The organism is Streptomyces sp. NPDC111656, assembly GCF_055656965.1.
On the sequence record NZ_JBVKCA010000012.1, the window covers coordinates 223,566 to 280,575 of the forward strand.

Annotated in this window: 46 protein-coding genes, 1 pseudogene and 1 riboswitch (2 of these 48 only partly in view); of the genes and pseudogenes, 15 read left to right on the forward strand and 32 right to left on the reverse strand. The window is 70.7% G+C overall.

Annotated features, from left to right (window positions below):
* Positions 1–167 carry the 5' end (the start) of an endonuclease/exonuclease/phosphatase family protein gene (locus tag ACZ7M3_RS31765; protein WP_472067646.1) on the reverse strand. 751 nt of this gene lie to the left of the window's left edge, so only the first 167 of its 918 coding nucleotides appear in the window; its start codon is at positions 165–167; the stop codon falls past the left edge of the window.
* Between the two features lie 398 nt (positions 168–565).
* Between ACZ7M3_RS31765 and ACZ7M3_RS31770 the strand changes: the two genes are divergently transcribed.
* Positions 566–2,836 (forward strand): M4 family metallopeptidase, encoded by a 2,271-nt coding sequence (locus ACZ7M3_RS31770; protein WP_472067648.1) that lies wholly within the window; start codon positions 566–568, stop codon positions 2,834–2,836.
* Between the two features lie 64 nt (positions 2,837–2,900).
* Here the strand turns inward: ACZ7M3_RS31770 and ACZ7M3_RS31775 are convergent, their stop codons facing one another.
* Positions 2,901–4,007 (reverse strand): PP2C family protein-serine/threonine phosphatase, encoded by a 1,107-nt coding sequence (locus ACZ7M3_RS31775; RefSeq protein WP_472067650.1) that lies wholly within the window; start codon positions 4,005–4,007, stop codon positions 2,901–2,903.
* A 231-nt stretch (positions 4,008–4,238) separates the two neighbouring features.
* On the opposite strand from ACZ7M3_RS31775, the gene ACZ7M3_RS31780 reads away from it, so the two are divergent.
* Positions 4,239–4,586, forward strand: a complete 348-nt coding sequence (locus ACZ7M3_RS31780; RefSeq protein ID WP_095856742.1) for a PRC domain containing protein — start codon at positions 4,239–4,241, stop codon at positions 4,584–4,586.
* Positions 4,587–4,659: 73 nt separating this feature from the next.
* Here the strand turns inward: ACZ7M3_RS31780 and ACZ7M3_RS31785 are convergent, their stop codons facing one another.
* Positions 4,660–5,103 carry a DUF6010 family protein gene (locus ACZ7M3_RS31785; protein WP_472067652.1) on the reverse strand — a complete coding sequence of 148 codons (444 nt, stop codon included), beginning with the start codon at positions 5,101–5,103 and terminating at the stop codon, positions 4,660–4,662.
* A gap of 220 nt (positions 5,104–5,323) precedes the next feature.
* Between ACZ7M3_RS31785 and ACZ7M3_RS31790 the strand changes: the two genes are divergently transcribed.
* Both ACZ7M3_RS31790 and fusA read left to right on the forward strand, forming a co-directional pair.
* Positions 5,324–5,986: an alpha/beta hydrolase gene (locus tag ACZ7M3_RS31790; RefSeq protein WP_472067654.1), complete on the forward strand. Its 663-nt coding sequence runs from the start codon at positions 5,324–5,326 to the stop codon at positions 5,984–5,986.
* 512 nt (positions 5,987–6,498) lie between these two features.
* On the forward strand, positions 6,499–8,595 hold the full coding sequence (fusA, locus tag ACZ7M3_RS31795; RefSeq protein WP_472067656.1) for an elongation factor G: 2,097 nt from the start codon (positions 6,499–6,501) through the stop codon (positions 8,593–8,595).
* Positions 8,596–8,691: 96 nt separating this feature from the next.
* Here fusA and ACZ7M3_RS31800 read toward each other — a convergent pair whose 3' ends face one another.
* On the reverse strand, positions 8,692–9,573 hold the full coding sequence (locus tag ACZ7M3_RS31800) for an RNA polymerase sigma factor SigF (RefSeq protein ID WP_472067658.1): 882 nt from the start codon (positions 9,571–9,573) through the stop codon (positions 8,692–8,694).
* Positions 9,574–9,791: 218 nt separating this feature from the next.
* On the opposite strand from ACZ7M3_RS31800, the gene ACZ7M3_RS31805 reads away from it, so the two are divergent.
* The 3 genes from ACZ7M3_RS31805 (at position 9,792) to ACZ7M3_RS31815 (ending at position 12,603) form a co-directional block, all read left to right on the forward strand.
* Positions 9,792–10,754 (forward strand): anti-sigma factor RsbA family regulatory protein, encoded by a 963-nt coding sequence (locus ACZ7M3_RS31805; protein WP_472067660.1) that lies wholly within the window; start codon positions 9,792–9,794, stop codon positions 10,752–10,754.
* Positions 10,755–11,085: 331 nt separating this feature from the next.
* Complete coding sequence (locus ACZ7M3_RS31810; RefSeq protein ID WP_095856747.1) at positions 11,086–11,262, forward strand: hypothetical protein; 177 nt, start codon at positions 11,086–11,088, stop codon at positions 11,260–11,262.
* A gap of 135 nt (positions 11,263–11,397) precedes the next feature.
* The gene (locus ACZ7M3_RS31815) at positions 11,398–12,603 is read left to right on the forward strand and encodes a cysteine desulfurase-like protein (protein WP_472067662.1); all 1,206 of its coding nucleotides are present in this window, start codon (positions 11,398–11,400) and stop codon (positions 12,601–12,603) included.
* Between the two features lie 85 nt (positions 12,604–12,688).
* Here the strand turns inward: ACZ7M3_RS31815 and ACZ7M3_RS31820 are convergent, their stop codons facing one another.
* The 9 genes from ACZ7M3_RS31820 to ACZ7M3_RS31860 all read right to left on the reverse strand — a co-directional run bounded on the left by ACZ7M3_RS31820 (position 12,689) and on the right by ACZ7M3_RS31860 (position 24,650).
* Entirely contained in the window at positions 12,689–14,965 is a 2,277-nt protein-coding gene (locus tag ACZ7M3_RS31820; RefSeq protein ID WP_472067664.1) for an FUSC family protein, read from the reverse strand.
* A gap of 98 nt (positions 14,966–15,063) precedes the next feature.
* Positions 15,064–15,723, reverse strand: a complete 660-nt coding sequence (locus tag ACZ7M3_RS31825; RefSeq protein WP_472067666.1) for a spherulation-specific family 4 protein — start codon at positions 15,721–15,723, stop codon at positions 15,064–15,066.
* Complete coding sequence (locus ACZ7M3_RS31830; RefSeq protein WP_472067668.1) at positions 15,720–16,634, reverse strand: NAD-dependent epimerase/dehydratase family protein; 915 nt, start codon at positions 16,632–16,634, stop codon at positions 15,720–15,722. Before ACZ7M3_RS31830 ends, ACZ7M3_RS31825 begins: the two co-directional genes overlap by 4 nt.
* A gap of 7 nt (positions 16,635–16,641) precedes the next feature.
* Positions 16,642–17,355: a nucleotidyltransferase family protein gene (locus ACZ7M3_RS31835; RefSeq protein WP_472067670.1), complete on the reverse strand. Its 714-nt coding sequence runs from the start codon at positions 17,353–17,355 to the stop codon at positions 16,642–16,644.
* 33 nt (positions 17,356–17,388) lie between these two features.
* Entirely contained in the window at positions 17,389–18,390 is a 1,002-nt protein-coding gene (locus tag ACZ7M3_RS31840) for a GDP-mannose 4,6-dehydratase (protein ID WP_388527369.1), read from the reverse strand.
* Between the two features lie 88 nt (positions 18,391–18,478).
* Positions 18,479–19,855: a hypothetical protein gene (locus tag ACZ7M3_RS31845; RefSeq protein WP_472067672.1), complete on the reverse strand. Its 1,377-nt coding sequence runs from the start codon at positions 19,853–19,855 to the stop codon at positions 18,479–18,481.
* Positions 19,852–21,390 carry a GT4 family glycosyltransferase PelF gene (gene pelF / locus ACZ7M3_RS31850; protein ID WP_472067674.1) on the reverse strand — a complete coding sequence of 513 codons (1,539 nt, stop codon included), beginning with the start codon at positions 21,388–21,390 and terminating at the stop codon, positions 19,852–19,854. Before pelF ends, ACZ7M3_RS31845 begins: the two co-directional genes overlap by 4 nt.
* A gap of 86 nt (positions 21,391–21,476) precedes the next feature.
* Entirely contained in the window at positions 21,477–23,621 is a 2,145-nt protein-coding gene (locus tag ACZ7M3_RS31855; protein ID WP_472067676.1) for a hypothetical protein, read from the reverse strand.
* A 501-nt stretch (positions 23,622–24,122) separates the two neighbouring features.
* On the reverse strand, positions 24,123–24,650 hold the full coding sequence (locus ACZ7M3_RS31860; RefSeq protein ID WP_472067678.1) for a hypothetical protein: 528 nt from the start codon (positions 24,648–24,650) through the stop codon (positions 24,123–24,125).
* A gap of 427 nt (positions 24,651–25,077) precedes the next feature.
* Between ACZ7M3_RS31860 and ACZ7M3_RS31865 the strand changes: the two genes are divergently transcribed.
* Positions 25,078–25,971, forward strand: a complete 894-nt coding sequence (locus ACZ7M3_RS31865; RefSeq protein WP_472067680.1) for a DMT family transporter — start codon at positions 25,078–25,080, stop codon at positions 25,969–25,971.
* Positions 25,972–25,999: 28 nt separating this feature from the next.
* Here ACZ7M3_RS31865 and ACZ7M3_RS31870 read toward each other — a convergent pair whose 3' ends face one another.
* The 8 genes and pseudogenes from ACZ7M3_RS31870 to ACZ7M3_RS31905 form a co-directional block, all read right to left on the reverse strand.
* The gene (locus ACZ7M3_RS31870) at positions 26,000–26,533 is read right to left on the reverse strand and encodes a GNAT family N-acetyltransferase (RefSeq protein ID WP_472067682.1); all 534 of its coding nucleotides are present in this window, start codon (positions 26,531–26,533) and stop codon (positions 26,000–26,002) included.
* Positions 26,534–26,613: 80 nt separating this feature from the next.
* A complete protein-coding gene (locus ACZ7M3_RS31875; protein ID WP_472067684.1) occupies positions 26,614–27,342 on the reverse strand; it encodes an FAD binding domain-containing protein in 729 nt (242 codons plus the stop codon).
* Between the two features lie 142 nt (positions 27,343–27,484).
* Entirely contained in the window at positions 27,485–28,471 is a 987-nt protein-coding gene (meaB, locus tag ACZ7M3_RS31880; RefSeq protein ID WP_472067686.1) for a methylmalonyl Co-A mutase-associated GTPase MeaB, read from the reverse strand.
* Positions 28,472–28,476: 5 nt separating this feature from the next.
* Positions 28,477–30,660 carry a methylmalonyl-CoA mutase gene (gene scpA, locus ACZ7M3_RS31885; RefSeq protein ID WP_472067688.1) on the reverse strand — a complete coding sequence of 728 codons (2,184 nt, stop codon included), beginning with the start codon at positions 30,658–30,660 and terminating at the stop codon, positions 28,477–28,479.
* A complete protein-coding gene (locus ACZ7M3_RS31890) occupies positions 30,660–32,465 on the reverse strand; it encodes a methylmalonyl-CoA mutase family protein (RefSeq protein ID WP_472067690.1) in 1,806 nt (601 codons plus the stop codon). Before ACZ7M3_RS31890 ends, scpA begins: the two co-directional genes overlap by 1 nt.
* Before the next feature lie 97 nt (positions 32,466–32,562).
* Positions 32,563–33,117 (reverse strand): GNAT family N-acetyltransferase, encoded by a 555-nt coding sequence (locus ACZ7M3_RS31895; RefSeq protein WP_472067692.1) that lies wholly within the window; start codon positions 33,115–33,117, stop codon positions 32,563–32,565.
* A 52-nt stretch (positions 33,118–33,169) separates the two neighbouring features.
* Positions 33,170–33,742, reverse strand: a pseudogene (locus ACZ7M3_RS31900) (FecCD family ABC transporter permease); the annotation flags it as partial.
* A gap of 11 nt (positions 33,743–33,753) precedes the next feature.
* Positions 33,754–34,788: an ABC transporter substrate-binding protein gene (locus tag ACZ7M3_RS31905; RefSeq protein ID WP_472067694.1), complete on the reverse strand. Its 1,035-nt coding sequence runs from the start codon at positions 34,786–34,788 to the stop codon at positions 33,754–33,756.
* Positions 34,789–34,828: 40 nt separating this feature from the next.
* Positions 34,829–35,009, reverse strand: a riboswitch (cobalamin riboswitch).
* Between the two features lie 79 nt (positions 35,010–35,088).
* On the opposite strand from ACZ7M3_RS31905, the gene ACZ7M3_RS31910 reads away from it, so the two are divergent.
* Complete coding sequence (locus tag ACZ7M3_RS31910; protein ID WP_472067696.1) at positions 35,089–36,264, forward strand: cytochrome P450; 1,176 nt, start codon at positions 35,089–35,091, stop codon at positions 36,262–36,264.
* Here the strand turns inward: ACZ7M3_RS31910 and ACZ7M3_RS31915 are convergent, their stop codons facing one another.
* The 6 genes from ACZ7M3_RS31915 to ACZ7M3_RS31940 all read right to left on the reverse strand — a co-directional run bounded on the left by ACZ7M3_RS31915 (position 36,265) and on the right by ACZ7M3_RS31940 (position 44,825).
* Positions 36,265–37,293 (reverse strand): acyltransferase family protein, encoded by a 1,029-nt coding sequence (locus tag ACZ7M3_RS31915; RefSeq protein WP_472067785.1) that lies wholly within the window; start codon positions 37,291–37,293, stop codon positions 36,265–36,267.
* Between the two features lie 459 nt (positions 37,294–37,752).
* Positions 37,753–39,525: an RICIN domain-containing protein gene (locus tag ACZ7M3_RS31920; RefSeq protein WP_472067698.1), complete on the reverse strand. Its 1,773-nt coding sequence runs from the start codon at positions 39,523–39,525 to the stop codon at positions 37,753–37,755.
* A 54-nt stretch (positions 39,526–39,579) separates the two neighbouring features.
* Positions 39,580–40,341 carry a carbohydrate ABC transporter permease gene (locus tag ACZ7M3_RS31925; protein WP_351302104.1) on the reverse strand — a complete coding sequence of 254 codons (762 nt, stop codon included), beginning with the start codon at positions 40,339–40,341 and terminating at the stop codon, positions 39,580–39,582.
* Between the two features lie 56 nt (positions 40,342–40,397).
* Positions 40,398–41,375 carry a carbohydrate ABC transporter permease gene (locus ACZ7M3_RS31930; RefSeq protein WP_472067700.1) on the reverse strand — a complete coding sequence of 326 codons (978 nt, stop codon included), beginning with the start codon at positions 41,373–41,375 and terminating at the stop codon, positions 40,398–40,400.
* Positions 41,376–41,458: 83 nt separating this feature from the next.
* Positions 41,459–42,709: a sugar ABC transporter substrate-binding protein gene (locus ACZ7M3_RS31935; protein ID WP_472067702.1), complete on the reverse strand. Its 1,251-nt coding sequence runs from the start codon at positions 42,707–42,709 to the stop codon at positions 41,459–41,461.
* Between the two features lie 94 nt (positions 42,710–42,803).
* Positions 42,804–44,825 carry a glycoside hydrolase family 127 protein gene (locus ACZ7M3_RS31940; protein WP_472067704.1) on the reverse strand — a complete coding sequence of 674 codons (2,022 nt, stop codon included), beginning with the start codon at positions 44,823–44,825 and terminating at the stop codon, positions 42,804–42,806.
* Between the two features lie 251 nt (positions 44,826–45,076).
* Here ACZ7M3_RS31940 and ACZ7M3_RS31945 point away from each other — a divergent pair, with 251 nt between their 5' ends.
* Both ACZ7M3_RS31945 and ACZ7M3_RS31950 read left to right on the forward strand, forming a co-directional pair.
* Positions 45,077–46,096, forward strand: a complete 1,020-nt coding sequence (locus ACZ7M3_RS31945) for a LacI family DNA-binding transcriptional regulator (RefSeq protein ID WP_472067705.1) — start codon at positions 45,077–45,079, stop codon at positions 46,094–46,096.
* 58 nt (positions 46,097–46,154) lie between these two features.
* Positions 46,155–46,460 carry a ribosomal protein L7/L12 gene (locus ACZ7M3_RS31950; protein WP_472067787.1) on the forward strand — a complete coding sequence of 102 codons (306 nt, stop codon included), beginning with the start codon at positions 46,155–46,157 and terminating at the stop codon, positions 46,458–46,460.
* 51 nt (positions 46,461–46,511) lie between these two features.
* Here ACZ7M3_RS31950 and ACZ7M3_RS31955 read toward each other — a convergent pair whose 3' ends face one another.
* The 4 genes from ACZ7M3_RS31955 to ACZ7M3_RS31970 all read right to left on the reverse strand — a co-directional run bounded on the left by ACZ7M3_RS31955 (position 46,512) and on the right by ACZ7M3_RS31970 (position 49,144).
* Entirely contained in the window at positions 46,512–46,925 is a 414-nt protein-coding gene (locus ACZ7M3_RS31955) for a hypothetical protein (RefSeq protein WP_472067707.1), read from the reverse strand.
* Between the two features lie 10 nt (positions 46,926–46,935).
* On the reverse strand, positions 46,936–47,535 hold the full coding sequence (locus ACZ7M3_RS31960) for a histidine phosphatase family protein (protein WP_472067709.1): 600 nt from the start codon (positions 47,533–47,535) through the stop codon (positions 46,936–46,938).
* Positions 47,532–48,524 carry a Ppx/GppA phosphatase family protein gene (locus tag ACZ7M3_RS31965; RefSeq protein WP_472067711.1) on the reverse strand — a complete coding sequence of 331 codons (993 nt, stop codon included), beginning with the start codon at positions 48,522–48,524 and terminating at the stop codon, positions 47,532–47,534. Before ACZ7M3_RS31965 ends, ACZ7M3_RS31960 begins: the two co-directional genes overlap by 4 nt.
* Before the next feature lie 200 nt (positions 48,525–48,724).
* Positions 48,725–49,144, reverse strand: a complete 420-nt coding sequence (locus ACZ7M3_RS31970; RefSeq protein ID WP_472067713.1) for an arsenate reductase ArsC — start codon at positions 49,142–49,144, stop codon at positions 48,725–48,727.
* Positions 49,145–49,264: 120 nt separating this feature from the next.
* On the opposite strand from ACZ7M3_RS31970, the gene ACZ7M3_RS31975 reads away from it, so the two are divergent.
* Positions 49,265–49,579, forward strand: a complete 315-nt coding sequence (locus ACZ7M3_RS31975; RefSeq protein WP_472067715.1) for an ArsR/SmtB family transcription factor — start codon at positions 49,265–49,267, stop codon at positions 49,577–49,579.
* A gap of 63 nt (positions 49,580–49,642) precedes the next feature.
* Here the strand turns inward: ACZ7M3_RS31975 and sbnA are convergent, their stop codons facing one another.
* Positions 49,643–50,629 carry a 2,3-diaminopropionate biosynthesis protein SbnA gene (gene sbnA / locus ACZ7M3_RS31980; RefSeq protein ID WP_472067717.1) on the reverse strand — a complete coding sequence of 329 codons (987 nt, stop codon included), beginning with the start codon at positions 50,627–50,629 and terminating at the stop codon, positions 49,643–49,645.
* 507 nt (positions 50,630–51,136) lie between these two features.
* Here sbnA and ACZ7M3_RS31985 point away from each other — a divergent pair.
* The 3 genes from ACZ7M3_RS31985 to sbnB form a co-directional block, all read left to right on the forward strand.
* A complete protein-coding gene (locus ACZ7M3_RS31985) occupies positions 51,137–53,755 on the forward strand; it encodes a Pls/PosA family non-ribosomal peptide synthetase (RefSeq protein WP_472067719.1) in 2,619 nt (872 codons plus the stop codon).
* 35 nt (positions 53,756–53,790) lie between these two features.
* On the forward strand, positions 53,791–56,346 hold the full coding sequence (locus tag ACZ7M3_RS31990; RefSeq protein ID WP_472067720.1) for a non-ribosomal peptide synthetase: 2,556 nt from the start codon (positions 53,791–53,793) through the stop codon (positions 56,344–56,346).
* Between the two features lie 147 nt (positions 56,347–56,493).
* Positions 56,494–57,010: the start of a 2,3-diaminopropionate biosynthesis protein SbnB gene (sbnB, locus tag ACZ7M3_RS31995; RefSeq protein ID WP_472067722.1), read on the forward strand. 554 nt of this gene lie beyond the right edge of the window; only the first 517 of its 1,071 coding nucleotides appear in the window; its start codon is at positions 56,494–56,496; its stop codon lies beyond the right edge, outside the window.

Genomic DNA, 57,010 nt, shown 5'->3' on the forward strand with positions numbered 1-57,010 from the left:
GCGTCCAAAGAAAGGACGGCTCGGGCGAGCGGTCCTTCGGCCGGGTTCGCGGCGGGGGAGTGGGGAGGCCCTCCGTCCGGCAGCGGCCGGCCGTGCAGCACATTGAACGTCGCGAACCGCACCGGCCGACGGCGCGTGCCATGGTCCCGCTGATTCCGCTGATTCATCGTCAGGCCAGTGTCCCCCGTATCGGTCCGGTCCACGGGAACCGGCGTGAGCAGCTTCCCGTACCCGTGAACCCATGCCACCCTCGCCACCCGGACCGTCCGCCACCGGCCGAAAAGCGCCCCGAGTCGGGGTGAACATCCAGCAAGCAATAGCCATTTTCAGCCTTTGCTTTGTCATCTCCATGACAAAACTGTGCATGCGATGCCAGTCTGCTCTTGAACGTTCACCGTTCCTTCACACCCCCCACCTGTCGCGCGCCGCCGAGTTCCGTCACACCCCTCGTGGGTCACCTCGTGCAGCGCCCTTCCCTGCTCAGCGCGTTGCCAGTCGGCCACACCCTGCCGGCCCGCTCTCTCGGCCTCGACCACGGGCCGATCGTCGCCAGAAGGAGAAGCCCTTGCTCCCGCCCGACCGCACCTCGCACCGACGCAGATACACCGCGGCGTTGGCGCTCACCGCCGCCGGCACGCTGCTCGCTGCCGGATTCCACACCGGCGTCGCGTCCGCGGCTCCCCGTGACCGCGGCCACGCGAAGATCGTCGCCACCCCTCGGGCCGCCGCGGCCTCGGCGAAACTGTCTCCCGCCGCGCATGCCGCGCTGCTCAAGAGCGCCACCGCCGCGGTCGGCGACACCGCGAAGATCCTCGACCTCGGCTCCAAGGAGAAGCTGATCGTCAAGGACGTCTCGAAGGACGCCGACGGCACCACGCACACCCGCTACGAGCGCACCTACGCCGGATTGCCGGTCCTCGGCGGCGACCTCGTCGTACACGTCAGGAACGGTCTGTCCACCGTGTCCGAGGCGAGCAAGGCCGACCTCAAGGTGCCGACCACCACCGCCCGCGTCACGTCCGCCACCGCCGCCCACAAGGCGCTCGCGATCGCGAAGAAGGCCGACGCCACGCGTCCCGCGGTCGACGGCGCTCCCCGCCTCGTCGTCTGGGCCGCCGGAGCCGAGCCGGTGCTGGCCTGGGAGTCGGTGGTCGGCGGCACCCAGGACGACGGCACGCCGAGCGAGCTCCATGTCATCACCGACGCCACCTCGGGCAAGGCCCTGTTCGACTTCCAGGCGGTGCGCACGGGCACGGGCACGGGCCAGTACAGCGGCTCGGTCCCGCTCAGCACCACGCCGTCCGGCTCCACGTACCAGCTGGTGGACGGCGACCGCGCGGGTCACCGCACCTACGACCTGAACCAGGGCACCTCAGGCACCGGCACCCTCTTCACGGATGACAACGATGTCTGGGGAGACGGCACCCAGAGCAACCGTCAGACGGCCGGCGTGGACGTCGCCTTCGGTGCCGCGGCCACCTGGGACTACTACAAGGACGTCTTCGGCCGCAACGGCATCCGCAACGACGGCGTGGCCGCCTACAGCCGGGCGCACTACGGCAACAGCTACGTCAACGCCTTCTGGTCCGACAGCTGCTTCTGCATGACGTACGGGGACGGCGCGAGCAACACGCACCCGCTGACCGCCCTGGATGTCGCCGCGCACGAGATGAGCCACGGCGTGACCGCCGCCACCGCGGGCCTCACCTACTCGGGTGAGTCCGGTGGCCTCAACGAGGCGACCTCGGACATCTTCGCCGCCGCGGTGGAGTTCCACGCCAACCTGTCCGCGGACGTCCCCGACTACCTGGTCGGCGAGAAGATCGACATCAACGGCAACGGCACCCCGCTGCGGTACATGGACAAGCCCTCCAAGGACGGGGCGTCCCGCGACAACTGGGACTCCTCGCTGGGCGGCCTCGACGTCCACTACTCCTCCGGACCGGCCAACCACTTCTTCTACCTGCTCTCCGAGGGCAGCGGTGCCAAGACCGTCAACGGGGTCTCGTACGACAGCCCGACCTACGACGGTGTACCCGTGACCGGCATCGGCATCGAGAACGCCCAGCGGATCTGGTACCGGGCCCTGACCACCTACATGACCTCCAGCACCAACTACGCCGGAGCCCGCACCGCGACCCTCCAGGCCGCCGCCGACCTCTTCGGCGCGTACAGCGACACCTACCTCGCCGTCGCTGCCGCCTGGGCCGGGATCCATGTCGGCGACAGGATCGCGCTGGGTGTCAACGTGGCGCCGATCGACGACCAGACCAGCGGTGTCGGCCAGCAGGTCTCCCTTCAGGCCAGTGCCTACACCACCAACTCCGGCGCGAGCCTGACCTATGCGGCCACCGGCCTGCCGGACGGCCTGACGATCAGCGACACCGGCCTGATCTCGGGAGTTCCCACCACCACCGGGACCAGCCCCGTGACCGTCACGGTCACCGACAGCACGGGAGCGTCCGTCTCGGTGAGCTTCACCTGGCGGGTGGCGAACATCTACGCCAACAGCACGCGGGTGGACATCCCCGACGCCGGAGCCGCGGTCGAGTCACCCATCACCGTCACCGGCCGGACCGGCAACGCCTCGGCCACCACCCAGGTCTACGTCAAGATCATCCACACCTACCGCGGTGACCTGACGGTCTCCCTCGTGGGCCCCGACGGCACCGTCTACTCGCTCCTGAACCACAGCGGGGGCAGCGCCGACGACGTCGACCAGACCTTCACGGTCGACGCCTCCGCGCAACCCGTCAACGGCACCTGGAAACTGAGGGTCCAGGACACCGCCTCGATCGACGTCGGCTACATCCAGCAGTGGCAGCTCACCCCCTGACCTGTCCGCCCGCCGACTTCGCCCGTCCGGCCCGCCCCGCGCGGTCCGGGCGGGCGAACCGTCCTCACCTCCGCTCGCCCCGGGGGGCGGGGGTGAGGACCAGCATCGTGACGTCGTCACGCACGGCGGTGCAGAACCGTAGGAGGTCCTCCCAGAGGCGGTCGGTGAGGTCGGCCGACCTCACCTGGGCCAACGTGGTCAGGCGCTCGGCCAGGGGATAGAAGGCGCCCGTCTCGTCCCGGCTCTCGGACACTCCGTCGGAGCCGAGGAACAGCCGGTCGCCGCGCTCCAGCCGGACGGTGCAGATCTGCGGCGGAGAGATGTCGAAGAATCCGAGCCCGAGGGGGGCTCCTGGTTCGAGAACGAGCTCGATGGCCCTGCCGTCGCGCAGCAGAAACGGATGCGGGTGTCCGCAGGACGTCAGACGCACCGCGTCCGCGTCGGCCGAGAACTCCAGCAGCAGAGCGGTAGCGAACAGTTCGGCGTGTGCGGTGTGGGCCGAGTCGACGACGAGCCGGCGATCGAGGCGGGCCGCGGCCGACTTCAGGTCGCCCTGGTCGAGCACGGTCTCCCGGAACGCCCCGAGGAGTGAGGCGACGGTCGAGACGGCCGACAGCCCGTGCCCCTGCACATCGCCCATCACCGCCCGCACACCGTACGGGCCGGCGCGCACGTCGAAGAAGTCGCCACCCACCAGTGTCTCGCGCTGCGCCGCCCGGTAGAACGCCGTGCAGCGCACCGGGCCGACGCGTTCGGGAAGCGGTGGCAGCACGGCGAGCTGGGCGGCCTCCGCGACGGTGCGTACCGTGACCAGATGGGCGTCGCGCCGACTGCGCACCAGGGAGATGGCGACACTCAGGATCGCGACGAACGTGATGGTCAGCAGGTCGGTGTTGCCCGGATGGTTGAGCTGGAGCGGCGGTACGTACAGGAACACGATGACGACGGCGCCGAAGACGGCCGTCGCCACGGGTCCGTAGGAGAGCACGGCCAGCGACGGGATGGCGCCCAGCAGGAAGCCGATGTCCAAGGGGTACCGACTCAGGAGTTCGGCGGTGCAGACCGCCACCAGCAGGGCGGGCGGCAGCACCCGCACCCAGCGCGGTGGTGGTGCTCCGCGCAGCCAGCCTTGGCTCTCCCAGCCGCGATGCCGGTGGTCGGCCGTGCCCATAGCACTCCTCCCTACCCCACCACGCTCCCCCTTCCGGCGGTCGTGCGCATCACGGTGGGCCGGGCGGGCCGCCGGACGCCGGACGATTTCCCTGTTCCGCGCGGAGAATTCCCGTGTTGGTTGAAAATCGCAATTCTCTGAGAATTCTCTCCGGGAAAAAGAGTGTCGGCGCGCGCTGAACGGACACCCGGTGTTTTCAAGCGCACCGCGACAGAGCTGGAGGATTTCTTCATGTACGAGAATCTGTGGGCCTACACTCCGACCAGCGGCCACACACCCGACGCGGATCTCACCGGGTACCGGGTGGAAGCGACCGATGGACACATCGGGAAGGTCGACAAGCACTCGGACGAGGTCGGTTCCCAGTACATCGTGGTCGACACCGGCATCTGGATCTTCGGCAAGGAGGTCCTGCTGCCCGCCGGGACGATCACCACGATCACCCACGAGGACAAGACCGTCCACGTCGCCCGGACGAAGGACGAAATCAAGTCGGCGCCGGAGTTCGACAAGGAGAAGCACCTCGGCGACCCGCATTACCGCGATCAGCTCGGCGGACACTACGGGTCCGGACACTGAGACCGCCGAGGCGTACGGCACCGACACCGGCGCCTGTGGCCCGGAACCTGGCGGCCCGGTCACCCGTGGGCGGCTAGGCGTGTGAGGCGTCGGTCGGGGAGCCGTCGGTCAGGGAGGTGGGGCGCTTGGAGAACCAGGAGCCGATCAGGGTGGGGAGCGAGGGGCCGCCGCGCAGGCACCAGAGGGCGATCACCGGGTCGCAGATCGCGCAGCCGAGCGACGAGTGCGTGGCGAACGGGATGATCGGGGCTCCCCGCAGGTAGTGCAGGGCGTCCCAGGCGGTGTGCAGCAGCCAGGCGACGCCGATCCAGACGTACGAGTCGAGGCCGCGGTAGGCGCAGTAGGTGACCGCGGCGGTGAAGACGAACTCCCAGGCGCCGAAACTGCCACTGCTGAGATAGGCGGCTCCGGCCCCGGCGACCATGACGGCGTTGAACCGCCGCCTCGCGGGCTCCCGGAGCAGGGACATGAGGAACGCGTAGAGAACACCGATGAGTACGGGTGCGACGAAGAGCATGAGCGAGACGCTACGAGGGTGATCGCGGCCCCGGCAGTGGCCGGAATGTCAGAGTGCGACGGGTTCTCGCCAGACGGCACCACCGAGAGTGTGACCCGCGATGGGACACTTCTCCCACAGGCGGAGTCGGAACACGGGAAGAGCTGTGATGCGCGGCCGAACGCGGACAAGGACCTCTGGCGCACCGGCGCGTGGACCGGTCGGGGCCGACACCGCCCTGGTGCCGGTCCGTCACTCGGACGCGGCGCGTGCGGCCGTGCTCGTCCTGCACGGGGGCCGGGCCGACAGCCTGGCCCCCTCACGACCCTGGAACGTGGCGGCGCTGCGGATGAGACCCGTGGTCCGGGCCGTTGCCGCGGCCGTGCCGGACGACGAGGTCTTCCTCGGGCAGGTGCGCTACCGGCTCCAGGGCTGGAACGGTTCACGGGCCGACCCCGTCGGTGACGTCCAGCGGGCACTCGCGGAACTCGCCCGCCGCGTGGGTGAGGTGCCGGTGATTCTCGTGGGTCATTCGATGGGCGGCCGGGCAGCCCTGCGCGTCGCGGCGGCGACACAGGTGGGGGGAGTGGTGGCGCTGGCGCCCTGGTGTCCGGAGGGCGAACCGGTGGCCCACCTCCAGGACAAGAAGGTGATCGCGCTCCACGGTGACCGCGACCGCGTCACCGATCCGTCGGAGTCGATCGCGTTCGTCCGCCGGGCCAGGGCGGCCGGCTCCCGCGCGGGTGTGCTGCTGGTCAAGCGCGGTGACCACGCCATGCTCCGACGGTACGGAACCTGGCACGGCGCCACGGGGGCGGCCGTCGCCGAACTGCTGCGGCCCACGGAGCCGCCCGGTGGACCGCTCGCCCGGGCGCTTTCGGAGGCAGACTCCGGCCTGCTCTGACCGGACCTGCCCTGAATCCGCACATCGGGACCGGACCGGGACCTGCGACTCCGGGACCCGTCGGAGTTGTCAACTCCCGGACCCGTCGGAGCCGTCAACTCCGGGAGCGGGCGCGGCGCGAGGAGTGAAATTCCGGTGCGCCGACCGCTGCGCGCTCCCTACACTCACCCCACAACGCGCGCTCACCGCACCTGCGGAACATCACGGCGCGCGTCCTGACGAGTGAGGGGAGCCGGGCCGTGCGTCACCGCACCGCTGTCGTCGTTCCCCCTTCGCGCTACGAGGTGATCCTCGTGTCTCCGGGTCCCCGGTGCCGGCTGCGCGGCCGACACCGGTGGTCCGTGACGAACATCTGACCTCTCTCCGCCCGTCACCGGGCAGATCGGCTCCGTACGCCCCGATGGGGATGTGCCGTGGCCAGAGGTCCCCGCACGGCCCGTGACACGACCGCGGGCCGCTTCGTCCGGGAAATCGCGCCGCCCCATCCGGATCATTCCGAAAGGCCATGGGCCGTGCGTACCGACCTGCACCGTCACCTCGACACCCCGCTCGCCGCCGTCCGCAACCTGGGCATCCTCGCCCACGTCGACGCCGGGAAGACCACCCTCACCGAGCGGATCCTGTACCTCACCGGGAGCACCCACAAGCGGGGCGAGGTCCATGACGGCACCACCGTCACCGACTTCGACCCCCAGGAACGCGATCGTGGCATCACCATCTTCGCCGCGGCCGTGAGCTGTACCTGGGACGCGCACCGGATCAACCTGATCGACACCCCGGGCCACGTCGACTTCTCCGACGAGGTGGCGCGCTCCCTGCGGGTGCTCGACGGCGCCGTGGCGGTCTTCGACGCCGTCGCGGGAGTCGAGCCGCAGAGCGAGGCGGTGTGGCGCCAGGCGGACCGGTACGGCGTGCCGAGGATCGCCTTCGTCAACAAGCTCGACCGCGCCGGTGCCGACCTCGACACCGCGGTCGAGTCGATCAGGGAGCGGCTGCATCCGGCCCCGCTGGTCGTCCAGTTGCCGATCGGATCGGAGGCCGGGTTCACCGGTGTGGTGGATCTGCCGCGCATGCGGTCACTGGTCTGGCCCGAAGGCCGTGACACGGTCGAGGAGGGCCCGGTGCCCGAGGCACTGAGGGACGCCGCGGAAGGCCGCCGCCGACAGCTGGAGGAATCGGTGGCGGAACTCCATCCCGGCGCGCTCGAGGAGTTCTGCGCGGAAGGGACGCTCTCCGCGCGGACCCTGACCGCCGCGCTGCGCGACCTGACCCGTTCCGGCGACGGCGTGGTGGTGCTGTGCGGCTCGGCCTACCGCAATCGCGGCATCGAGCCACTGCTCGATGCCGTGGTGGCCTACCTGCCTTCGCCGCTCGACGTGCCCGCGGTACGCGGCACCCGGGACGGTGGGGAACAGGAGCGGTTCGCCGACCCGGCGGCACCGTTCGCGGCACTGGTGTTCAAGGTGAACGGCACCGCCACGGGGCGGCTGACGTATCTGCGTGTCTATTCGGGCACGATCGGGAAGGGAGAGACGGTGTGGGACTCGGGCACGGGGCGCACCGAGCGCGTCGGCCGGATCCTGCGGGTGCAGGCCGACCGCCACGCCCCACTGGAGCGGGCGGTGGCGGGCGACATCGTCGCGGTGGTCGGTCTGAAGTCGGCCCGCGCCGGGTCGACCCTGTGCGCCCCCGGGGCTCCGTTGGTGCTCGAACCGCCGACCGTCGCCGATCCGGTCGTCTCGGTGGCCGTCGAGGCCGTCGGCAGCGCTGAGGCGGAGCAGTTGGTGTCCGCGTTGACGCGGCTGGTCGAGGAGGATCCCTCGCTGGTCGTGCGCACCGACCCCGAGACCGGCCAGCTGGTCCTGTCGGGCATGGGCGAACTGCATCTGGAGGTGGCGGTGGAGAAGATCCGGCTCGCCCACGGTCTGGACGTCCGGGTCGGCCGGCCGAGGGTGGCCTACCGCGAGACGGTCGTCCGGGGAGTGTCGGGGCTGGTCCACCGGCACGTCAAACAGGACGGCGGCGCCGGTGAGTTCGCCCATGTCGTGCTCGACGTGGAGCCGCTGGACGAGGCCCCGGGCGACGGCGGGGGCGCGACACGCTTCGAGTTCCGCTCGACCGTCGTCGGCGGACGGGTGCCACAGGAGTACGTCCGGGCGCTGGAGGCCGGGTGCCGTGACGCGCTGGCCGACGGGCCGCTCGGCGGGCACCCGGTCACCGGGGTGCGTGTCGTCCTCACCGATGGAGCGACCCATCCGAAGGACTCTTCGGAGCGGGCGTTCCGGACGGCCGGCCGGTTCGCGCTGCGGGAGGCACTGCGCGCCTGCGCGATGGTTCTGCTGGAACCGGTGGCGGAGGTCACGGTCACCGTGCCGGACGACGCCGTGGGCGGGGTCCTCGGTGACCTGGCGGCGCGACGCGGGCAGGTCTCGGGCTCCGTCGCGCGGGCGGGCGTCGTGGTGATCAGCGCGACCGTGCCGCTGGTCGAGCTGTTCGGCCATGCGACCCGGCTGCGCAGCCGGACGCGGGGCCGGGGAGTCTTCACCGCCCGGCCCGCCGGGTACGCCCCGGCACCGAGCACGGCGTCGACCGGGACTGCGGCCCGGTGACGCACAGGACGGTCCCGCCCGACTTCGGGCGGGACCGTCCCGCGGCGCCCCGGTCGCACGCTGCCCGGGGCGGGCGCGTCGGACGACCGCGGCGCGTCAGGCGACCGCGGGATCGAGCAGCCCGGTGCGAAGACGCTTGATGATGCGGGTGATCAGACGCGAGACGTGCATCTGCGAGATGCCGAGTTCCTCGCCGATCTGGGCCTGGGTGCGCTCCTCGACGAACCGCATGTGGATGATCCGACGCTGACGTTCGTCCAGTTCGGCGATCAGCGGGGCCAGGGACTGGAAGTCGTCGACGAGTTCGAGCGAGGGATCGTCCTCGCCGATGAAGTCCGCGAGAACGGTGTCCCCGTCCGCGCCGTCGTCCGCCGTGAGCGCGGCGTCGAGGGACGAGGAGTTGTAGCCGTTCGAGGCCTTGCGCGCCTCGACGACCTCCTCCTCGGAGAGGGACATCAGCGCGGCCAGCTCACGCGTGGTCGGGGTGCGGCCGAGGCGGGTGCGCAGTTCCTCCGTCGCCTTGGCGAGTTCGATCCGCGCCTCCTGAAGACGGCGGGGCACATGGACGGCCCAGCTGGTGTCGCGGAAGAAACGCTTGATCTCGCCGACGATGTACGGAACGGCGAAGGAGGTGAACTCGACCTCGCGGGTCAGCTCGAAACGGTCGATCGCCTTGATGAGCCCGATCGTGCCGACCTGGACGATGTCCTCCATCTCGTCCTGGTTGCGGCTGCGGAAGCGGGCCGCCGCGTACCGTACGAGGGAGAGGTTCATCTCGATGAGCGTGTTGCGCGCGTACTGGTAGTCGTGCGTGCCTTCCTCCAGCACGGCCAGCCGGTCGAAGAACTGACGCGACAACGCGCGCGCGTCCTTCGGGCTGATCTTCAGCGGCTCGTCGATCAGGGGGAGTACCTCCTCCTGTGCCGTTCCTGCCTGCTGTGCCGTGTTGGTTGCCTTCGCTGCCGTCACGGCTGCCATGCGGTCCACCCCAGTTCGTTCGAAGGAATTGAAGACAGAGGCCGTCTGCCCCGTCTCAAGCCAGTCATGCCACCCACACTCCGAAACCCGCGGAACGCCTCTGTTCCGCGGCCCGCCGGACGTGGCTCCCGTACTACTTCTCGCCGAAGCCCTCTGCCGGATGCACGCCGACGGCAACCGCCGCCGCCTACAGTGGGATCCGAGGTGAGCCAGTGGGCATGGAGCAGGGAGAAGACGGAGCGCGGTCGCCCCTCGTCCGAGACCGGGCGGAGCCGTTCGCGCACCCCGCGCTCCTGTACCGCTCCGAGCGGGAGTACGCGCAAGGCACGCTGCCGTTCGTGTCCGAGGGCCTCGCCACCGGTCTGCCCGTGGCGGTGGCGGCGCCTCCGTCCCGACTGGCGCTGCTCAAGGCGGAACTCGGACCGGCCGCCCACGAGGTCCGCTGGATCGACATGACACAGGCCGGCCGGAACCCCGGCCGGATCATCCCCGCCGTCCTGCGATCCTTCGCCGACGCCCACCCCGGACGTCCTGTGCGCATCATCGGGGAGCCGATCTGGTACGGCCGTACTCCGCTCGAGTACCCGGCCTGTGTCCAGCACGAAGCCCTCATCAACACGGCGTTCCACGGCCGCGACGCGACCATCCTGTGCCCGTACGACGCCCGAACCCTCTCCGACGACGTGCTCGCCGACGCACACGCCACGCACCCCGTGGTGATCAGCGACGGGCGGCCGGGCGTCAGCCACGCCTACGATCCCGGACGCGTCCTCGTGCGCTACAACGAGACCTTGCCGTATCCGCCGGGAGCGGCCACGGTCCGCTTCGCCGCCGGACTGCTGCCTGCCGCACGCGACTTCGCGCTGCGCGAGGCACGGGAGCGGGGGATGGAGCCGCCCCGGCTGCAGGATCTGAACCTCGTCGTCGCCGAGTTGACGACCAACAGCGTGGTGCACGGAGGCGGTTCGGGGACGCTGCGGATCTGGGCCGAGAGCGAGCAGATCGTCTGCGAGGTGCGTGACGAGGGACACCTGACCGACCCCCTGGCCGGCCGCCGCCCGGTGCGCCCGGACCAACTCGGCGGACGGGGCCTGCTCCTCGTCCACTTCCTGTCCGACCTCGTACGCGTCCACACCGCCGTGTCGGGAACGACCGTACGCAGCTACCTCGCCCGAAGATGACCGTGGTCGCTCTACTCGCCGCGGTGCCGCCAGTACCAGACCAGGACCGCGACGAGCCCGCCGAGGTAGACCAGGGGCAGGACCAGGCCCGGGACACGCGCCGCGTTCACGCGGCGGCTCCGACGGGAGAACAGGTCGATGCGGCCGGGGTGTGTGCCATTGCTGTCTGCTTTCGATGCGCTGCGGCCCGGGTGGTGGGCTCAATGATGACGGCAGGACCCGCGGTTCGGCCCCGTCCGGGCCGGCCGGACTCGCACCGATGCGCGAAGTTGTGTCGGCAGGATTCCTGGGGGCACTCGGACTCCACCACCACTTCGGAAGAGGAGCGTTCATGCTCGGAATCGTTGCGGCGATCGTGCTGTTCATCGCGTTCTTGATCAATGCCGCGGACCTCTCGACGAACGACGTCTTCACGTCGACCAACGTCATGCTCATAGGGCTGGCCCTGCTCGCCCTGCACGTCTCCGGCGTCGGCGGCGGCTGGGCGACCCGCGGCCGTAGGCGCTGACACCGTCGACACCGGCGTGTGGGTGTTCGGATATACCTGGCCCGGGTCGGCAGTTACCACCGAAGCCTGCCGCCCGGACAACTCGCCTGATGTCGTCGTCCCCGAGCGGACGACATAGCAGCCCAAGGAGCCCGAGTGACCTACGACGTCGGCGCGTTGCGCGCCCAGATCCCCGCCCTGCGGACCGGCATCGCCTATTTCGACGGTCCGGGCGGCACCCAGACGCCGGCGCCGGTCGGCGCGGCGATCGCCGACGCGCTCACCCGCCCGCTGTCGAACCGGGGGAGCGTCACGGCGGGAGAGGCGAACGCGGAGGCTCTCGTCAGGGAGTTCCGGCAGACCATGGCCGACCTGTTGGGCGGGGACCCCTCGGGAGTCGTCTTCGGCCGCAGCGCCACCCAACTCACGTACGACTTCTCCCGGGCGCTGGCCAAGGACTGGGCCCCCGGCGACGAGATCGTGGTGAGCCGTCTCGACCACGACGCCAACATCCGCCCCTGGGTCCAGGCCGCGGAGCGGACCGGCGCCCAGGTGCGATGGGCCGACTTCGATCCGGTCACCGGCGAACTCCCGCCCTCGGCCGTGGGCGAACTGCTCACCGAACGCACCCGGCTGGTCGCCGTCACCGCCGCCTCCAACCTGATCGGCACGCTCCCCGACGTCGCGGAGATCGCCCGTCTGGTCCACCGCACGGACGCACTGCTCTACGTCGACGGCGTGCACTACACGGCTCACGCGTTCGTGGACCTCGCACGGCTCGGCGCCGACTTCTTCGTCTGCTCGCCGTACAAGTTCCTCGGCCCGCACCACGGCGTGCTCGCCGCCGCTCCGGCCCTGCTGGAGACGCTGCGTCCCGACAAGCTGCTGCCCTCCTCCGACGCGGTCCCGGAGCGTTTCGAGCTCGGGACGCTGCCCTATGAGCTCCTCGCCGGCACCCGCGCCGCCGTCGACCTGCTCGCCGGGCTCGGGACCGGTCCGGCGGACGACCGGCGCGCCCGGCTGAGGTCCGCGTTCGTGTCGATCGAGCGGCACGAGCGAGCGCTGCGGGACCGGATGGAGAACGGCCTGGCCGCACTCGCGGGCGTCACGGTCCGCTCCCGGGCGGCCGACCGCACCCCCACCCTGCTCCTGACCTTCGACGACCGTCACACGGACGACGCCTACCGCTTCCTGGCGGCGCGGAGCGTGCACGCGCCCGCGGGAACGTTCTACGCGCTGGAGGCATCGCGCCACCTCGGCCTGGGCGACACCGGAGGCCTGCGCCTCGGACTGTCGCCGTACAACGACGAGGACGACGTGGAACGACTGCTGGAGGGCCTGGCGGCATTCCTGAAGTCGTGACCCCCGCGCCCCCCGACATCGCGACCACCGGCACTCCCTGGGCCGCGACCACCGGAACTCCGCGGGCCGTGGCTGTCGGCACTTCCTAGGCGGCGGGTCCCCGGGACGCCGTGTTCGCGGGGGTCGACACCGGTACCCCGAGAGGGCGGGCGAGGCCGATCACGCCTTCGTCCAGGCGCTGCAGATGCCGCAGGACCCGGTCGGTCACGCGGTCGTGCCGGGGAAGGCCCGGCCGGTCCGTCTCCAGCATGGACGCGAGGCTGGGGCCGGTCTCGGCCACGCCTTCGGTGTCGTCGTCCTCGACGCGTGCGACCAGGACGTCGATGTTGTGCGCGATGCGCCGGCCGGCCCCCTTGAGCCGGGGATCGGCCGCGACGGTCTTGCTGTAGGGCAACAGCTCGGCCGTCGCCGCCAGGGAACGCGCGTGGTAGGCGCACGTCTCCAGGAGCGCCACGAGATAGCGCGCGGTCTGCCGACGCGCCCGCAGCGGGGTGATCGGATGCGTCAACGGCTGTGTGGAGGACCGTAGATCGTCCAGAGCCGTGTCGAGATCCCGCGCCTTGTCCAGCAGCTCGATCGCCGGACCGCCGCTCAGCTGGTCGACCGCCGCACCGGTGACCTCCCCGAGCCGCTTCAGAACCGTGGCCAGCAGCTCGTCGGTACGGCGGTCCGTGTTCACCGGCAGCACCAGGGCGGCCGCGATGACACCACAGGTGGCGCCGAGCGCCGTTTCCTCGATACGAAGGACGAGCACCCCGGTGCTGTAGGTGTTGAGCAGCGTGTACAGCAGACCCAGCATCGCCGTGACGAAGAAGGACATCAGGGCGTACGACAGCGGCGCGGTGAAGAACATCGCGAAGATGAACAGCAGCACCAGGGCGAACGCGGTCCAGGTGTGGGAGCCGACCAGACTCGCCAGCAGGGCACCGGCGACGACGCCGAGCACGGTGCCGAGCAGTCGCCGGTACCCCTTGACCAGGATCTCTCCGGTGGACGACGTGTTCAGGAAGACCACCCAGCAGGTCAGCACGGCCCAGTACCAGCGCTGACTGGACAGGAACTCACCACCGACGATGGCCAGGGCCGAACCCACCGACACCTGGACCGCGGTACGGGTCGTCGGACGCTTCCACCCCGTGGGGTCGTGCGCGTCCTCCTCGTCCTCCTCTGCCCGGGCGATGGCGACGTCCTCGGCGTCCAACTCCTCACGGGAACGGGTCGTCGACGGTGTGTCGTCGGACTCGTCCTGGGGCCCGTCGAAGGCGAGTCGCAGTCCCAGGACGGCACGCCCCGTCTCCCCGATGCCGCGGAAGACGTCCTGGACGGCCGCCGAGGCGCGCGGCAGGTTCTCCTCGTCGCGGTAACCGAGCAGCCGGTTGCGCACATGGGCCACCCCGGTGCCGCGGTCCTCGGCGACCGGGCGCAGGACGAGCAGGCGCAGCGCTTCGAGATCACGGCGCAGGGTGGCGGTGGTGTCGTCCTGCGCCTGGAGCCGGTCGCTCGCCGCGGGCACGGGCGCGTTCGGCAGATGCAGGGTGAGCGTGTCGGCGCGTTCCGCGCTGCGGGCGGTCAGGATGAGCACCCCGAGCCGCTCGGCGGCGATCTCGGCGTCGGCGATACGCCGCTGCACGAGCGCGGCGGTGGCGCTGTCGCTGGTCCCCTCCGCCAGCCGTCCCTGGATCATCATCGCGCTCTCGTGGAGCCGGGCGGTGTGCCGCCTGACCTCCTCCAGAGCCTTCTCCACCCGGTCAGGGCCGGCGTCCAGCAACTCGATCTGGGCGGACACCAGTTGCGCCAGACGGGCCCGGAAGGCCGCGCGCAACCGACGCAGTACACGCTCGGGTGTCTCCGGTACGACGAGGAAACGCACCAGCGCGCTGCACACGAACGCGACGACCAGGGTCCCGCACAGTCCCGGCAGACCGGGGACGCCGGCCCTGACGAACAGCGACACGAAGTAGACCTGGAACCCGATGAGACCCAGCGCCGTTCCGCGATCACCGAAGCGGCGGCTGTACACGGCGGCGAAGATCAGCGCCAGGAAGAAGAGGTCACCCGCGACCACGTGCGTGCTGAGCAGCGCCCCCAGCGACATCGCGGCGAGTGCCACGACCAGCCCGAGCGCGAGCGTGACCGCCTGTTGGCGCTGCTGCTTCTCCTTGATGGCGAAGGTCGCGGCCATGGCCGAGATGGAACCGGCGACCAAGTGAGTCTTGCCGGCCCCGAGCAGCGTCAGTACGGCGAGCGTGAGCGCGATGGCCCCCACCGTCCGCAGCCCGGCCATGAGCCGCAGCAGCCCGGGGTCCGATGCCGCGAATCGGTCCCAGATCCTCGTCCGGCCCGGCCGTGTCGCTGTCCTCACGCTGTTGTTCTGCCTCGCTCTCCGCCATGATCAGCGCTTCCAGCATGGCACGTGCCGACGCCCGCGCGTCCTTGCCGGCGTCCGCGGCGACCCCGGGCTCAGTCGGCCTCGCTCAGCGCGGGCGTCAACTGCGCCCAGGGATTGGGAGGTTCTCCCGACACGGGACCGTAGACCGCCGCTCCGCGTTCGCGGGCGGTACGCACGGCGAGCGGTACGAGCGCCTCGGGCACACCGTAGACGAGATGGCAGAACCGGTCGGGCGGGTGCCGGGCGGTCCACGCCGGTCTGCTGAACGCCGACACATAGGTCGTCCAGTGCCCCTCGAAGGTCACCGTCAGGTCGGCGACGCGCGCGTACCCCGGCGCCGGGTGCACCCCGGGATTGAGTACGACGGTCGTGGCGCCCAGCCGGCGTACGGCCCGCACCAGCCTTCGGCAGGCGGGCAGTTCGGCCGGGTCCGAGGTCACCCGGTCCAGGAAGCAGCCGTCGGTCCCGTACCACTCCCGGTGCCGTACGACGTCCTTGGCGACCTCGGCCGTGGAACGCGCACCGTAGTCGGTGTCCACGTAGCCGAGCAGGCGGGCGCCGGCCGCCCGCAGAGCTCCGGCCGCCGCCGTGAACGCCGGGTCGGGGCCCGGGCCCGGACCGTTCGCGGGATTGATCACCACCGCGTAGGTACGGGCCGCGGCCGTGATCAGCCGGTGCCAGGCGCCCGGGTCCTCGGCCGGGTGGACGTACAGCGGAATGAGCAGGCTCACGGCGCCCGGCCGCCTTCCGGCCGTACGGATGCCGCAGCCCAGAGCGCGGCCAGCGACTCCTCCAGGGCGTACGACGGCCGCCAGTCCAGGCTGTCACCGGCGGCGGCGATGTCGGAGCACTGCCACGACACCGCCCCCGAGCGCGCCGAGCCGCCGCCGTCCTCCTCGATCCGCCCCCGGAACCCGCCGGTGCGGGCCAGTGTCCGTACGAGCTCGCGCACCGGGACGGCACGTCCGCCCCCGATGTTGAGGACGTGCGGCAGGGACCCGGGCGACGTGGCCGCGAGCACCGCCGCCCGCGCCACATCGCGTACGTCCACGAAGTCGCGGTATGCCGACAGGTCACCCAGTCGGATCACCGCGTCCGGGTCCGGCCCGGCCTCGCGCAGCAGCCCGGCGATCCGGCCGGGCAGCCCGGTGGGCGGGGCGCCGGGCCCCACCGGGTTGCCCACGCGCAGGACCACCGCGTCGAGTCCGGAGGTGGTCACGGTGACCGTCCCGGCGAGTTTGGTGGCGCCGTAGGGGGTGACGGGACGGGTGGCCGACGTCTCGGTCACCCTGGTGTCCGGGGTACCGGGGCCGTATTCGGCGGCCGAGCCCAGATGGACGAGGCGTGCCGAGGGCGCCGCCTCCCGCAGCGCCGCGCACAGGACGGCGGGACCACGGGAGTTGACCTCCGCGAGGGTCACGGCGTCCCCGTCGGTCGAGCCCGCGCAGTTGATCACGGCATCGGGCGCCGCCGACGCCAGGGTCTTCGCCAGCCCGTCCGTACGGGCGGTGGTCAGGTCGATGTCCAGCTCGGCATCGGGCGAGCGACCGCCGCCGAACACCCGGGCGCCCGGCAGGGCGCGCAGGTGCTCGACGACGTGACCGCCCAGATAGCCGGTGAAGCCGAGGACGAGAATGCGCATGCGGTGGTCAGGCTCCCTTGAGCAGCATCGACTTGCGGGTGGTGAACTCGGCGTTGGCCCGGTCGTAGTCGTCGGGGCGGCCGATGTCGAGCCAGTACCCGTCGAAGTCGTACGCGTGCGGCGGGTTCTGTGCCCTGAGCAGATCGAGCACCAGTTCGTCGAAGCCGAGCGGCAGCCCGGGCGTGTAGCCGTCGAGGGTCGACCTGGACAGCCCGTAGATGCCCATGGAGACGCGGTAGTCCATGCTCGGTTTCTCGGTGAACGCGACGACCTTGCGCTGGTCGGTGGTCAGTACGCCGAAGTCGATGTGCACCTTGCGCGCGTAGGTCGCGATCGTCAGCGGGGCGGCCGAGTCCCGGTGCTGCTTCAGGACGTCGGCGTAGTCGAGGTCGGTCAGGACGTCTCCGTTCATCACGAGAAACGACTCGGGCAGGCGCTCGCGCATGGTGAGCAGCGGCCCCATGGTGCCCAAGGGGCTCTCCTCGGTGGCGTAGTCGACGGCCATGCCCCACTGGGAGCCGTCGCCGACGTAGGCGCGGATGATCTCGCCGAGGTGGCCGATGGCGAGCGTGCAATGGGTGAAGCCCGCGGTGGCGAGCTGGCGCAGCACGATCTCCAGGATGGCGTGCTGGTCGCCGATGGGCACGAGCGGCTTGGGCAGCGCGGTGGTGTAGGGCCGCAGCCGGACGCCCTTGCCTCCCGCCAGGATCACTGCGTGCATAGGGGCTCCTCCTTCGTGGACGTGCCGGACGGGTCAGATGTTGTAGATGCCGGTCTTGTACCGGGCGAGGTTGGCCGGGTCGCGGAAGAACTCCACGGTGTGCGCGAGCCCCTGCTCCAGATCGTGGCCGGGACTCCAGCCGGTCGCCCCGCCGAGCCGGGTCGCGTCCGCGACCAGCCGCATGACCTCGGAGTTGGCGGGCCGGATGCGCTGCGCGTCCTCGCGTACGTCGATGGCCGTGTCCATCACCTTGCCGATCAGCGTGACCAGGTCACCGACGGAGATCTCGCCCCCGGTTCCGGCGTTGAAGGTGCGGCCGACCACTCGCTCGGCGGGCGCGGTGCCCACCGCGAGGAACGCCTGTGCGGTGTCCTTGACGTAGGTGAAGTCGCGGGTGGGCCGCAGATCGCCGAGGGTGATGGTGTGCGCGCCGGCCGCCACCTGCCCGATGACGCTCGGGATCACCGCGCGCATCGACTGGCGCGGCCCGAAGGTGTTGAACGGGCGCAGGGTCACCACCGGGGTGTCGAAGCTCGCGTGGTAGCTGTCGGCGAGCCGGTCCCCGCCGGCCTTCGAAGCGGCGTACGGGGACTGGGTGTTGATCGGGTGGTCCTCGGTGATCGGTACGGTCTGCGCCGTGCCGTAGGTCTCGCTCGTGGAGGTGTGTACCAGCCGGGGTGTGCCGAGGGCACGCACTGCCTCCAGCACGTTGAGCGTGCCGGTGACATTGGTGTCCACGTAGCTGTGTGGTGCCTGGTACGAGTACGGGATCGCGATGAGGGCGGCCAAGTGGTAGGCGCAGTCGGCGCCTTCGAGGAGGCCCCGGACCGAGCCGGGGTCCCGGACGTCGCCGAGGACGATCTCCACCTGGTCGAGGACGTCGGTGGGCAGGGTCTCCAGCCAGCCGTAGGAGGCGAAGGAGTTGTACTGCGCCATGGCCCTCACCCGGTGTCCGGAGGCGACCAGCGCCTCGGTGAGGTGTGAGCCGATGAAACCCTCGGCTCCGGTGACGGCGGCGAGCGGTGCGGAGGTCAACGCGTGGTCCTTCCGGTCGGTTGCGCGTGTGATGTCCGTGCGTCGGACGCGGCCCGGGGGCCGGTGTCGTGCGGTGGTGGTCCGGAGGTCAGGCATGCGGCGCGGGCCGCCCGAGCAGCCGTAGCGCGCACGCCGCGAGACACAGCGCGGCGGCGCCGCAGCACAGCGACAGCACCTCCGCGCCCGGTGGGAGATGGAACAGGGTGATGGCCGCGGCCCCGCCCGCGGCCGCGAGGCACACCCCGGCGGGTGTCCAGGCCACCCCGAACGCCTGGAGCAGCAGTGCGGTCCACAGGGTCGCCGCGAGCAGCAGCAGCGGCGTCGGCTCGGCATCGGTGAGCAGGGCCGCGGGCAGCAGCGGCAGCAGATAGGCGAGCAGGCAGAGGGCGAGCACGCCGGCCGAACGCAGCAGGAACCCGGCCGGGGTGGCCGTCGCCCGCAGCGCCGCCACCGACATGCCCCGGTAGCGGTACAGCAGCCACTCGGCCGGCCCCATGCTCACGGTCAGCACGATCACGGCGTACGGCTCCTGGCGGCCCTCGAGCAGTACCAGCGCCCCGGCGGCCAGGCCGAACAGGCCGTACGGCAGCGAGCGCAGCAGCCGGGGCCGGGTGCCGTTCGGGACGGGTACGGCCGCGAGGGTGCTCCGCAGGGCCCAGCCGGCCGCGGCGACCGTGCCGAGCAGCGCCAGCAGAGGCAGCCCGGCCCGCAGCGCGGTGCCAGGCTCCCACCACGGCAGCACCGCCGCCCCGGCGATCAACGGGGTGAGCGCGCCCAGCAGCAGCCGTTCCCGGCCCAGCACCAGCAGCACACCGGCCGCCGCGAGGTAGGCCGACTGCGCGGCCGCGACCAGGGCCGCCGGATCGGGTCCGGCGACCAGTGCCCCGGCGGCCGTGGCCACCAAGGCGCCCAGGGGCGCGCCTTTGAGGAGCGTGCGGCCGGCCTCCCGCCGCCCCGTGGTCATCCGCAGATAGGCCCGGTGCCCCAGCGCCTGGCCCCAGGCCCAGGAGACCAGCCCGGCCACGATGAGGACGTGGGTGTGCCGATCGGCCTGCCACAGTCGCCCGGTGAGCAGGTAGGCCAGTCCCGGCAGCGCGAACAGCGCCCCGCGCAACGCGCACCGCACATGGTCCGGGCGCCACGGGTCGGTCGGCTTCGCGGGCTCGGGGAAGGTACGCGGCACCCGTTCGAACAAGGTGGCGGCGAGCGAGAAGAGATGAGGGTGCCCGTAGCGTTCCTGGATGACCTCGGCGGTCAGTCCCTCCGACTCCAGCAGCGCCGCCACCTCGTACGGATGGACGGCGGGCCCGATCCGGTCGGCCAGTTCCGCGGCGAGCCGGTCGACCGCGTCCCGGTCCGGGCCGTGGTCCGGCAGGCGCAGGGCGAGCGTGCGGTCGTCGGCGAGCCGGAGGGCCAGCGTGTCCAGCTCCGGCCCGGCGGGTTGGAGCTCCATGGGCCCGCTCATCCGGCCAGGCTCCCCGACTGCGCGCCCGCCGCCGCGAGTTCCGCGTCGGCCGTGTCGCGGCCGGGCGTCCACGGCTCGCGTGGTGTGATCCGGCCGAGCGCCGACAGTTCCAGGTAGATCGAGCGGAAGGTGTCGACGGTCTGGCGCAGGGTGAACTGCTCGATCACCCGCAGCCGCGCCGCGTCGCCCATCGCACGGCGGCGGTCGGGATCACCCAACAGCTCCAGCGCCGCCGCGGCCATCGCGGCGGGATCGCGCGGCGGCACGACGAGCCCCGTGTCGCCGACGGCCTCCCGTACCCCGCCCACGTCCGTGGAGACGGTCGCCCGTCCGCAGGACATGGCCTCGATCAGGGTGAAGGGGAAGCCCTCGCTGATGCTGGAGAGCATCACTACATTGCCCGCGGCGTAGGCGTCCTTGATGTCGTCGACGCGACCCTCGAACGTGACCGCGTCCGCGTGGCCGAGTTCGGCGGCCAGCGCCTCGCACCGCTCCCGGTACACCTCGCCGCCCCGCGGTGTGCCACCGAACAACCGCAGCCGCAGGGTGGGGAGTTGGGCCCGGGCGAGCGCGAAGGCACGGACGAGGGTCTCCAGGTCCTTGATCGGGTCGACGCGGCCGGCCCAGCTGAGGGTGGGCTCGGTCGGCTCGGGGCCCGCCGGCGGGAACGCGGCGGGATCCACGCCGTTGTAGACGGTGCGGATCGACTCGGGGTCGGCGCCGCCCTGTTCCTCCCACAGCCGGTTGTAGCGGTTGCCCGGCGTGATCAGGGCCGCCCGGCGATAGGTCTCCTCGGCCAGCAGCCGGAAGAAGCCCAGCACGACGGCCTTCACCGGCCAGCGGTAGGGGGCGGTGCGGTAGCCGAGGTAGCGCTCGCGCAGATAGACGCCGTGTTCGGTCAGCAGCAGGGGCACGCCGTGCCGCTCCAGCGCGGCCAGGCCCGGCAGTGCGGCGACACCGCCGCTGACCGCGTGGGCCACTCCGTCCTCCGGCAGCGGCGCGGCCAGCGGACGCAGCGCGTGTTCCAGCAGGGCGGTGGCGGTGAGCGCGTCGTGCAGGGTCGGCCGTGCCTCGCGCACGACCAGTCCGGGCCGGTTCCAGACAGCGGTCATGATGCCGATCGCCCGGTCCCCGCGCAGGAAGGGACTCAGCATGCCGTCCGCCGCGGCCCGCGCCAGCTCGTACAGGGCGCTGGCGAACCTGTCCTCCGCGCAGGGATCGAGCAGGGCGGTGAGGAACTGTTCGTATGCGTTGGCGAGTTGATTGCGCCGACGCCCGCGGGGCGGCCGGCCTTCGGGCGCGGGCCCCCACATCGGGACCGCGACGACGCGCGAGACGTGAGGGGGGATGTCCCACACGATCGGTTCGCGTCCCGTACCGGTCACGGCGACGACGTCGAAGTCCATGTCGGGCATGCCGTCGACGAGCTGGTCGCACCAGACGCTGACGCCGCCGTGACTGTGCGGATAGGTACCTTCGGTGAGCAGAGTGACGCGCGTTGATTTGAGGCGTCGCGCGCCGTGGGGAACGTGCATCGATGTGCTCCACGGCCGAGTTGTGGGGTGGTCGTGCCGGTCCCGGCCGCCGGTGGTGCGGCCGGGACCGTCTGTCGGTGCGCCGTTCAGTTGTCCGGGGTGTAGGGCACCTGCCGGGTCGCACCGGCCGGTACCCGGGTGCGCGGAGCGGTACGGGTCACCGCCGCCTTCCGCGACACGTCGACGGCCGCGGACAGCGACGGGGTGGTCGACGGCAGGGCGAGCTCGAGCGGTGCGCCCGCCGACGCGGTCCAACCGGACACCTCACCGGCGTACGCGGAGCCGAAGCCGGTGCTGCCGTTGGTGGTGCCCGTGGGCATGGTGGCCGTCACCGCGACGCCGCCGGGAGCCTGGACGGTCACGGCGCTGCCGATGCGGTAGGCGGTGACCTGGCCGGCGGAGACCGCGGTCTTCCAGGCGGCGCGCCGCTGCAACTCGGTGCCGATGTCCTTCATCCGCAGGTTCACCACCGGGGTGTTGTCCGCGAACAGGGCGTCGTACCCGTCCAGTACACCGTCGAGGACCGGGTACGCGATGCGGTCCTCGGCCAGGTTCGACTGGTGGATGAAGTGCGGCTTGGGGTCGTTGGAGAGCACGTGTCCGAGGGCGATCCTCGTCTCCAGCGGCACGATGTAGTCGGCGTAACCCGTGCTGGTGTCCAGCGGCGCCGACAGGCAGGTGGAGGTGTCGGAGTGGTCCTCGCAGATGCCGCTGCCGCCCTGGGCGCGGCTGGTGTAGATCCAGTTGTACTCGTCGACCTGCTCGGCCGCGCGGCCCGCGTTGTAGAAGACGTTCATCGGGTAGCGGGGGACGGTCGTGGCGGGACCGACCTGACGCTGGTCGGGCTCGCGGGAGTTGTCCGAGCCGAGCCAGGCCACGCCGTTGTCGGTGAGCGCGGGCGCCAGGTCGGGATTGTCGTCGGGCTGCTGCGGCAGCACCTTGAGCCCCGAGTGCTCACCGGTGACCAACTCGCTGGTGTCCAGGGGCAGTCCGGCCGCCTGCCCCCAGGCGCGGTTGGTGGCGATCTCGTCGGAGATGGTGCTGCTGCTGACCCACTTGGTGCTGCCGTCGGTGTTGGTGGCGCACGTCCAGGGCACCACGGCGGTGTCCTGCTCGCAGCCGAGGAAGGCGTGCGTGTAGGTGTGGTTGACCCAGCGGAACTTGTCGCGGTCGGCGATCAGCTTGTCGGCCAGCAGGTCGACCCCGTTGTTGTCCGTGCGCTGGTCCACGCTGCCGGCGCCGTTGAAGGCCAGGTCGAAGGTGAAGTTCCGGCTGCTCTCCCAGGCGGCGGCCTGGTCGACGTCCGCCGGGGTCATGCGGATCGGGTTGGTCACACCCTCGCCCTGTGGGCAGTCGATGTCGCCGGGCGTGCAGTTGAGCTGGGTGTCCCAGCGGTCGTCGGCGGCGAAGACGTCGTCGACGTGCACGGCGAAGTAGTTGCGCGAGGCGCCGAGGTGCACGCCCCCGGTCATCCACTCCACGATGCCGCGGGCCAGCAGCCGGAACTGCTGCTGGTACTGGTTGTAGACGAACGTGACGACGAGCTCGCGCCGCCCGTCGTGCCGGTACTCGCCCACCAGGGAACCCCGCGTCGACCGGCCCGGTATCGGCGCGTCGACGTACGGGGTGAAGTCGGCCCCGGCGGAGGGTGTGGACAGATAGGCGTAACTCTCGCCCACTGCAGGGGAGTTGTCCTCGAACGGCAGGGTGCCGTCCAGATAGCCGAAGGGCCCCGCCTTGCCGGCCGCCGTGACCTGGGCCTGCACGCCGTCGACGCTGCCGGAGTAGCCGCCGCTGACGGGGTACTGGAGTCCGGCCTCCGGACGCGCGTAGGTGTACGCGTCCACCTGGGGGATCGCGTACGTCTGCTCGTACGCGGCCAGCGCCGCCATCTCGGCGGAGCCCGCCGGGAACGGGTTGTCGTTGGGCAGGACGACGGCCTGGAACCTGGCGCGCGGACGACCGTCCACCGTGTCCGCCAGGAAGCCGGCGTCGATCACGGACCTCCCGGACTGCTGGAGGGCGACCTCGGTGTACGGCGTGCCCGCGGCGTCCAGTTCGGCGGCGATGGCATCGGTCGACGGGCCGCCGTCGCTCACGACCAGTACCCGCAGATCGATCCGGGGTGCGGTGTCGTCGGCGTGGGCCGTACCGGCCGGCAGGCCGAGCGAGGCCATGAGCGCGCCCACGGTGAGCGCGGTTCTGCGTATGGTCCGCGTGGTCCGCTGCATGCGGCGAAGTCCCCTCCCCGGGCAGGGGTGAGTACAGCTCCTTCGGAGCGGACGCACCCCCTTGCGCGACGCCGCCGCCCCCCTCAGGTGCCGGTCGCCGACGCATCCGTCGCGTCACATAGTGGTGTCTGTGTGTAGCTTTCGTGGTCATGTTGCGAAACGTGACGGAAAAGCACAGGCATCTAATCGGTCATCAAGGTGTCCGGAACGACGGTCCGTTGGTTGCCGCGGACTGTGGGGCGAGACTGCCCCATGGTCCGCGCGGACTGGTCGTGACCTGAGCCGGGAGCGGATGCGGAGCGAGGGAGTCCGCCGCGTTGCGACCTCACCGGTCCAGAGAATGTGAACTTCATGTGTCCGGGCCGGAATTGTTTCATCCGCACCCCGACACGCCGGTGGCGGCCGACCCGCGCGCAGCGCGAACCGTCCGCCACCGGGGGCCTGGTGACCCCGTGGATGCCCCGTGCCGGAGCCCGATCCGACGGGGTCACCGGCCTGCCGTCAGGAGCAGAGCACGCGGGTCTCGGGCGCGTAGACCGGACCGCCGTTGGAGTTGGCGCTGTCGCTGAACTCGGCGTAGAAGTACGAGTAGAAGCCGATGTTGCCGTTGCAGCCGGAGTCGGCGGCGATCTGCAGCGTCAGTGTGACGGTCCGGCTCTGACCGGGCGGGATGGTCGCGCCGTAGTTGGCGCCGAGGTTGGCGGGCCCGGTACCGGAACAGGGGGTGCTGCCGGCCGCCGTGGCCAGACTGCAACCGCTGAAGCTGTACTTCAGGTCGGGGCGCTGCGTGGTCAGCCACGTGGGGTCGATCGTCTGGTAGATGAACCAGACGTCGTAGGTCCTGTTGTTGGTGATCGTCATCGACAGGTTCACCGTGCCGCCCGGGTGGGTGGTGGCGCTGTCGGTCGTGAACGTCAGGTCGGCCGGAGCCGCGTCGGCCGCGCTCGCGCTGGGGGCCAGACCGAACACGGCGAGGACAAGGGCGAAGACGGCGGCGAGACCGAGGCGTCTCATCAGAGTGGATCGCATGGCCCGGGAGGCTAGGCAAACCGCGAGCGCACCGTCTGCCCCAAGCGGCACGCCGAAAGGGGCGGTCGGCCGGAAGTGTGCGACTCGTGAAGGTGATGTGACCGGCCCATCGCGCCGCGCGATCACCCGCATCCGCCCATGACACCGGAGGTGTGGCCGGCCGGTCCGGGCGACCTTTCGCCACCGTACGGTTTCACAGGGTGACGGAGCGCTATTGGCCAGTACCGTCCGGGGGGCTGACCGCGTCGAGTGCATGGCGGCCACGGCGCGGCAGAGCGTCGCCGACCGGTGTGAGCGAGATGTCTGCCCAAGCAGCGGACTCCGCGGTGGCGCGGGAGCATGGGGGTGACGTGTGCTCCTCGGTCGGTGCCCGTGGGAGAAAGCGGGAGAGGAGCGGGAGGAGCGGGAGAGGAGGAGGGGCGAGCCGGTGGCGTTGGTGTTCTCCGTCGTCTTCGCGGTGCTGGCCGCGGTCAGCAACGCGACCGCCACTGTCCTCCAGCGCCGCGCGGCCCAGGACGTGCCGTTGTCCGAGGGCTTCCACGCCAGGCTGCTCGTCGAGCTGCTGCACCGGCCGGTGTGGCTGGGCGGGATGGCCGCGGTCATGGCGGCGGCATGCTTCCAGGCGCTGGCGCTGGTCAACGGAGCGCTGTCCGTCGTACAGCCGATCTTCGTCCTGGAACTGCCGTTCGCGCTGCTCATCGGCGGTCTGGTGCTACGGCGGCGGGTGACCCGGCGTGGGTGGATCGCCGTGGTGTGCATCGCCGTCGGGCTGGGTACCGTGCTGGCCGCGGCCGCCCCCTCGGTCGGGATCGACCGGCCCACCACCGGCGGGTGGATCCTGGCCATCGTGTGCTGCGTCGGCGTCGTCGTGGCTGCCGTCGGTGTCGCGCTGCGACGCCCCGCAGGACGCGCACGCGCGGCCTGTTTCGGCGCCGCGGCGGCCATCGGCTACGCCCTCACCGCGGCCCTGATCAAGGACGCCACGCACGCCTGGGAGACGGGCGGCGTCACCGGGTTCTTCCTCGCCTGGCAGACCTACGCCTTCGCCGCCACCGGAGTGTGCGCGCTGTTCCTCCTGCAGAACGCCGTCCAGTCCGGCCCCCTCGTCGCTTCCCAGCCCGCCCTCACCCTCGGTGACGCCCTGGTCAGCCTCGTCCTGGGCGTCACCTTGTACGCGGAGCGGGTACGCACCGGCTGGTGGCTGATCCCCGAGACCGTCGGGGCCGCCCTGATCCTGTACGGAGCGATCCAGCTGGCCCGGATCCCACTCACCCAGGTGCTCGTCGCGCAGCCGGCCGCGCCGGACCGTACCAGGACGTGAACCGCGGGAATCGACGGCTCGGCGGGGTTCAGGCCTGGAACTCGGTGAGATCGATGGCGTGAACGCGCAGCGGATAGCCGTACACCGGGTGCGTCGTCTCGCGCTCCAGCGTCATACCGAGCTTGCGGATGACGTTCTCCGAGGCGTCGTCCCCCGCTCGGGTGATGCTGATGACGCGGTCGAGGCCACGGTCCTGCAGCGCGAACTCCAACGTGGCCTGGGCGGCTTCGGAGGCGTATCCCTGACCCCAGAACGGTGAGCCGAGCCGCCAGCTGATGGCGACGGCGGGCAGTACCTCCGGCAGGAACTCGGGCACGGACAGGCCCACGAAGCCGGCCAGTTCGCCGGAGGCCAGCAGTTCGACGGCGAAGAGGCCGAATCCCTCCTCGTCCCATTCCTCTTCCCACTGTTCGATGGCCTCTGCCGTGTGGTCCAGGTCGCGGACGGAGCCGTCGTCGATCCAGTGCATGACCCGGGGGTCGGCATTGATGTCGGCCATCGGCACGAGGTCGTCGTCGGACCAGCGGCGGAGGAGGAGGCGGGGCGTGTGGATCTCGGTCATGGCGCCCATCCTGCCCGACGCGCGACCTCGGGCCGACGGCGGCAGCGCCAAGACCGTTCTGTGGGTGTTCGGGAGGGCCCTCAACGACCGCTGGGACGGGACAAGAGGTCGGTGACCAGTTCGTGGACCGCTTCCCAGGCTGTGGCGTGCAGTGCGCCGACGGCCGTGCGACGCAGGTCGTCGAGGACCTGTGCGGAGTCGGAGCCGGCGTCGTACCCGGTGCTCTCGGTGATCACGTCGTATCCGTCGCGGACGGCGACGCGCAGGCGCGTTCCTCCGGTGTCGGCGGTGTGCAGGGCGGCGGCGACGACGAGCGGTGGCGGACCGCCCGTTTCGCCGGGCAGCTTGCGGTACGCGCTGGTGATCGGATCACGCCAGCGGAGGCCGAGCAACAGGTGGCCCTTGGCCAGTACCTCGGTCAGGTCGGTCTCGTAGACGCTGTCCGGATCCAGGACCACAGCGCGCGCTTCCAGCACCAGTGCGGCGGGCAGCAGGCAGCGCAGGGTGCTCCCGACGATGTTGCCGCCGACGGTGGCCGTGCGGCGCACGGCTCCGGTCCCCACGGTGGCGGCCGCCCGGCGCAGTGCTTCGGGCACGCGGTCGTCGATCCGGTTCAGTATCACGGCCCCGCCCAGCGTCTCGCGGCCGATCGTGTTGGCGTCCGGCAGGTCGCGCAGCGACATGGCCTGCTCGGGGAAGCCGTCCCGCTGCCAGGTGGCCCATATCAGGGTCGCCCCGCCTATGGGCACCGCCCCCTCGGCCATGCACTCCTGTGCTTCCGAAACGGACGTGGGCAGACGCAAGAGCACGGCAGCCGACCTGCTTTCTGGGAAATGAGCGGCCGAGTACGCACCACCTCAGCCATGTGACCGTCGACATGGCGCATTTTCCCCCGGCACACAGGGGCGCGTACAGGGCTCACTGCATCATCCGGTGCGCCCTGTACGCGGTTCAGCCGCGCTCGCCGCCGAACACCCCCAGGATGCGCTCGGCGGCCAGCGTGGCCGTCAACTCCCCGTCCCGCACCTGTTGTTCGAGGCCGGGGGCGAGGGCGCGTACGGCCGCGTCGGCGTGCAGGCGGCCGAGAAGCTCGTCGCGGACCATCGTCCACGTCCAGTCCACCTGCTGGTCGCGGCGCTTGGCGGCGAGACGGCCGGTGGAGCTGAGGAGCGTGCGGTGCTGTTCGAGGCGCTCCCAGACCGTGTCCAGACCGGTCGACTCACGGGCACTGCAACTCAGGACCGGCGGGGTCCAGGCCGCGTCGGCGGGATGCATCAGCCGCAGCGCGCCGGCCAGCTCCCGTGCCGCCGCGCGGGCGTCCCGCTCGTGCGGTCCGTCCGCCTTGTTGACGGCGATGACGTCCGCCAGTTCCAGGACGCCCTTCTTGATGCCCTGCAACTGGTCCCCGGTGCGGGCCAGGGTCAGGAGCAGGAAGGAGTCGACCATGTTCGCGACCGCGGTCTCGGACTGGCCGACGCCGACCGTCTCCACCAGGACCACGTCGTAGCCCGCGGCCTCCATCACCACGATCGACTCCCGGGTCGCCTTCGCGACCCCGCCGAGCGTGCCCGCGGTGGGGGAGGGCCGTACGAAGGCCGCCGGGTCGACGGCCAGGCGCTCCATCCGGGTCTTGTCACCCAGGATCGAACCGCCGGTCCGACTCGACGACGGATCGACGGCGAGCACCGCGACCCGGAACCCGAGCGAGGTGAGCAGCGTGCCGAACGCGTCGATGAACGTCGACTTGCCCACACCGGGTACGCCGCTGATGCCGATCCGCCGCGCCTTCCCGCTGTACGGAAGCAGCTCGGTCAGCAACTCCTGTGCCAGGACGCGGTGTTGGGGTCTCGTCGACTCCACGAGCGTGATGGCACGCGCCACCAGCGCCCGCTTTCCGTCGAGTACGCCCTTCACATAGGTGTCGAGTTCGATCGCCATGGGGGTCAGAGGTCGTGGCCGAGGTCGGCGGACAGCCGCCGCACCAGGTCGTACGCCGCGTCCGGGATCACCGTCCCGGGCGGGAACACGGCCGCCGCGCCCATCTCCAGGAGCGTGGGCACGTCCTGCGGCGGGATCACCCCGCCGACCACGACCATGATGTCCTCCCGGCCCTCCTCGGCGAGCGACTCCCTGAGCGCCGGTACGAGCGTGAGGTGCCCGGCGGCCAGCGAGGACACCCCGACGATGTGCACGTCCGCCTCGACGGCCTGGCGCGCCACCTCGCCCGGGGTCTGGAACAGCGGGCCGACGTCGACGTCGAAGCCGAGGTCGGCGAAGGCGGTGGCGATCACCTTCTGGCCGCGGTCGTGCCCGTCCTGGCCCATCTTGGCGACCAGGATGCGGGGCCGACGGCCCTCGGCCTCCTCGAAGGAGGACACCAGGGTGCGGGTGCGTTCGACGGACGGCGACTCGCCGGCTTCGGTGCGGTACACACCGGAGATCGTACGGATCTGGCTCGCGTGCCGCCCGTACACCTTCTCCAGGGCGTCGGAGATCTCGCCGACCGTGGCCTTCGCGCGGGCCGCGTTCACCGCCAGCTCCAGGAGATTGCCGGTGCCTTCGGCGGCCCGGGTCAGGGCGTGCAGGGCGTCCTGGCACGCCTGTTCGTCGCGCTCCGCGCGCAGCCGCCGCAGCTTCTCGATCTGCTGGGTGCGTACGGAGGAGTTGTCGACCTTGAGGACGTCGATCTGCTCGTCGGTCTCCACCCGGTACTTGTTCACGCCGATGACCGGCTGGCGTCCGGAGTCGATCCGGGCCTGGGTGCGGGCCGCGGCCTCCTCCACCCGGAGTTTCGGGATACCGGCGTCGATGGCCTGCGCCATGCCGCCCGCCGCCTCGACCTCCTCGATGTGCTGCCAGGCCCGGCGCGCGAGGTCGTACGTCAGCTTCTCGACATACGCGCTGCCGCCCCACGGGTCGATCGCCCGCGTCGTGCCCGACTCCTGCTGGATCAGCAGCTGGGTGTTGCGGGCGATGCGCGCCGAGAAGTCGGTGGGCAGGGCGAGCGCCTCGTCGAGGGCGTTGGTGTGCAGCGACTGGGTGTGCCCCTGCGTCGCCGCCATCGCCTCCACACATGTACGCGTGACGTTGTTGAACACGTCCTGCGCGGTCAGCGACCAGCCGGAGGTCTGCGAATGGGTGCGCAGGGAAAGGGACTTGGCGTTCTGCGGGTCGAACTGCTTGACCAGCTTGGCCCAGAGCAGCCGCGCCGCCCGCATCTTGGCGATCTCCATGAAGAAGTTCATGCCGATCGCCCAGAAGAAGGAGAGCCGGGGCGCGAACGCGTCCACGTCCATCCCCGCCTCCCGCCCCGCCCGGATGTACTCCACCCCGTCGGCCAGCGTGTACGCCAGCTCCAGGTCGGCCGTCGCGCCCGCCTCCTGGATGTGGTAGCCGGAGATGGAGATGGAGTTGTAGCGCGGCATCCGCTGCGAGGTGAAGGCGAAGATGTCGGAGATGATCCGCATCGACGGCTTCGGCGGATAGATGTAGGTGTTGCGGACCATGAACTCCTTGAGGATGTCGTTCTGGATGGTCCCGGCCAACTTCTCGGGCGGTACGCCCTGTTCCTCGGCGGCCACGATGTAGAGCGCGAGTACGGGCAGTACCGCACCGTTCATGGTCATCGACACGGTCATCTTGTCCAGCGGGATGCCGTCGAAGAGCTGACGCATGTCGTAGATCGAGTCGATCGCCACGCCCGCCATGCCGACGTCACCGGTCACGCGCGGGTGGTCGCTGTCGTAGCCGCGGTGGGTGGGCAGGTCGAAGGCGACGGACAGGCCCTTCTGACCGGCCGCGAGGTTGCGCCGGTAGAAGGCGTTTGACTCCTCGGCCGTGGAGAAGCCCGCGTACTGACGGATCGTCCAGGGCTGGTTGACGTACATCGTCGGGTACGGTCCGCGCAGATACGGGGCGATGCCCGGGTAGGTGCCCAGGAAGTCCAGGCTCTCCAGGTCCTGCCCGGTGTACAGCGGCTCGACCGCGATGCCCTCCGGGGTCTCCCACAGGAGATCGGCCCCGCCCGTGGCCTTCTTGACGGCGCTTCGCCACTCGTCGCTGCCGCCGTCGGCCTTCGGGACCCCCAGCTCGATCCCGGAGAAGTCGGGGATTCCCCTCGCTGCCATCAGGACACTCCCATACGGTCGAGGGTGGCGGAGAGCACGGCGACGGCGTCGCACCCCGCGAAGACATAGGCATCGACATCCGGGTACTGCCCAGGACGGCCCGCGAGGAACACGTGCCCCGCGCCCGTCGCCTTCAGCTCCCCGGCGACCTCCGCGGCCCGCTCCTCGTACAGCGTGTCGCTGGAGCACAGGCAGACCTCGGTGGCACCGCTGTCCTCGAAGGCGCCCTCGGTGACGGGCTCGATGCCACCCGCCTGGAACAGGTTCGAGGCGAAGGTGAGGCGGGCGGTGTGCGCGGCGGCAGGGCCGAGGGCGGCCAGGAAGATCCGCGGCCGGGAACCGGTCGCCGCCAGGTGGGCGTCGGAGCGGGCCCGCAGCGCCTCGAACGCCTCGTCGCGCCGCACCCGCGGCAGCCCGCCGGACGGCGGTACGGGGGCGGGAGCGCGTTCTACGAGGCGTTCGGCGAGGTTCGGGAACTCGCTGACCCCGGTGACGGGCTCGCGCCGCTTGGCGAGCTTCGCGCTGCGCGCCTCCCAGGTGCCTGCGAGGTCCTGGCCGAGCCGCCCGGAGCGCAGGGCCGCCGCCTGGCCACCCTCCCGCTCGATCCACTGGAAGAACTCCCAGCCCGCGTGGGCGAGTTCGTCGGTGAGCCGCTCCACGTACCAGGAGCCGCCCGCCGGGTCGATCACCCGGGACAGATGCGACTCCTCGACCAGGATCGTCGAGGTGTTGCGGGCGATTCGCCGGGCGAACGCGTCCGGCAGACCCAGGGCGTGGTCGAAGGGCAGCACGGTGACGGCGTCGGCGCCGCCCACCCCGGCGGCCAGCGTCGCGACCGTCGTGCGCAGCATGTTCACCCACGGATCGCGGCGGGACATCATCACCGGCGAGGTCACCGCGTGCTGCACCTGCCCGCCCGGGGCCCCGCAGACCTCGCTCACCCGCGCCCAGAGCCGGCGCGCCGCCCGCAACTTGGCGATGGTCAAGAACTGGTCGGCGGTGGCCGCGTACCGGAACTCCAACTGCGCGGCGGCCTGTTGCACGGTCAGGCCCGCCTCGGTCAGCTCCCGCAGATAGGCGACGCCGGTCGCAAGCGAACTGCCCAGCTCCTGCGCCGCCGAGCCGCCGGCCTCGTGGTACGGCAGCGCGTCCACGGTCAGCGCCCGCAGCCCCGGGTACTCCTCGGCGCACAGCCCCGCGAGGGCGGCGACGGGCGCGAAGTCGAACCCGCCGTCTCCCGTACGGGCCTCGTGGCCCAGCGGGTCGGCTCCCAGGTTGCCGCGCGCCGCCTCCTTGGCGACCCCGCGCTCCTGGTAGAGCCGTAGCAACTCGCGTGCGGCGGGCTCGACTTCACGTCCCGCGTCGAGGACGACGGGCGCCAGGTCGAGATAGACGCCGTCGAGGACCCGGCCGAGCGAGGACACCGCGATGCCGCCCGCACCGGCGACCAGCCAGAGCGAGGTGACGCCGTTCTCCAGGTCCGCGAGGACCGCCGCGCCGTCGGCGGCCGTGTGCTGCTGCCGTACGTCCCAGCCGCCGAGGGTGTTGCCCTCGGGGCGTCCGCCCCGTACGAAAGGAGCGAAACCGGGCAGGCCGGGATCGGGCGCGGAGTCGTCCGCGGTGTACAGGGGACGGGCGCGCAGCCCGTCCTCCAGCGTCGTGGACAGGGCGTCTTCCGCTGCCGCGCCCGAGACTTCCTTGCCGGACTTGCGCAGGACGCCTTCAACCAGGCGTTGCCACTGCTCATGGGTCGCGTCAGGGAACTCGGCGGCCAGCGAGAGCCCGTCGTCAGGCAGGACCGTCATGCTCGGATGCTAGGCCAGATACGCAGGTGAGCAGCAGAGGACGCGGCTGTGACCTTGACCTCCCAGGGGTGGTCTTGATCAACAGGCCGTGTTCGTACTACGGCAGCACATGGGTCTCGGACAGCGCAGGGTGCCGCGGAGCGAGGAGGACGATCTGCGCGGGGTGCGTCCCCGGCTGCGGGTACACGGTCTGGCGCCAGCCCCGGCAGCGGAAGAAGTTCAGCGCCGCGGTGTCCTGATGGTCGGTCACCGCCCAGGCCCGGTCGTCCGTGGCGGGCAGCAGCAGTACGTCGAGGATCCCGGTGCCGACGCCACGGCCGCGCGCCGCGGGCGCCACCACGAGATCGGTGATCCGTACGGCACCGGCGAGCCACTCCTGCGACCGCCGCGCCCCCAGTGCCGGATGTTCCGGGGCGGGATCCGCGGAGCGTACGGCGGTGCCGAAACCGCACAGCCGACTGCCGATGCGGGCCGTCACCGCCAGGAACCCCGGCCGGCGCACCTCGTCCGCGATCCGCTCCCGCACCTCGGAGGCGACCTCTTCGTCCCGCTCGGGCGAACGCTCGCGCGACGACACCAGCCGCAGATGCACGAACTCCTCGACGACGCCGAGCGCCGTGTCGCCCTGATAGACGGTGGTACCGACGTCCATGAACTCCTCCGGCCGGGATGGTCGCCGCTGGCGAGATGACGAGTCGATGCGCGCTGAGCGAGCCCAGCAGCCAGAACAGGACTCCGCGGGTGGTCTCGGCGTCGGCCGTCGTCATCACGACGAAGGAGGTGAGCGCGGAGAACAGCTGCATGGCGGCGACCCCGGCGAGCACCACCCGATCGGTCGTACCGCCGAGGGTGTGGCTGAGCAGCAGCACCAGGGCGAAGGAACACAGCGCGCCCACGAAGGCGCCCCCGGAGACGGACAGCGCTCCACCGCCGGCGCCCAGCACGACGACCACGACGGCCCCCGTCGAGGCCCCGGACGAGACGCCGAGGACGAAGGGGTCGGCGAGCGGGTTGCGCAGCAGGGACTGCATGACCGCCCCGCACACCGCGAGCCCGGCGCCGCAGACCGCGGCGAGCAGGGTGCGCGGCAGCCGCAGGTTCCACACGATGCCGTCGCGGATGGGGGTCAGCTCCGAGGTCCGGCCACCGAGGTGGGAGGCCACCGCGGACCAGACCTTCCCGACACCTATGTCCGCGGGGCCGATGGTGATGGCCACCGCCACGGACGCGACGAGCACGGCGAGCCCGGCCGCCGCACGCACCACGGCGGAGGTCATGGCGGCGGTGGTCACCCGGCGAGCCCGTACTCGCGCAGCGCCGCGGCCACCTTCTCGAGACTTTCGACCGTGCGGACGGTCGGATTCATCGCCTGCCCGCTGAGCAGCACGTACCGCTTGTTCCTCACCGCGTCCATGTTCTTGGTGGCCGGATTGGTCTCCAGGAACTCGATCTTCTTCGCGGCGGTCTCGGCGGTCTGCGACCTGCGGGTGAGGTCACCGATCACCAGGACGTCGGGATCGCGGTCGGCGACGGTCTCCCAGTTGATCTGGGGCCATTCCTGCTGCGTGTCGGCGAAGACGTCCTTCGCGCCGAGGGCGTTGGTGATGATGCCGGGGGCGCCGCAGCAGCCCGCCATGTACGGGGCTTCCTGGTTGGCGAACCAGTAGAGGACCGTGGTGTCGGACGCGTCGACCCCGTCAGTGGCCTTCGCCACCCGTGACTTCAGGTCCGCGACGAGTGTGGCGCCGCGCTCCGCGACGCCGAAGACCTCGGCCAGGTCGCGTACTTCGCCGTAGACCGCCTCCATGGTCAGCGGCTCGGTGCGCACTCCGTCGCCGTCACCGCTGTTGTCCTTGCCCTCGCAGTCCGAGGGCGAGAGATACGTGGGCACGCCCAGTTCCTCGAACTTCTCGCGCGGAGCCACACCGCCCTTGGCCAGGGTGGAGGCGAAGGAGGCGGCGACGAAGTCGGGTTCGGCGTCGAGGACCTTCTCGAAGGACGGGGCGTCGTCCGCGAGCCGCGGCACCTTCCCGTTGGCCTTCTCCAGGCCCTTCATGACCGGGTCGGTCCAGGTGGCGGTGCCCACCATGCGGTCGGCGAGGCCGAGGGACAGCATGATCTCGGTGGTGCCCTGGTTCAGGGACACGGCCCGCTTCGGCGCGGAGGCGATCGTGACCTTCCGGCCGCAGTTGTCGAGCGCCACCGCACCGGTGGATTTCCGGGACTTGCCCCCGTCGGCGGACGAGCCGCCACCACAAGCGGTCAGCAACAGCGCTCCGGAAAGGAGCAGGGCACAGCGGCGGGCTGGGCGCGCAACTGGCACGGGACATCCTCTGGCGTCGAGGGCCCAGGCGCGGGGCCCGTTCGTACGGTCCGCCAGCAGGTCTTCGGACTCGGGATCGCCCGGACGAGGCGCCTTCCCGGACTCCGGTCACATATGACCGCCGTCCAGTGGCTTCGTGTTGCCCCGCCCGTCACCCTTACCGCTGCGCGTCAGCTCCGGATTCGCACCGGATTCCCTTGACTGGCCTCGGCAAATTATCACGCCCCCGTCAGCCGCGGCCTCAGCGCGATTGTTAGCCTTGGTTGTGATCCAATTCCCCGTGCCCGGCCAAGGCTTGCGATGAGCGCCGTCGGCTCCTTCCCGCTCGGTGCCGCGACCACGCTCGCCGAACTCGCCGCGGATCCGCATCCGCGACTGGCGCGACTCCGTGCCCACGAGCCCGTCTCCTGGCTGCCCGAGCTGGACGGCTGGCTGGTGACCCGCCGTGATCTCGCACTGAACGTGATGCGGGACCCCGCGACCTTCACCGTCGACGACCCCCGGTTCTCCACCGCACAGGTCGTCGGCCCGAGCATGCTGTCGCTGGACGGTGACGAGCACGCCCGCCACCGGGAGCCCTTCACGGCTCCTTTCCGCCCCAGGGAAGTACGCGACGGCTTCGCCTCGTTCATCGAGCGGGAGACCGACCGGGTCATCACCGCGCTGGAACCGGCGGGCGCCGTCGAACTGCGACGCGCCTTCGCCGGCCCGCTCGCCGTCGCCGTCGTGACCGAGGCGCTCGGGCTGGTCGGCACCAGCGCGGACACGGTGCTCTCCTGGTACGACTCCATCGTGCGGTCGGTCTCGGACATCACCGCAGGACACGAGGCGGCACCCGCGGGCGCGGAGGCGTACGCGCGGCTGCGGGCCGCCGTCGAGGCCACCGTCGCCGACCCGGGCGCGACGTCGCTCCTCGGCTCCGCCGCCGAGCGGCTGGAGCTGCCCGAAGTGGCCTCCAACGCCGCGGTGCTGATGTTCGGCGGGATAGAGACCACCGAGGCGATGATCACCAACGCGCTGCTGCACCTGCTGAGACACCCCGGCCAACTCGCCCTCGTCCGCGACGACGACGGCCTGCTGGACGGCGCGATCGAGGAGTCGCTGCGCCTCGAACCCGGAGCGGCGGTCGTGGACCGGTACGCCACCCGTGACACCGTCCTCGGCCCGGCAACGATCCGCCGGGGTGAACTGGTCACCGTCTCCCTGGCCGGCGCCAACCGCGACCCGGCCGTCTTCCCCGATCCCGATCGGTTCGACGTCCGCCGCGAGAACGCGCGTCTCCAGCTGGCCTTCGCGCACGGCCCGCACTACTGCCTCGCCGCGCACCTCGCCCGGCTGGAGACCCGTATCGCCCTTCAGCGCCTGCTCGAACGCCTCCCCGCCCTGCGCCTCGACCCGGCCCGTCCGGCCACCCCGCAGGGGCTGGTCTTCCGCAAGCCGCCCACCCTGCATGTGCTGTGGGACAGCCCCGCCTGATCAACGTGACACCGGGGCGCGTCGCAGGGATCTCAGGAAGGGCCGCAGAAGCCATCGCCGGGCGGGTACCTCCACGTACTCGTACAGGAGCCAGGCGAGTGCCAGGGACACCGCGAAGGCGCTGAGCGCGCCGATCGGCGACGGTTTGAACAGGTGCTGCCCCACGCGCAGCACGAGCAGGTGGACCATGTAGAAGGCGAAGGAGAGTTCACCCAGTCGGACGAGGACCGGATGTCGCCACAAGCTGGGCAGGCCGCGTACGTCGGCGAGGGCGGCCGCGGGGATCAGACAGGTGAAACCGACCAAGGTGCAGGCGACGCAGGCGTACGATCCGCCGACCTGGGAGACCAGGAAGTAGCCGATGATCGTCAGGGCCACCGACGCCTCCAGGCCGGGGCCGCGCCAGCGGCCGAGGAGCACGAGGCGGGCGACGGCGACTCCGAGGACGAACTCCGGCAGCCGGGCGGCGGGGAAGGAGTACAGGGTGCGGCCGACACCCAGATGCAGGTCCGCCCGGGTCAGGATGAGTACGGTCAGGACGCTCGCGCCGGCGAGCGCGGTCGCGGTGAGGGCCCCGGCGTGCCGCAGCAGCAGGGCGAACGCGGGGAAGGTCGCGTAGAAGAACGCCTCGCACGCGAGGGACCAGCTGACGGGATCGAGTGTCTGCCACCACGGGTGCCACCAGGAGTGGACGAGGAGCAGATTCGCCGCGCTGCCGGCCGGCTTGCCCATGCCCATGACGAACACCGCGATACAGGCCGTGACCAGGTGGACGGGGTAGAGGCGGGCGAAGCGGCGGCGCCAGAAGGCCGTGGGGCGGTCGTCGGACCGGGCGGACCAGCCGAGGACGAAGCCGGAGAGCAGAAAGAAGAAGGAGACCCCGGTGGAGCCCGCCCCGAAGCCCCAGTCGGCGAAGTGACGGCCCTGCCCGTTGAAATAGCCCAGATTGCGGGTGTGCAGGCAGAAGACGAGAAGGGCCGCCACCCAGCGCAGACCGGTGAGGGAGGGCAGTGGACCGGGATGGGTCACCTCGCGGTGGTGAGTCTTCGATCGGACCGGCGATTCGGATTGCTCCGGCTCGGCGAAGGAAGACTTGCTCACGATGGGACCGCCTGTGTTGGTCAAGGAGAGGTGCTCGCTGGGGGACTGGGGTGTTGAACTGGGCATGTTTGGGGTGGTTGTCGTCGACGCGTGTTCCCCGAGGAGCCGATAAGTATGCGTGTCGAATTGCCGTTCGATCTGGTGAGGGGCGTCGGCCGCTGCGATGCCATGTCAAGGTGTGAACGCCTGGTCGGACGCTGGGTCACCCTCCATCCGACGGTGGACGGGACGCCTTCGGGCAACGGGATGGCCGATGGACTGTGACATGCACGGGGACCCGTGCCCCGTACCGAATTCATTCGACCGTTTCACGGTATTCGTACAGACGTACGCCAATGCTCCCGCGCCTGCGGTGCGCGGCAGGCGCGGGAGTGTTCGGCCGGGCACTCAGCGCGAGGTGAGTTTCCACAGATGGTCGGCGGTGCTGTTGTCGTCCCACTGGAGGACCTGGGCGCCGGAGGAGGTGCTCATGTCGGTGACGCCGAGCAGGAGGCCGCTGTTGTAGTTGGCGATCTTGTAGTAGCCGTTGTCGGCGGGGATCGGTTGCCAGAGGTGGTCGGCGGTGCCGTTGTCGCCCCAGATCAGGGCCGTACCTCCGGCGGCGGTGCTCATGCCGTTGACGCCGAGCAGTAGACCACTGGCCTGGTTCACGATCTTGTAGAGGCCCGAGCCCGCCGTCACCAGCGTCCAGTTCTGGTCGGTGCCGGTGGTCGAGGTGGCCTGGACGACGGCGGTGCCCTGTGCGGTGCCCGCGCTCTGTGTGTCCAGCGCGAGCCCGCTGTTCTTGTTGGTGATCTGATAGCGCCCGGCGAGCGAGGCGGACGTCCCGCTGGGCGTGACGACCAGGTGGTAGCCGTCGGACGCGTTCATCGCGACGGGCACGGTGATGGAGCCGTTGCCGACCGGATAGTCGCTCTCGGAGATGGTGTACGGGGCGGAGACGGCCGTGGTGCGGCCCTTGGACGGGGTGTACTCCAGCTTGACGTGGACCGTGCCGCCGAAGGCGGACAGGGAGCCGAGTCCGTTGACGGTGACGGCCGTCGAACCGGTGCCTCCGCCGAAGATCACGCTGATCTGCCGGCCGTCACCGGTGAGGGAGGCGGCGCCGTCGATGCCGGTCTGCGCCGGGGGAGTCGTGGTGAGCATTTTCCCGGACATGTCGCCGTACCACTTGTAGAGCCAGTAGGAGCCGTTGGGTGATCCGCCGGTGTCGGTGAGGGTGTCGCCGAGGGTTCCGTAGTGGTTCCAGAAGGCGAGTTCCGCGTCGTGGACGCCCGCCCGCTCGAACTTGGCGACGTAGCCGACGAGGGCGCCCGGTATCCCCATCTCGCTCGGTGTCGCGTACTCCTCGATGGAGATCGGCCGCGGGCTGAGGCCGAGGCCGCTCTCCAGGGAGCGGTAGGCGGAGACGTGCGCGGCGATGTCCTTGCTGCCCTGGAGTTCGTGCCAGGCGATGACGTCAGGGACGGTGCCACTGGCCTTGGCGTCGGTGAGGAACTGACTCATCCAGCTCTGGTTCCACGCCGAGTAGCTGGGGCCCTGCAGGGGAGTGGTGGCGTCCTTGGCGCGTACCTCCTTGTACGTGCGTGCCCAACCCGCGTCGAAGGCACCGGCGTTGGTGGTGTCCCAGGTCCAGTCGGGCTCGTTCCACAGCTCGTACGCGCTGATGTTCCCGGCGCCGGAGGACTTGACCGAGGCGACCTGGGTGTCGACGGCGGACAGCCAGTCGTTCCAGCTCACCCACTTGTAGGGGAAGTCGGGGTACCAGTCGGGCATCCGGACGACGACCTTCGCACCGGCCCTGACGGCCTTGGGGGCGACGACCAGGGAGTCTCCGGCGGGGCGTGGCTCACCGTTGGGCAACTGGTGGCCGCCGGGTGCCATCTGGACGAAGGTGTTCGGCTTCAGCGGCTGGACGAGGCTGTCGGCCGGGGTGCTCGCGTCGGCGAGACCGTAGAGGCTGCCCGTGGCGACATGGGTGACGGACCGCAGGGGCTGGGCGGCGTTGACGACCAGGGTCGTGGACGCGGTGGGGGCCGCCTGGGCGGGCGGGCCGGTGAGGACGGTCGCGGCGGCGGCCAGGGCCGTCGCCAGGACGGCGGCGGCCGTGCGGTCGAACGGCCTTCTGGGCGTGCGTGGTCGAGATCTCGCAACAGGCATGGGTGGCGGCTCTCCTGACGGATGAGGAGGTGGATGGGGTGGCTGACGTCCCGGTCAGTCCTTGACCGCGCCCGCGGTGACCCCGGCGGCCACGTACCGCTGCGCGAGGACGAGCAGGACGGCGGCGGGTACGGACGCGACGACGGCGGTGGCCATGATCGCGTTCCATTCCTGGTTGTTGTTGCCGATGTAGCGGTAGATGCCGAGGGTGATCGGGCGAAGATCGCCGCCGCCGTCGAGGGTGTTGGCGAAGACGAAGTCGGACCAGGCCCACAGGAAGCTGAACAGCGAGACGGTGACCACGGCGTTGCGGCTCACCGGCAGGACGACGGACCAGAAGGTGCGCCAGGTACCCGCCCCGTCGATGCGTGCGGCGGCGGTGAGCTCGTCGGGGATGCCCGACATGAACGCCGTGAAGATCATGACGCCGAAGGGCACGGCGATGGTGGAGTCCGCGATGATCAGGCCCCACCAGGAGTTCAGCAGGCCGAGGTTGAGGAAGATCCCGTAGAACCCCATCGCCATGACGATGCCGGGGATCATCTGGGCGACGAGGAGGGCGAGGCCCATGAGGCCGCCGCCGCGGGGGCGGAGTTTCGCCAGTGAGTAGCCGGCCGGTGCGGCGAGGACGAGGGTGGCGGCGACCGTGCCGAGGCCGATCAGCAGACTGGTGCCGAGGTAGGGCATCTGGTCGTGCAGCACGGCCCGGTAGCCCTCGAACGTGGGGTGCAGCGGGAACAGGTCGGGCGGGGACTTGCGCATGTCCTGCTGCGGGGTGAGGGACACGTTCAGCATCCAGTACACCGGGAACAGCATGAGCGCGGTGAGCAGGAGTCCGACGGCGGTGTAACGGCGGGAACTCGCGGGGGACTTCACGCTTCCTGCCTCCTCTGGACGCGGATGTACAGCAGGCCGAAGACGAGGGCGATGAGGATGAGGATGTTGCCCACGGCGGCACCGGGGCCGAAGTGCGGGAGCAGGGTGCCGAACGCGAGCTGGTACGACCAGGTCGCCAGCGTCGACGAGGAGTCGCCGGGACCTCCCTTGGTCATGATCCAGATCAGGTCGAACACCTTGAGCGTGTAGACCAGTCCGAGCAGCAGCGTGATCGCGGAGACCGGCCGCAGGAGAGGGAAGGTGATGCGCCGGAACTGCTGCCGGCCGCTCGCCCCGTCCAACGAGGCGGCCTCGTACAGCTCCCCGGGGATGTTCTGCAGACCGCTGTAGAGGATGACGAGGTTGAAGGGGATGCCGATCCAGACGTTGGCGATGGCGACCGAGGCGAGCGCCCAGTGCGGCGAGGTCAGCCAGTCGACGGGCGGGACGCCGACGAGGTGGAGGGCGTAATTGACCACGCCCGACTCGCTGTTCAGCATCCAGGACCAGGTCGACGCCGACACGATCAGCGGCAGCAGCCACGGGATGAGGAACAGCGCCCGCAGCGTGGTGGAGAGACGGAAGTGCCGGTTGAAGAAGACCGCGAGCGCCAGCCCGGCCGCGTACTGGAGCGCGATCGACACGAAGGTGAACACCAGCGTGTTGCGCAGCGCGGGCCCGAAGGTCGGGTCGTCCAGCACCTGGGAGAAGTTGTCCCAGCCCGAGAACGGCGCGTCGCCCGCCACGAACGAGCGGACCGTGTAGTCACGCAGGCTCAGATCGAGGTTGCGGTAGAGCGGATAGAGATAGAAGGCGGCGAGGTAGGCCACGAGCGGGGCGAGGAAGCCCAGCGCGGTCAGCCGGTCCCTGCCGCGCCGACGGCGTGGCGGCACGTCACGCCGGTCGGCGCCGCCCGCCGCTCCGGACACGGCCGGGGACCGCTTGGGACGGCGGTCGACTCGGGCGATGGTCATGCGAACTCCTGGATGCGGGTGGCGATGTCCGGGACGCGGCCTGCGGTGCCGCGCGCTGTCTGCCCGTGCTCCGGCCGGCCTCGTCAGCCCTTGCTCTTGCCGGCCGCCGTCTGGGCGGCGTCGAGAGCAGCCTCGGGGCTCTTGCCACCGGACAGGGCCGCCTGTACGGCCGTCCACATCGGCTGCGAGATGGTGGGGTACTTCGTGCCGAGACCACCGCTGGTACGGCCACGCGCGGCGGCCACGGCCGCCACCCACGGCTTGAGCTTCGGGTTCGCCTCGACCTGCCGGGCCTGGACCGCCGCGGTGGGTGCGACGTACGTCAGGGCGGTGTCGCTGGCCAGCAGACTCTCCGAGCTGGTCAGACAGGTGACGATCTTCTTGCTGATGTCGTAGCGCGCGGTGTCCTGCTGCACGGGTACGGTGACGAACTCGCCGCCGGTCGGAACCGGCGCCGAACCGCCGTTCTGCGCGGGGATGCTGACGACCCCGTACGGGAATCCGGCCTTCTCCGCGTTGGCGAGCTGCCAGGTGCCGTTCTCCGCGAAGGCGTAGTCGCCGGTGGCGAACTCCTGCCAGCTGGTGGTCTGGGTGTTGTTCAGGACGTCCTTGGGCGCGAGACCCTCGTCGACCCACTGCTTCCACAGCGAGAGCGCGGCCGCGCTCTTCGGCGAGTCGAGGTGGGTGAGGTCGCCGCCCGCGCCCCAGAACCACGGCAGGAACTGGAAGCTGCCCTCCTCCGTGCCGATCGCCGAGAAGGTGATGCCCTTCTTCCCGCCCGACTTGACCTTCTTCAGGGCGGCCGTGAGCGACGCCCAGTCCTTGATGGAGGCGGGGTCGACGTGGGCGGCCGTCAGGATCTTCTTGTTGTAGTAGAGGGCGAGCGTGTTGGCGCCGATCGGTACACCGTAAGAAGCGCCGTCGATGGTGCCCGCGCCGATGATGTTCTTCTGGATCGCGGACGTGTCCAGACCGAGGTCGTTGGTCTTGTTGAGGATCCCCGCCTCGACCAGTGTGGAGACGACCGGGTTGTCCACGAGCATCACGTCGGGCGCGTCGCCCTGCTGGGCGGCCAGCAGCGCCTTGTTGCCCAGGTCGGTGGTGTCGTAGCCGGTGCGCTTGATCTTGACGCCCGCCGAGGTACCGCACTGGGCGACGCGCTTGCCCCAGTCCGAGGAGGCGTCGAACTGCGGGTACGGGTCCCAGAAGGCGTACGTCGCCGACTTGCCGGTGGAGTCGGAGGAACCCGAACCGCCGCCCCCGCAGGCCGTGACGGAGGCGAGGGTGCAGACGGCGACACAGGCGGCGAGGAGAGTTCTGCGGGTGTTTCGCATTGCGGTGACCTCGTTGTCATGAGTGGTCGTGCGCGGTGACGGGGTGACGGGGTGTGCGCGGATGCCGGGAGGAGGCCGTGGAGGTCGGCAGGCGTCAAGAGGTGGGCAGCCAGACGCGCATGCTGCCGTCCTGCCGGTTGGCCCAGGCGTAGTAGGGGATCGCGGTGAGCTCGACGGACTCGCCCGAGGGCGCGATGGCCGGGTCGGCGTCGGGGGACCGGTAGGGCCACCAGCCGGTGTCCGGGACCGCGCGGCGACGGCCCGTGGCGACGACGGTGGTGACACCGCCGAGCAGATCGGGCCGCTGCCGCACGGCGAGCGGCCGCGCGGTGTCGATGACGACGTCGTCCAGACCGCCCCCGGGGTGGTCCACCTGCTCCAGGCAGTACACGAGCGGGCCCCGCTCGATCGCCACACAGCCGCGGACCGCGTCCACCCGCGGGTCGGCCGCGGTGAGGCGGGGCTCCAGACCGAGTTCGACGACGACCCGGTCGCCCGGCGCCCAGATGCGCTCCAGGCGCAGCCAGCCGTCGGTGACGGGGGCGTCGGCCTGGTCGTACGTCCGGTCGCCGCACCGCACGCGGTACTCGTGGCACCACTGCGGGATGCGCAGAGACAGTGTCCAGGGCCGCTCCCGCGGGGTCTCCTCGACGGTCAGGGACACCGCGCCGTGCCAGGGGTAGTCGGTCTCGGCGGACACGGTGACGGGCGTGCCGGCGAGGTCACCGCGGTAGCGGCCGGTGACGTACTGGTGGATCTGCAGGCCCTGCCCCTCGGCGTCGGTCGAGGCGAGGTAGTGCTCGAGTCCGGCCAGCATCCGCATCACGTTCGGAGGGCAGCAGGCGCAGCGGAACCAGCGGGTACGGCGGGCCGACTGGTCGCCACCGGGGTCCGTGTGGCCGTCACGGACCTGGAGCGGATTGACGTACAGCCAGCTTTCGCCGTCCAGCGAGACACCGGCGAGGAACCCGTTGTAGAGGGTACGTTCGATCAGGTCGCTGTAGCGGGCCTCGCCGGTGAGCAGAGCCATGCGCCAGCTCCACTGGATCGAGGCGATGGCGGCACAGGTCTCGCAGTAGGCGCGCTCGTTGGGCAGCTCGAACGGGTCGCCGAAGTCCTCCTCGTCGTGGTGCGCACCGAGGCCACCGGTCAGATGGGTCTTGGTCGTGGTCATCGCCCGCCACAACCGCTCGGCGGCGGAGCGCAGTTCGGCGTCGCCCGTCTCGGTGGCCACGTCCGTCGCACCGGCCAGCAGATACAACTGGCGCACGGCGTGCCCCTCTACGGTGACCGCCTCGCGCAACGGCACGCGGTCCTGGCAGTACGCCTCGCCGCCGAGCAGGCCGTGGCCGTAACGGTCGACGAAGTAGCCGGCGAGCTCCAGATAGCGTCGCTCGCCGGTCTCCCGGTACAGCTCGACCAGGGCGGTCTCCACCTCCGGATGGCCGTCGACGCCGTCGATCGGCCTGCCGCTGCCGGGAAGGCCGAAGACGGAGTCGAGGTGGTCGGCGAACCGTCGTGCCACGACGAGGAGTTCGTCGCGACCGGTCGCACGGTGGTGGGCCACCGCCGCCTGGATCAGATGGCCCGCGCAGTACAGCTCGTGCCCCCAGCGCAGGTCCTGGTAGCGCTCACCGTTCATGCGGACCTGGAACCAGGTGTTGAGGTAGCCGTCGGACTGCTGGGCGTCGGCGACCAGGGCGATGATCCGCTCGACTTCGGCGGCGAGTTGGCGCAGGTCGGAGCTGCTCTCCTCGCCGTCGGCCGACGGCCCGCTGCGGGCGAGCTGCCAGGAGGCGGCCTCCAGCCACTTGTAGATGTCGGTGTCGACGAAGGGATAACTGCCCCGGAACTCGCCCTCGGTCGTGCCGGCCGCCAGGCGCAGGTTGTGCAGGTTTCCCGCGGACTCCAGCAGAGCGGGGCCCTGCGGGATCGAGGTGTGCGCGTTGACCTCGCGGCGGGCGTGCCAGAAGCCGGTGCGCACCTCCGCGGCGGCGGGGCGCAGCGCGACGGGGGCGTCCGGGCCGAGCCGGACCGGGCCCACGGGGGCAGCGCCCTGTCCGGTGGAAGCCGAGACGTCGGTGGGGGAGGGCAGGGCGGAGTCTGTGCGGGGCATGGTTCTCCGAGAGGGGTGGAGGCGGGAGGGGCCGGGCTGCGGGGCAGGGAGCGACGGCCCCCGTGCTCGAGCGTCGGGAGGTTCTCGGAACTCGTTTGAGCAATCGTTTTTCCTGCCGAGAAGTAGAGGGCAGCGGGGTAGGCGGGTCAAGAGTCGCGACAAGAGATTTTTCTGTTGCCCGGTGGCTGGCACTCACCCCCGGGAGGCTGCGACGATGGACGGGTCGTTGCCGCCCAGGAAAAGGTTTGCTCGTGACCGTTGCTCCAGGTTCCCGCTCCGCCGGCCCGGCGAAGCTCGCCGACGTCGCCGCGCTCGCGGGCGTCAGTGTGGGTACGGCGTCGAAGGCGCTGAACGGCGGCGGGCGGATGCGTCCCGAGACCCGCCAGCGGGTCCTTGAAGCCGTCGACGCACTCGGGTTCCGGCCGAACCAGCACGCGCAGAGCCTGCACACCGGGCGGAGCTGGACGGTCGGGCTGATGACGACCGACGGCATCGGCCGCTTCAGCACCCCCGTGCTGCTCGGCGCCGAGGACGCGCTCGGAGCCGGCAAGATCTCCGTCCTGCTGTGCGACACCCGCGGCGACGCGATCCGGGAACAGCACCACCTGCGCAATCTGATGGACCGCCGGGTGGACGGCATCATCGTCACCGGCCGCCGTACGGATCCCCGTCCGCCCCTGGACGGCATCGAGGCCGTCCCCATCGTCTACGCGCTCTCGCCGTCCACCGACCCGGCCGACACCTCGGTGGTCTCCGACGACCGGGGCGGGGCCGTACTGGCCGTCGAACACCTGTTGGCCGCGGGCCGCACGCGCATCGCTCACATCACCGGCCCGGAACACCACGCGGCCGCCCGCGACCGGGCCCGGCACGCGGTCGAGCACCTGGAGCGGGCTTCCCTCGGACTCTCGACGGGTCGGGTGCACCACGGGGAGTGGAGCGAGGCGTGGGGGCGCCGCGCCGCCGACGCGGTCCTGCGCACGGCACCGGACACGGACGCCTTCTTCTGTGGCAACGACCAGATCGCCCGGGGCGTGGCGGACGCGCTGCGCGAGCGGGGCGTCGACGTGCCCGGTGACATCGCGGTCGTCGGCTACGACAACTGGGACACCATGGCCCTGGCCAGCAGGCCGCCCCTCACGACGATCGACATGGACCTCACCGAGATCGGCCGGATCGCCGCCCTGCGGCTCCTCGAAGCCATCGACGCCGACCCGGCACCGGGGGTGCACACCGTCCCGTGCCGACTGATCGTCCGCGAGTCCAGCTGAAGCGGTCCGGGGCCAGGGGGTTGGAGGGGGGACGGTGGAGGAACCGGAGTTCAGCGTGATGCTGACCGGGACCGGCGGCCGGAGGATGGACGTCGTCCAGGTGGTTCGGTCGATCACCGGTCTGAGCGCGTGGCGGAGCCCGCGGCTGCTGGAATCCGTCCCGGTCGTGGTCGTCGAGGACACTGGGTTCAGGGTGGCCGTGGACGCTGTGGAACGTCCGAAGGCCGTCGGCGCCGACGCGAGCCTGCTGTGCGGGTGGTGCGAGCGCGCGATGGTTCCCGGAACGGGGCCGGTGGACTCGGGACCGTGCGCGTCCCCTTTTTGGCCTTCGGTGGAGTGCCCGGCCGGCCGTCCGAGGCGCTGACCGGGGCCGAGTGGGGGACCCCGTCCGAGCGGCCGGTGCCGTCGGAGGGGTTCAGCGCGGGGCGGTGGCGGTGTCGCGGAGGCCGTCGAGCAGGAGCGGGGTGACGTCCGCGCGGATCGCGCCGGTCGCGACCGTGGCGGTCACGAGCCGACCGATCGTCTCGATCATGGAGGCACGGGCCCGGGCGAACACCGGCGATCCGAGGTCCCTGACCGCCTTCAGGGCGACGGCCGTGCTCCAGCTCGTCGCGGAGTGCTCCACCAGTTGCTGGACAAGCGCGCGGAGCGCCTGCTCAGGGGGGAGGGTCTCCAGAAGGTGCGGCGCCGCGTCGCACAGGTCACAGGCGGGCCGGGTCGCCCGCGGCGCCCCGCACGAGACGGGCGCGGCCGGCGACGCCGCACGTGTCCGCCGCCATCCTGTCCCCGTGAGCTGATCCCACAGTCGGCCGGGCGCAGCGTCAGTCATTCGCGGCAGCTCAGTGAGTGCTGCCCTCATCGCCACCCTCGGCGTGAGCGAGCGGTCTCCCGAACGTCGCGTTCCAGCGTCCGGCACGACCGCTGAACTCGGTGGCGGTCAGCGGCGGTACGTCGATCCGCCAGAACGCCGACTCCGGTGCCCCGAGGGCCCGAACGGCCGCGGCTCGTACGATTTCCGGCTCCACCACGGCGACGGTCCGGCCGGAGAACCGCGCGGCCTCGTCCAGCCAGGCCGCGACCCGCTCGCACAACTGGTGCACCGACTCGCCGCCGTGCGGTGCGGCGGTCGGGTCCGTCAGCCAGAGGGCGACGGCGTCCGGGGCGTCGGCGCTGACGTCGGCCAGCGTACGGCCCCGCCAACCACCCACGTCGAGCCCGGCCGGCGCGGTTTCGACGGCGCCGTCGAACCCCAATGCCGCCGCGGTCTCGCGGCATCGCGGAGTGGGGGACACGAGCACCCGCTGTGCTGTCGGAAGGGAGCCCGCGGCCGATCGCGCCCGCGCGGCGCCGGTGGCGTCGAGCGGGCATCCGTCGTCGAAGCGCGCCTCCCGCAGCGCCGCACTGATCGCGGGGGAGATCATCATCACTCGGCTCGTCATTCGCCCACCCTCATGTCCGACTTCCCTGTCCGCCCGGGCCGGTGAGACTCCGGACCACCGGGTGTGTCGTGGAGGGCGGCGAGGTGCTCGAGCAGCAGGCCCTCGCGGGTGGACCAGGGGCAGACCTCGACCGCCTTGGCCTCGCAGGCCTCCATGAGCGCCTCGGCCACCAGGGCTCCGGCCAGGGACTGCTCGGCGCGGTGCCGGGAGATGCCGGGGAGCTTGGCGCGGCGCGCCGGATTCGCGGCGGCCAGTACCGGGACGGAGGCATGCAACTGGGACAGGGCCAGCTTCCGTTGCGAGCGGTGCGCCTTGCCCCGGGCGGCGGCGAGCCGGGCGAGCTGCTCGAAGGTCTTGGAGCAGGCCAGCACGCGGGTGCCCGGTTCCGCCCGCGGCAGATCGGGGACGGCTTCCAGCTTTCGACGCAGATACCGACGGATCTCGGTGAGACCCTGTTTGGACGGGGCGATGCCGCCGGGCAGCCAGTCCCGGGTGATTCTGCGGGCGCCCAGGGGCAGGGAGTGGACGCTGTGCGGCTGGTCTTTGGTGCCCGAGGCGATCTCCACGGTGCCGCCGCCGACGTCCAGGACCAGCAGCCGGCCGGCCGCCGGGCCGACCCACTGGCGGGCGGCCACGTAGGCAAGCCGCGCTTCCTCTTCGCCGTCCAGCACGCTCAGTCGGGTGCCGGTTCTGCGTGCCACGCGCCTGATGACCTCGTCACGGTTGGGCGCGTCGCGGATGACGGAGGTGGCGAACGCGAACATGTCGGTGCCGCGCAGTCGGGGGTCGGAGGCGATCGCCTGGGCGACGGCGCGCTCGACGCTCTCCACCCCGGCGTCGTCGAGTCGACCCTTGCGGTCGAGCGTCTCGTGCAGTCGAAGCCGCACCTTGTGGGAGAATACCGGCTCCATCACATGGCCCGGCCGCGACTGCACCACCGTGAGCAGAGCGCTGTGGCACCCGACGTCGAGTACACCGGCCTGCCGCATCCCATCGCCTCCCCTGGTCTCGTTTCCTCCATGTCGGAACGGATCGACTGCGTCTCCCCGTCGTCCGACGGCCCCGTCACCGACGCGCCGGGACTTCTGGTCCACTGCGTGCACGTTCCCTCACCAACCGTGTACCCTACGTCCCGCTCGAATGGGACGGAGCCACGGTCTACGCGAACGCGGAGGGAGGACCGACGGCCTCACGCCTTCTGCCGGGCATCGATCTCGCTGATCAGGTTCTCGACACGGGCCTTGATCTCGTCCCGGATGGGGCGCACGGACTCCACACCCTTGCCTGCCGGGTCCTCCAGGGCCCAGTCGAGGTACTTCTTGCCGGGGAAGACCGGGCAGGCGTCGCCGCAGCCCATGGTGATCACGTAGTCGGACGCCTGGACGGCCTCGGTGGTGAGGATCTTCGGCTTGGCTTCGGCGATGTCGACGCCGACCTCCCGCATGGCCTCGACCGCGGCCGGGTTGACCTGCTCGCCCGGGATCGAGCCGGCCGAGCGGACCTCGATCCGATCACCCGCGAGCCGCGAAAGGAAACCGGCCGCCATCTGTGAACGCCCGGCGTTGTGCACACAGACGAACAGCACGGAGGCGAGCGGAGTGGCAGACATCGGTACTTCTTTCGCGGTCAACGGGTCGTGCGGGGGTGAGTGTCGGCCCAACGGGCGTGAACCCTGATCGGCGTCGGCCGGAACTCGTATCAGCCTCAGGTGATGTGACAGTATCAGTCCATGCTGACGTCAGCCGATGCTGATCTGATGAAGGTCCTGGCCGACCCGCTCAGGCTCCGGATCGTGACCCTCCTCGCCCGGGAGACGCTCTGCACCACGCACCTGATCGAGGAGACGGGCGCCAAGCAGACCAACCTCTCCAACCACCTGAAGGTGCTGCGCGAGTCCGGGATCGTGGAGACGGAGCCGTGCGGCCGGTTCGTCTACTACCGGCTCAGGCCCGAGGCCCTCGCCGCCCTCGCCAGTCGATTCGCCGACTTCGCCGCAACCGCGCGCACCACCGTCGAGAACAACACCAAGCGGTCCTGCCCCTGACCTGCCGTCAGGGTCTTTCCCCCGTTCTCTTCCCCGGTTGCGGGGCGGTGAACGGACACGGGGTCAGGCCTCCTGGGACGCGCCGGCCAGCGCCTGGGGGTCGACGGCGTCCTCGCCGTACAGGTCCTGCACCCAGTTGGTCTGGTAGATGGTCTGCAGATACCGCTCGCCCAGATCCGGGGCGATGGCCACCGCGGTCAACTCCCGCCCCTCGTGCCGGGCCAGCCAGTCCATCGCGCCGCTGACCACGGTGCCGGTGGACCCTCCGAACAGAAACCCGCGCCTGGCCAGCCGGTGACAGGCCCGGATGGTGTCGGGCTCCGCCACGCGCACCACGTCGTCCACATAGGACTCGTCCAGCATCGGCGGGCGTCTGCTCGCGCCCAGGCCGGGAATCATCCGCCGACCGGCGTCGCCCCCGAACGTCACGGAGCCCACGCTGTCCACGGCCACGATGCGCACCGGGCGGTCCCACTCGCGGAAGTAGCGCGCGCAGCCCATCAGGGTCCCGGTGGTGCCGGCCCCGACGAACAGGACGTCCAGGTCCGGGAACTGCCGGGCGATGGCCGGCGCGGTCCTGCGGTAGTGGGCCATGCCGTTATTGGGGTTGGTGTACTGGTTGAGCCACACATAGCGGTCCTCGGAGGCGCACAGCGCGCGGACGTGGTCGATGCGCGCGCCGAGGAAGCCGCTGACGGGGTCGGGTTCGGTGATGACGTGGACCTGGGCTCCCAGGGCCTCCATCATCAGCCGGGTCGCCAGGTTGCAGCGGGCGTCGGTCACGCACAGGAACTGGTAGCCCTTGGCGGCAGCGATCATGCTCAGGGCCACGCCCAGGTTGCCCGAGGACGACTCGACCAGAACCGAGCCCGGCCTCAGCAGGCCGTCGCGTTCGGCGGCCTCGACCATTTCGGTGGCGGCCTTGAGTTTGATCGAACCGGCGAAATTGAAGCCCTCGCACTTGAGGAACAGCGGGTGCCCGAAGATTCCCTCAAGGTCGACGAAGAGATCGTCCTCGTTGAAGTCCTGGGGGACGGATATGACGGGCATGGTCGTCTCCTTCACTGCGGCGGTGGGATTGTCTTCCGGTCTTCCTGCCGCTGATCCGTCCGGGTGCGGCCCGGAGAGGAATCCCGGAGAGGAATTCGGAGCGGCGAGTCGCGAGTCGCCGGAACGACTCCAGTACGCCCGAATCCAGGCCCCCTGTCATGCCACCGAAATTCGGGACTTGACACGCGCCGTCTTCGTGCATAAGCAGCCGTGACCTGGCCGGGTGGGGCCGTTCAGCGCAATTCCCGGGTGATTTTTCCGCGGATCGAACGGGTCCCTGTGAGGCGTGGTCGTAAGCCCGCGCGACGCGCACGGAAAGCAGCGGATCGAGGGACGACGACGGGCAAAATGGGCGGGCTGCGGGCTATCAAGACCGATGCGCTTCGTCAAGCCCCGAAATGCAGGGGCAGGACACGAACCCCCCGGCCGGGCCTACTGGAGAGGCGCGGACATCACGAATCCGTCCGTACCGACCGACTCTGAACGACACGTCATCGAGGAGCTCACGTGCTAGAGAAATCCGTGGAGGTCTTGACGGCCGAACCGGCTGACATCCCACCCCTCCAGGACGGCGGGGACGCCGGTTCGGCGACCGACACCGAAAGACTTTTGGCCGACGTGCTGGCAGGCGTCGTACGCGTCGAGCAGGTGCCGGTCGACAGTCACTTCTTCAACGACCTGGGTGCCGATTCCCTGGTGATGGCCCAGTTCTGCGCTCGGGTCAGGAAGCGAGGGGACATGCCGGCGGTGTCGATGAAGGACATCTACCGGCACCCCACCATCCGCAGCCTGGCCACCGCGCTCGTCGATGCCGCTCCCGCCCCCACCGCCCCCGTTCCGTCCCCGTCCGCGGAAGCGCCGTCACCGGCGCGGACACCGACCGACGTACGGGCATCGGCCGAGGGGACGGCGCGGGCGGCGGCTCGAACACGGCGCTACATCGTCTGTGGAGTGCTGCAGTTCCTGATCTTCCTGGGCTATTCCTGCCTTGTCGCCCTGGCCGTCGAGGAAGGTCATCAGTGGATCTCCGCGGGATCAGGCCTGTTCGACCTCTACCTGCGGTCCGTCCTGTTCGCCGGCGCGGGCTTCCTCGGCCTGTGCGCCTTTCCGATCGTGGTGAAGTGGACCCTCGTCGGCCGCTGGCGGTCCGGGGAGTTCCCTCTGTGGGGCATGGCCTATCTGCGTTTCTGGGTCGTCAAGACGTTGATCCGCACCAGCCCCGTGCGTCTGTTCGCCGGTTCACCGCTCTACGTGCTCTACCTCAGGGCGCTCGGGGCACGGATCGGCAAGGGCGTCACGATCCTCTCCCACACGATCCCGGTCTGCACCGACCTGCTCACCGTCGGCGAGGGCACGATCATCCGTAAGGACGTGCTGCTGTCCTGCTACCGCGCCCACGCCGGCGTGATCCAGACCGGCCCGGTCACCCTCGGCAGCAACGTGCTCGTCAGTGAGCACACGGTCCTCGACATCGACACCTCGATGGGCGACGGCGCCCAGCTGGGCCACGCCTCCTCCCTGCACACCGGCCAGGCGGTGCCCGCCGGCGAACGCCGACACGGCTCCCCCGCGCAGCCGACCGAGGTGGACTACCGAAGGGTCGCCCCCGCCGACTGCCCCACCGCCAAAAGGACCGCGTACGGCGTTGCACAGCTGCTGAGCCTGCTGACGGTGTACCTGCCGCTGGCGCTGGGCGGCGTGACGGCCCTGCTCACGGGCCTGCCGCAGCTTCAGACGCTGCTGAACCCGCAGCCGATGGCCAGCCCGGCGTTCTACGTCGATGCCCTGATCGCCTCCGTGGTCCTCCTCTTCGGATCCCTGCTCGCCGCCCTCCTCGTCGTGGGCACCGTGCCGCGTCTTCTGAGCCGGGCCCTCAAGCCCGGCAAGGTCTATCCGCTGTACGGCTTCCACTACGGCATTCAGCGGGCGATCGTGGTGATGACCAACAGGAAGTCCCTCAACACCCTCTTCGGCGACAGTTCCGGCATCGTCCACTATCTGCGTTACCTCGGATACGACCTGTCCCGCGTCGAGCAGACCGGGTCGAACTTCGGCACCGAACTGCAGCACGAGAATCCGTATCTGAGCTCGGTCGGCACCGGCACCATGATCGCCGACGGACTGTCCATCATGAACGCCGACTTCTCCAGCACGTCCTTCCGCGTGTCCCGCACGTCGATCGGGCCGCACAACTTCCTCGGCAACCGGATCGCCTACCCCGCGCAGGGCAGGACCGGAGACAACTGCCTGCTCGCGACGAAGGTCATGGTCCCCATCGACGGACCCGTGCGCGAAGGCGTGGGCCTGCTGGGCTCACCCAGTTTCGAGATCCCGCGCACGGTCTTGCGCGACAACCGGTTCAACCACCTCGAGACCGGCGACGAACTGCGCCGTCGCCTGGCCGCCAAGAACAGGCACAACGCGGCGACCGCCGGCCTGTACCTGCTCGCGCGAATGATCCACTTGTTCGTGATCACCCTCATCACGATGGGCGCGGTCGACCTGTACCCCTCGTTCGGCGCACTGGCGATCGCACTGGCCAGTGTCCTCACCCTCACGTACACCGTCGTCCACTTCGCGCTCGTCGAGCGGGCCTCCACCGGATTCAAGCCCCAGAAGCCGCTGTACTGCTCGATCTACGAACCCTCCTTCTGGCACCACGAACGCTTCTGGAAGATGGCCTCGGTCCACTACATCCAGGCCTTCGACGGCACCCCGTTCAAGAACGTGATCTGGCGGCTGCTGGGGGCGCGGATCGGCAAGCGGGTCTTCGACGACGGCTGCTTCTTCCCGGAGCGCACCCTCGTCACCATCGGCGACGACAGCGCGCTGAACGCGGGGACCGTGGTCCAGTGCCACTCGCAGGAGGACGGCGCCTTCAAGTCCGACCGCAGCGCCCTCGGCAACGGCTGCACCCTCGGGGTCGGCGCCTTCGTCCACTACGGCGTGACGATCGCGGACGGCGCCGCGCTGGCCCCCGACTCGTTCCTGATGAAGGGCGAGGAAATCCCCTCGCACGCCGAGTGGGGAGGCAACCCTGCCCGGGAAATGCCGGACCACAAGACCCAGGTCGAGGCCGGCAAGGAACCCCACGCCACCCAGGCCGCCCCGGCTCGCGGCCTCTGACACCGCGCGCCGCCGACAAGCAGAGGAGAGATCCGATGACAACGCATGTGAGTTCCAGTCGGACCGGCCGCGCATACTGGCGCGGCGTACTGACAGCCGGCGGCTTCACCCCCGCCCCACGCTGGACCCTCAAGCCCGTGCCCGGCGTGGGGGAGTACGAGACACCGGTCCCCGACGACACCGTGACCGGGCTGCGCCGACTGGCGGCCGAGCTGGCGGTACCACTGCCCTCGCTCCTGCTGACCGCGCACGCCAAGGTGCTCGCGGCAGTGTCCGGAGAGCGGGAGATCACCACTGGCTACGTCGCCCGGGGCGGCAGCCCGCTCCTGTGCCGGCTCACCACCGCACCCGCCTCATGGCGCGAGCTGCTGCACCACACCCACCAGGTCGCCACCGAACTGTCGGCACACCAGGACGTCCCGGCCGAGGACATCGAGGCACTGAAGAGCGAACTGGGCCTGACCGGGCCGCTGTTCGAGACCGTCCTCGACCTCACCGAGACCGTCCTTGATCCCGCCGAGGCCGTCTGCGACCCTGCCGCGATCGACGGAGCCCTCACCGAGGGCACCGCACTGCGGGTGGGCGTCCGTCACCACGACGGGCGGCTCGTACTGCGGCTGCGCTACCGCACCGACGCGCTCGACGCCGACAGCGCCGCCCGTATCGCCGGCTACCACCTGACCGCGCTCGCGCTGATCACCGCCGACCCCGATGCCGAGCACACACGCCAGAGCCTGCTGTCCGCCGAGGAATTGCGGTTCCAGCTCGACCAACTGGCCGGGCCGGACCGGGAACTGCCCGACGCGCGGATGCACGAGCTGTTCGAGGACCGGGTGCGGAGGCATCCGGACGCCGTCGCCGCCGTCCACGCCGACCGGCAGTGGACGTACGCGGAACTCAACGCCCGGGCCAACCGGCTCGCCCGCGCCCTGGTAGCCCGTGGACTCGCCCGTGAGGGCGTGGTCGCGGTGGTGACCGAACGCAATCTGGACTGGCTGGCCGCCGTCATCGCGGTCTTCAAGGCCGGAGGCGCCTACCTCCCCATCGAGCCGCACTTCCCGGCCGCACGCATCGCCGCCACCCTCTCCCGCGCCGCATGCGCGCTGGTGCTGACCGAACCCGGCAGCACCACCACCCTCGACCAGGCCCTCGACTCCCTTCCCGGAACCGAGCGGCTCCTCGTCGACACGGCCTACGCGGAAGACCACCCCGACGGTGATCTCGGCTTCCCGGTCACGCCCGACCAACTCGCCTACATTTACTTCACCTCCGGCTCCACCGGTGCGCCCAAGGGCGCGATGTGCGAGCACGCGGGCATGCTCAACCACCTCTACGCCAAGATCGACGACCTCCAGGTCGGCGAGGGACACGTGGTCGCCCAGACCGCGCCCCAGTGCTTCGACATCTCCCTGTGGCAGTTGGTCTGCGCCCTGCTGGTCGGCGGGCGGACCCTGCTGGTCGCACAGGACGTCATCCTGGACGTACCCCGCTTCCTCGACACCCTCACCGACGGCGAGGTCACTGTCCTCCAGGTCGTGCCCTCCTACCTCGAAGCCGTCGTGACGGAGCTCGAACAGCGCCCCCGCCCGTTGCCCGACCTGCGGTACGTGTCGGTCACCGGCGAGGCGCTGAAGAAGGAACTCGCCGAGCGCTGGTTCGCCGTCCAGCCCGGGATCAAACTGGTCAACGCCTACGGGCTGACCGAGACCTCGGACGACACCAACCACGACGTCATGGACCGGGCGCCGGACCGCATCCTGCTCGGCCGCGCGGTCAACAACGTGCGCGTCTACGTCGTCGACGAACACCTCACCCCGGTGCCGCTCGGCGCCCCGGGCGTGATCGCGTTCTCCGGGGTCTGCGTCGGCCGCGGTTACATCAACGACCCCGAACTCACCCGGGCCTCCTACCTGGTCGATCCGCACCGCGAAGGCACACGGCTCTACCTCGGCGGCGACCACGGCCGCTGGCACCCTTCGGGAAAGCTGGAGTTCCTCGGCCGCCGCGACGCCCAGGTCAAGATCCGCGGGTTCCGGATCGAGATCGGCGAGATCGAGAACACCCTGCTCCGTCTCCCCGGTGTCCGCGACGGCGCGGTCGTGACGGTCGAACGCGCCGACCGGAGCAAGCACCTGGTCGCCTACTACTCCGGCCCGAAGCCCCTGGACACGGGGACGATCACCGACCGGCTCGCCGAGTCGCTGCCCGAGTACATGGTCCCGTCGGCCTTCCACTGGCGCGAAAGCCTGCCGCTGACCGCCAACAGCAAGATCGACAAGAAGGCCCTGGCGGCACTCGCCGAAGAACCCGCCACCACCGACGACGAGCACCAGCCGCCGGCCACCCCGACCGAGCGGCGCCTGGCGGCCGCCTGGGCGAAGGTCCTCGGCGTCCCGCAGGAACGGATCGGACGCCGCGACCACTTCTTCGACCGCGGCGGCACCTCCCTCTCGGCGGTGAAGCTCGCCATCACCCTGGACCGCGCCGTGTCCCTCAAGGACGTCACCGCACACCCGGTCCTCACCGACCTCGCCGCTCTGGTCGACCACGGACCCCAACGCCACACGACCCCGCCACCGACCTCCGCCTGACCGACGTCGAACCGACATCGAAAGGAACAGCGCCATGCCGTACGCGACCCCGGCGCCCCTCCTCGAGGTGGACCCGCACCCCGGCAGACTCGAGCCCGAGATCCACACCGCGGCCGGGTGGCCGCCGACCGGCGAGGTGAGCGCCGTATGACCACCGTCCGTTCCCTCGCACTGGAGCCCGTCATGTCCCAGCCGCACCTCGTGCCGACCTTCGCAGTGATCTCCGGCGCCCAGGTCCAGCACGCCCTTCAGGACCGGGAGAAGCAGATCGTGGACCTCGTCGAGGCCACCTATCACCTGCACGCCGCCGGAGAGTCGGTCAACCCCCCGTCCTACTTCCTGCGCTTCCCCGACCGACCAACCGCCCGGATCATCGCGCTGCCCGCCTCGATCGGCGGACCGGCGCCGGTCGACGGCATCAAATGGATCTCCAGCTTCCCCGACAACGTCCAGGCCGGCATCCCCAGGGCCTCCGCCGTCCTGATCCTCAACGACCACGACACCGGCTACCCCTTCGCCTGCCTGGAAAGCTCCATCATCAGTGCCACCAGAACCGCCGCGTCGGCGGCGCTGGCGGCCGACCACCTCACCCGCAACCGGCTGCGCCCCACCCGCATCGGGTTCTTCGGTACAGGCCTGATCGCCCGCTACATCCACACCTTCC

Excerpts from the sequence above, each read along its gene's own strand:
- ACZ7M3_RS31775 (WP_472067650.1), bottom strand. The coding sequence starts at position 4,007 with ATGGGCACGGCCGACCACCGGCATCGCGGCTGGGAGAGCCAAGGCTGG.
- ACZ7M3_RS31920 (WP_472067698.1), bottom strand. The coding sequence starts at position 39,525 with ATGCCTGTTGCGAGATCTCGACCACGCACGCCCAGAAGGCCGTTCGAC.
- pelF (WP_472067674.1), bottom strand. The coding sequence starts at position 21,390 with ATGCACGTTCCCCACGGCGCGCGACGCCTCAAATCAACGCGCGTCACT.
- ACZ7M3_RS31785 (WP_472067652.1), bottom strand. The coding sequence starts at position 5,103 with ATGCTCTTCGTCGCACCCGTACTCATCGGTGTTCTCTACGCGTTCCTC.
- ACZ7M3_RS31805 (WP_472067660.1), top strand. The coding sequence starts at position 9,792 with ATGGAGCAGGGAGAAGACGGAGCGCGGTCGCCCCTCGTCCGAGACCGG.
- ACZ7M3_RS31965 (WP_472067711.1), bottom strand. The coding sequence starts at position 48,524 with ATGCGGCAGGCCGGTGTACTCGACGTCGGGTGCCACAGCGCTCTGCTC.
- ACZ7M3_RS31780 (WP_095856742.1), top strand. The coding sequence starts at position 4,239 with ATGTACGAGAATCTGTGGGCCTACACTCCGACCAGCGGCCACACACCC.
- meaB (WP_472067686.1), bottom strand. The coding sequence starts at position 28,471 with ATGGCGATCGAACTCGACACCTATGTGAAGGGCGTACTCGACGGAAAG.
- ACZ7M3_RS31870 (WP_472067682.1), bottom strand. The coding sequence starts at position 26,533 with ATGACCGAGATCCACACGCCCCGCCTCCTCCTCCGCCGCTGGTCCGAC.
- ACZ7M3_RS31990 (WP_472067720.1), top strand. The coding sequence starts at position 53,791 with ATGACAACGCATGTGAGTTCCAGTCGGACCGGCCGCGCATACTGGCGC.
- ACZ7M3_RS31940 (WP_472067704.1), bottom strand. The coding sequence starts at position 44,825 with ATGCCCCGCACAGACTCCGCCCTGCCCTCCCCCACCGACGTCTCGGCT.
- ACZ7M3_RS31860 (WP_472067678.1), bottom strand. The coding sequence starts at position 24,650 with ATGCGATCCACTCTGATGAGACGCCTCGGTCTCGCCGCCGTCTTCGCC.
- ACZ7M3_RS31970 (WP_472067713.1), bottom strand. The coding sequence starts at position 49,144 with ATGTCTGCCACTCCGCTCGCCTCCGTGCTGTTCGTCTGTGTGCACAAC.
- ACZ7M3_RS31835 (WP_472067670.1), bottom strand. The coding sequence starts at position 17,355 with ATGCACGCAGTGATCCTGGCGGGAGGCAAGGGCGTCCGGCTGCGGCCC.
- ACZ7M3_RS31845 (WP_472067672.1), bottom strand. The coding sequence starts at position 19,855 with ATGAGCGGGCCCATGGAGCTCCAACCCGCCGGGCCGGAGCTGGACACG.
- ACZ7M3_RS31895 (WP_472067692.1), bottom strand. The coding sequence starts at position 33,117 with ATGGACGTCGGTACCACCGTCTATCAGGGCGACACGGCGCTCGGCGTC.
- ACZ7M3_RS31950 (WP_472067787.1), top strand. The coding sequence starts at position 46,155 with ATGCTGACCGGGACCGGCGGCCGGAGGATGGACGTCGTCCAGGTGGTT.
- ACZ7M3_RS31890 (WP_472067690.1), bottom strand. The coding sequence starts at position 32,465 with ATGACGGTCCTGCCTGACGACGGGCTCTCGCTGGCCGCCGAGTTCCCT.
- scpA (WP_472067688.1), bottom strand. The coding sequence starts at position 30,660 with ATGGCAGCGAGGGGAATCCCCGACTTCTCCGGGATCGAGCTGGGGGTC.
- ACZ7M3_RS31960 (WP_472067709.1), bottom strand. The coding sequence starts at position 47,535 with ATGACGAGCCGAGTGATGATGATCTCCCCCGCGATCAGTGCGGCGCTG.
- ACZ7M3_RS31955 (WP_472067707.1), bottom strand. The coding sequence starts at position 46,925 with ATGACTGACGCTGCGCCCGGCCGACTGTGGGATCAGCTCACGGGGACA.
- ACZ7M3_RS31925 (WP_351302104.1), bottom strand. The coding sequence starts at position 40,341 with ATGCTGTTCCCGGTGTACTGGATGCTGAACGTGTCCCTCACCCCGCAG.
- ACZ7M3_RS31935 (WP_472067702.1), bottom strand. The coding sequence starts at position 42,709 with ATGCGAAACACCCGCAGAACTCTCCTCGCCGCCTGTGTCGCCGTCTGC.
- ACZ7M3_RS31910 (WP_472067696.1), top strand. The coding sequence starts at position 35,089 with ATGAGCGCCGTCGGCTCCTTCCCGCTCGGTGCCGCGACCACGCTCGCC.
- ACZ7M3_RS31855 (WP_472067676.1), bottom strand. The coding sequence starts at position 23,621 with ATGCAGCGGACCACGCGGACCATACGCAGAACCGCGCTCACCGTGGGC.
- ACZ7M3_RS31930 (WP_472067700.1), bottom strand. The coding sequence starts at position 41,375 with ATGACCATCGCCCGAGTCGACCGCCGTCCCAAGCGGTCCCCGGCCGTG.
- ACZ7M3_RS31810 (WP_095856747.1), top strand. The coding sequence starts at position 11,086 with ATGCTCGGAATCGTTGCGGCGATCGTGCTGTTCATCGCGTTCTTGATC.
- ACZ7M3_RS31830 (WP_472067668.1), bottom strand. The coding sequence starts at position 16,634 with ATGCGCATTCTCGTCCTCGGCTTCACCGGCTATCTGGGCGGTCACGTC.
- ACZ7M3_RS31800 (WP_472067658.1), bottom strand. The coding sequence starts at position 9,573 with ATGGCAGCCGTGACGGCAGCGAAGGCAACCAACACGGCACAGCAGGCA.
- sbnA (WP_472067717.1), bottom strand. The coding sequence starts at position 50,629 with ATGCCCGTCATATCCGTCCCCCAGGACTTCAACGAGGACGATCTCTTC.
- ACZ7M3_RS31975 (WP_472067715.1), top strand. The coding sequence starts at position 49,265 with ATGCTGACGTCAGCCGATGCTGATCTGATGAAGGTCCTGGCCGACCCG.